This is a genomic window from Pseudomonas orientalis, assembly GCF_001439815.1.
Lineage (GTDB): Bacteria > Pseudomonadota > Gammaproteobacteria > Pseudomonadales > Pseudomonadaceae > Aquipseudomonas > Aquipseudomonas orientalis.
The window spans coordinates 225,960-283,330 of the sequence record NZ_JYLM01000003.1 but is presented as its reverse complement, the minus strand read 5'-3'; the positions used below and the strand labels follow the sequence as shown (position 1 = coordinate 283,330).

Annotated in this window: 53 protein-coding genes (2 of these 53 cut by a window edge); 38 read left to right on the top strand and 15 right to left on the bottom strand. The window is 57.3% G+C overall.

What is annotated here, in order from left to right; genetic code table 11:
- On the bottom strand, positions 1–804 hold the 5' portion of the coding sequence (locus TU82_RS09425) for an anthrax toxin-like adenylyl cyclase domain-containing protein (protein WP_082631995.1). It extends 390 nt beyond the left edge of the window; 804 of the gene's 1,194 nt are visible here — the first part of the coding sequence; its start codon is at positions 802–804; its stop codon lies beyond the left edge, outside the window.
- Positions 805–1,000: 196 nt separating this feature from the next.
- Here TU82_RS09425 and TU82_RS09420 point away from each other — a divergent pair, with 196 nt between their 5' ends.
- Positions 1,001–1,624, top strand: coding sequence for an HAD family hydrolase (locus TU82_RS09420; protein ID WP_057722938.1), 624 nt, complete (start codon positions 1,001–1,003; stop codon positions 1,622–1,624).
- Here the strand turns inward: TU82_RS09420 and TU82_RS09415 are convergent.
- A complete protein-coding gene (locus TU82_RS09415; RefSeq protein WP_057722937.1) occupies positions 1,621–2,526 on the bottom strand; it encodes a LysR family transcriptional regulator in 906 nt (301 codons plus the stop codon). The two genes, TU82_RS09420 and TU82_RS09415, sit on opposite strands and share 4 nt — an antisense overlap.
- Positions 2,527–2,628: 102 nt before the next feature.
- Here TU82_RS09415 and TU82_RS09410 point away from each other — a divergent pair, with 102 nt between their 5' ends.
- Positions 2,629–3,798, top strand: coding sequence for an aspartate aminotransferase family protein (locus TU82_RS09410; protein WP_057722936.1), 1,170 nt, complete (start codon positions 2,629–2,631; stop codon positions 3,796–3,798).
- Between the two features lie 117 nt (positions 3,799–3,915).
- Here the strand turns inward: TU82_RS09410 and punR are convergent, their stop codons facing one another.
- Complete coding sequence (punR, locus tag TU82_RS09405; RefSeq protein ID WP_057722935.1) at positions 3,916–4,824, bottom strand: DNA-binding transcriptional activator PunR; 909 nt, start codon at positions 4,822–4,824, stop codon at positions 3,916–3,918.
- A 122-nt stretch (positions 4,825–4,946) separates the two neighbouring features.
- Here punR and punC point away from each other — a divergent pair, with 122 nt between their 5' ends.
- On the top strand, positions 4,947–6,131 hold the full coding sequence (punC, locus tag TU82_RS09400; protein WP_057722934.1) for a purine nucleoside transporter PunC: 1,185 nt from the start codon (positions 4,947–4,949) through the stop codon (positions 6,129–6,131).
- A 123-nt stretch (positions 6,132–6,254) separates the two neighbouring features.
- Here punC and TU82_RS09395 read toward each other — a convergent pair whose 3' ends face one another.
- Positions 6,255–7,088 carry a hypothetical protein gene (locus TU82_RS09395; RefSeq protein ID WP_057722933.1) on the bottom strand — a complete coding sequence of 278 codons (834 nt, stop codon included), beginning with the start codon at positions 7,086–7,088 and terminating at the stop codon, positions 6,255–6,257.
- A gap of 158 nt (positions 7,089–7,246) precedes the next feature.
- Here TU82_RS09395 and TU82_RS09390 point away from each other — a divergent pair, with 158 nt between their 5' ends.
- The gene (locus TU82_RS09390; protein ID WP_057722932.1) at positions 7,247–8,749 is read left to right on the top strand and encodes a nucleobase:cation symporter-2 family protein; all 1,503 of its coding nucleotides are present in this window, start codon (positions 7,247–7,249) and stop codon (positions 8,747–8,749) included.
- A gap of 167 nt (positions 8,750–8,916) precedes the next feature.
- Here TU82_RS09390 and TU82_RS09385 read toward each other — a convergent pair whose 3' ends face one another.
- Both TU82_RS09385 and TU82_RS09380 read right to left on the bottom strand, forming a co-directional pair.
- The gene (locus TU82_RS09385) at positions 8,917–9,849 is read right to left on the bottom strand and encodes a proline iminopeptidase-family hydrolase (RefSeq protein WP_057722931.1); all 933 of its coding nucleotides are present in this window, start codon (positions 9,847–9,849) and stop codon (positions 8,917–8,919) included.
- 92 nt (positions 9,850–9,941) lie between these two features.
- Entirely contained in the window at positions 9,942–10,706 is a 765-nt protein-coding gene (locus TU82_RS09380) for a LuxR family transcriptional regulator (RefSeq protein WP_057722930.1), read from the bottom strand.
- A 183-nt stretch (positions 10,707–10,889) separates the two neighbouring features.
- Here TU82_RS09380 and TU82_RS09375 point away from each other — a divergent pair, with 183 nt between their 5' ends.
- Genes TU82_RS09375 through TU82_RS09350 form a run of 6 tightly spaced genes read left to right on the top strand, consistent with a single transcriptional unit; the run spans position 10,890 to position 17,047 of the window.
- Complete coding sequence (locus tag TU82_RS09375; protein WP_057722929.1) at positions 10,890–11,777, top strand: proline iminopeptidase-family hydrolase; 888 nt, start codon at positions 10,890–10,892, stop codon at positions 11,775–11,777.
- A gap of 3 nt (positions 11,778–11,780) precedes the next feature.
- Complete coding sequence (locus TU82_RS09370) at positions 11,781–12,728, top strand: ABC transporter permease (protein WP_057722928.1); 948 nt, start codon at positions 11,781–11,783, stop codon at positions 12,726–12,728.
- Positions 12,725–13,582: an ABC transporter permease gene (locus TU82_RS09365; protein ID WP_057722927.1), complete on the top strand. Its 858-nt coding sequence runs from the start codon at positions 12,725–12,727 to the stop codon at positions 13,580–13,582. Before TU82_RS09370 ends, TU82_RS09365 begins: the two co-directional genes overlap by 4 nt.
- On the top strand, positions 13,579–14,535 hold the full coding sequence (locus TU82_RS09360) for an ABC transporter ATP-binding protein (protein WP_057722926.1): 957 nt from the start codon (positions 13,579–13,581) through the stop codon (positions 14,533–14,535). Before TU82_RS09365 ends, TU82_RS09360 begins: the two co-directional genes overlap by 4 nt.
- The gene (locus tag TU82_RS09355) at positions 14,532–15,551 is read left to right on the top strand and encodes an ABC transporter ATP-binding protein (RefSeq protein WP_057722925.1); all 1,020 of its coding nucleotides are present in this window, start codon (positions 14,532–14,534) and stop codon (positions 15,549–15,551) included. Before TU82_RS09360 ends, TU82_RS09355 begins: the two co-directional genes overlap by 4 nt.
- Positions 15,533–17,047 carry an ABC transporter substrate-binding protein gene (locus TU82_RS09350; protein ID WP_057722924.1) on the top strand — a complete coding sequence of 505 codons (1,515 nt, stop codon included), beginning with the start codon at positions 15,533–15,535 and terminating at the stop codon, positions 17,045–17,047. The genes TU82_RS09355 and TU82_RS09350 overlap by 19 nt, the downstream gene beginning before the upstream one ends.
- 132 nt (positions 17,048–17,179) lie before the next feature.
- On the opposite strand, the gene TU82_RS09345 is transcribed toward TU82_RS09350, so the two are convergent.
- From TU82_RS09345 to TU82_RS09330, 4 genes are all read right to left on the bottom strand, one after another.
- Positions 17,180–17,920, bottom strand: a complete 741-nt coding sequence (locus TU82_RS09345; RefSeq protein ID WP_057722923.1) for a YciK family oxidoreductase — start codon at positions 17,918–17,920, stop codon at positions 17,180–17,182.
- A 156-nt stretch (positions 17,921–18,076) separates the two neighbouring features.
- Positions 18,077–18,748: an N-acetylmuramic acid 6-phosphate phosphatase MupP gene (mupP, locus tag TU82_RS09340; protein ID WP_057722922.1), complete on the bottom strand. Its 672-nt coding sequence runs from the start codon at positions 18,746–18,748 to the stop codon at positions 18,077–18,079.
- 4 nt (positions 18,749–18,752) lie between these two features.
- On the bottom strand, positions 18,753–19,451 hold the full coding sequence (gene ubiG, locus TU82_RS09335) for a bifunctional 2-polyprenyl-6-hydroxyphenol methylase/3-demethylubiquinol 3-O-methyltransferase UbiG (protein ID WP_057722921.1): 699 nt from the start codon (positions 19,449–19,451) through the stop codon (positions 18,753–18,755).
- A gap of 29 nt (positions 19,452–19,480) precedes the next feature.
- Positions 19,481–20,812, bottom strand: coding sequence for a TRZ/ATZ family hydrolase (locus tag TU82_RS09330; protein ID WP_057722920.1), 1,332 nt, complete (start codon positions 20,810–20,812; stop codon positions 19,481–19,483).
- A 109-nt stretch (positions 20,813–20,921) separates the two neighbouring features.
- Between TU82_RS09330 and mtnA the strand changes: the two genes are divergently transcribed.
- The 8 genes from mtnA (at position 20,922) to rpsA (ending at position 33,315) form a co-directional block, all read left to right on the top strand.
- Entirely contained in the window at positions 20,922–21,992 is a 1,071-nt protein-coding gene (gene mtnA, locus TU82_RS09325) for an S-methyl-5-thioribose-1-phosphate isomerase (RefSeq protein ID WP_057722919.1), read from the top strand.
- Between the two features lie 424 nt (positions 21,993–22,416).
- Positions 22,417–25,071: a DNA gyrase subunit A gene (gene gyrA / locus TU82_RS09320; protein ID WP_057722918.1), complete on the top strand. Its 2,655-nt coding sequence runs from the start codon at positions 22,417–22,419 to the stop codon at positions 25,069–25,071.
- Positions 25,072–25,283: 212 nt separating this feature from the next.
- Positions 25,284–26,369 carry a 3-phosphoserine/phosphohydroxythreonine transaminase gene (gene serC / locus TU82_RS09315; RefSeq protein ID WP_057722917.1) on the top strand — a complete coding sequence of 362 codons (1,086 nt, stop codon included), beginning with the start codon at positions 25,284–25,286 and terminating at the stop codon, positions 26,367–26,369.
- A complete protein-coding gene (gene pheA, locus TU82_RS09310) occupies positions 26,369–27,463 on the top strand; it encodes a prephenate dehydratase (RefSeq protein ID WP_003172650.1) in 1,095 nt (364 codons plus the stop codon). Before serC ends, pheA begins: the two co-directional genes overlap by 1 nt.
- Before the next feature lie 9 nt (positions 27,464–27,472).
- Positions 27,473–28,585, top strand: coding sequence for a histidinol-phosphate transaminase (hisC, locus tag TU82_RS09305; RefSeq protein ID WP_057722916.1), 1,113 nt, complete (start codon positions 27,473–27,475; stop codon positions 28,583–28,585).
- A gap of 28 nt (positions 28,586–28,613) precedes the next feature.
- Positions 28,614–30,824: a bifunctional prephenate dehydrogenase/3-phosphoshikimate 1-carboxyvinyltransferase gene (locus TU82_RS09300; RefSeq protein ID WP_057722915.1), complete on the top strand. Its 2,211-nt coding sequence runs from the start codon at positions 28,614–28,616 to the stop codon at positions 30,822–30,824.
- Positions 30,821–31,510 carry a (d)CMP kinase gene (gene cmk / locus TU82_RS09295; protein ID WP_012722932.1) on the top strand — a complete coding sequence of 230 codons (690 nt, stop codon included), beginning with the start codon at positions 30,821–30,823 and terminating at the stop codon, positions 31,508–31,510. The genes TU82_RS09300 and cmk overlap by 4 nt, the downstream gene beginning before the upstream one ends.
- Positions 31,511–31,629: 119 nt before the next feature.
- The gene (rpsA, locus tag TU82_RS09290; RefSeq protein WP_057722913.1) at positions 31,630–33,315 is read left to right on the top strand and encodes a 30S ribosomal protein S1; all 1,686 of its coding nucleotides are present in this window, start codon (positions 31,630–31,632) and stop codon (positions 33,313–33,315) included.
- A 177-nt stretch (positions 33,316–33,492) separates the two neighbouring features.
- Here the strand turns inward: rpsA and TU82_RS09285 are convergent, their stop codons facing one another.
- The 3 genes from TU82_RS09285 to TU82_RS09275 are packed head-to-tail and all read right to left on the bottom strand — an operon-like array spanning position 33,493 to position 36,200.
- Positions 33,493–33,891, bottom strand: coding sequence for a GtrA family protein (locus TU82_RS09285; protein WP_072024097.1), 399 nt, complete (start codon positions 33,889–33,891; stop codon positions 33,493–33,495).
- 8 nt (positions 33,892–33,899) lie between these two features.
- Positions 33,900–34,907, bottom strand: a complete 1,008-nt coding sequence (locus TU82_RS09280) for a glycosyltransferase family 2 protein (protein WP_082631993.1) — start codon at positions 34,905–34,907, stop codon at positions 33,900–33,902.
- A gap of 45 nt (positions 34,908–34,952) precedes the next feature.
- Positions 34,953–36,200 carry a hypothetical protein gene (locus TU82_RS09275; RefSeq protein WP_057722909.1) on the bottom strand — a complete coding sequence of 416 codons (1,248 nt, stop codon included), beginning with the start codon at positions 36,198–36,200 and terminating at the stop codon, positions 34,953–34,955.
- A gap of 492 nt (positions 36,201–36,692) precedes the next feature.
- Between TU82_RS09275 and TU82_RS09270 the strand changes: the two genes are divergently transcribed.
- The 18 genes from TU82_RS09270 to TU82_RS09185 all read left to right on the top strand — a co-directional run bounded on the left by TU82_RS09270 (position 36,693) and on the right by TU82_RS09185 (position 54,719).
- Complete coding sequence (locus TU82_RS09270) at positions 36,693–36,977, top strand: hypothetical protein (RefSeq protein WP_057722907.1); 285 nt, start codon at positions 36,693–36,695, stop codon at positions 36,975–36,977.
- Positions 36,978–37,108: 131 nt separating this feature from the next.
- Entirely contained in the window at positions 37,109–37,405 is a 297-nt protein-coding gene (gene ihfB, locus TU82_RS09265; protein ID WP_008437689.1) for an integration host factor subunit beta, read from the top strand.
- Between the two features lie 16 nt (positions 37,406–37,421).
- Positions 37,422–37,661, top strand: a complete 240-nt coding sequence (locus tag TU82_RS09260; protein ID WP_057722905.1) for a lipopolysaccharide assembly protein LapA domain-containing protein — start codon at positions 37,422–37,424, stop codon at positions 37,659–37,661.
- A 448-nt stretch (positions 37,662–38,109) separates the two neighbouring features.
- Positions 38,110–39,384, top strand: a complete 1,275-nt coding sequence (locus TU82_RS09255; protein ID WP_082631992.1) for a Wzz/FepE/Etk N-terminal domain-containing protein — start codon at positions 38,110–38,112, stop codon at positions 39,382–39,384.
- A gap of 262 nt (positions 39,385–39,646) precedes the next feature.
- Positions 39,647–40,219, top strand: coding sequence for an acyltransferase (locus tag TU82_RS09250; RefSeq protein ID WP_057722904.1), 573 nt, complete (start codon positions 39,647–39,649; stop codon positions 40,217–40,219).
- Complete coding sequence (gene rffA, locus TU82_RS09245) at positions 40,203–41,348, top strand: dTDP-4-amino-4,6-dideoxygalactose transaminase (RefSeq protein WP_057722902.1); 1,146 nt, start codon at positions 40,203–40,205, stop codon at positions 41,346–41,348. Before TU82_RS09250 ends, rffA begins: the two co-directional genes overlap by 17 nt.
- Positions 41,332–42,612, top strand: a complete 1,281-nt coding sequence (locus tag TU82_RS09240; RefSeq protein ID WP_057722900.1) for an O-antigen translocase — start codon at positions 41,332–41,334, stop codon at positions 42,610–42,612. Before rffA ends, TU82_RS09240 begins: the two co-directional genes overlap by 17 nt.
- The gene (locus tag TU82_RS09235; protein WP_057722899.1) at positions 42,612–43,727 is read left to right on the top strand and encodes an EpsG family protein; all 1,116 of its coding nucleotides are present in this window, start codon (positions 42,612–42,614) and stop codon (positions 43,725–43,727) included. Before TU82_RS09240 ends, TU82_RS09235 begins: the two co-directional genes overlap by 1 nt.
- A gap of 15 nt (positions 43,728–43,742) precedes the next feature.
- Entirely contained in the window at positions 43,743–44,954 is a 1,212-nt protein-coding gene (locus TU82_RS09230) for a glycosyltransferase family 4 protein (RefSeq protein WP_082631991.1), read from the top strand.
- Between the two features lies 1 nt (position 44,955).
- Entirely contained in the window at positions 44,956–46,194 is a 1,239-nt protein-coding gene (locus TU82_RS09225; RefSeq protein WP_173667489.1) for a glycosyltransferase family 4 protein, read from the top strand.
- Positions 46,195–46,203: 9 nt separating this feature from the next.
- On the top strand, positions 46,204–47,061 hold the full coding sequence (locus TU82_RS09220; protein ID WP_057722895.1) for a dTDP-4-dehydrorhamnose reductase family protein: 858 nt from the start codon (positions 46,204–46,206) through the stop codon (positions 47,059–47,061).
- A 16-nt stretch (positions 47,062–47,077) separates the two neighbouring features.
- Complete coding sequence (locus tag TU82_RS09215) at positions 47,078–48,088, top strand: nucleoside-diphosphate sugar epimerase/dehydratase (RefSeq protein ID WP_057722892.1); 1,011 nt, start codon at positions 47,078–47,080, stop codon at positions 48,086–48,088.
- Positions 48,081–49,208, top strand: a complete 1,128-nt coding sequence (wecB, locus tag TU82_RS09210; RefSeq protein ID WP_057722891.1) for a non-hydrolyzing UDP-N-acetylglucosamine 2-epimerase — start codon at positions 48,081–48,083, stop codon at positions 49,206–49,208. Before TU82_RS09215 ends, wecB begins: the two co-directional genes overlap by 8 nt.
- A 14-nt stretch (positions 49,209–49,222) precedes the next feature.
- Entirely contained in the window at positions 49,223–50,182 is a 960-nt protein-coding gene (locus TU82_RS09205; RefSeq protein ID WP_082631990.1) for a UDP-glucose 4-epimerase family protein, read from the top strand.
- Positions 50,179–51,207 carry an MraY family glycosyltransferase gene (locus TU82_RS09200; protein WP_057722887.1) on the top strand — a complete coding sequence of 343 codons (1,029 nt, stop codon included), beginning with the start codon at positions 50,179–50,181 and terminating at the stop codon, positions 51,205–51,207. The genes TU82_RS09205 and TU82_RS09200 overlap by 4 nt, the downstream gene beginning before the upstream one ends.
- A gap of 92 nt (positions 51,208–51,299) precedes the next feature.
- Complete coding sequence (locus TU82_RS09195; RefSeq protein WP_057722885.1) at positions 51,300–53,294, top strand: polysaccharide biosynthesis protein; 1,995 nt, start codon at positions 51,300–51,302, stop codon at positions 53,292–53,294.
- Positions 53,295–53,405: 111 nt separating this feature from the next.
- Complete coding sequence (locus TU82_RS09190; protein ID WP_057722884.1) at positions 53,406–53,738, top strand: ComEA family DNA-binding protein; 333 nt, start codon at positions 53,406–53,408, stop codon at positions 53,736–53,738.
- 132 nt (positions 53,739–53,870) lie between these two features.
- Positions 53,871–54,719, top strand: a complete 849-nt coding sequence (locus TU82_RS09185; protein WP_057722882.1) for an urea carboxylase-associated family protein — start codon at positions 53,871–53,873, stop codon at positions 54,717–54,719.
- Between the two features lie 8 nt (positions 54,720–54,727).
- On the opposite strand, the gene TU82_RS27775 is transcribed toward TU82_RS09185, so the two are convergent.
- On the bottom strand, positions 54,728–54,895 hold the full coding sequence (locus TU82_RS27775; RefSeq protein ID WP_003172675.1) for a DUF2897 family protein: 168 nt from the start codon (positions 54,893–54,895) through the stop codon (positions 54,728–54,730).
- Positions 54,896–55,006: 111 nt separating this feature from the next.
- A complete protein-coding gene (eat, locus tag TU82_RS09180) occupies positions 55,007–56,371 on the bottom strand; it encodes an ethanolamine permease (protein ID WP_057722880.1) in 1,365 nt (454 codons plus the stop codon).
- 393 nt (positions 56,372–56,764) lie between these two features.
- Here eat and kdpF point away from each other — a divergent pair, with 393 nt between their 5' ends.
- The gene (kdpF, locus tag TU82_RS09175) at positions 56,765–56,854 is read left to right on the top strand and encodes a K(+)-transporting ATPase subunit F (protein ID WP_003218754.1); all 90 of its coding nucleotides are present in this window, start codon (positions 56,765–56,767) and stop codon (positions 56,852–56,854) included.
- 9 nt (positions 56,855–56,863) lie between these two features.
- Positions 56,864–57,371: the beginning of a potassium-transporting ATPase subunit KdpA gene (gene kdpA, locus TU82_RS09170; protein WP_057722878.1), read on the top strand. The gene runs 1,187 nt beyond the window's last position; the window shows 508 of its 1,695 coding nt (coding positions 1–508); the start codon lies at positions 56,864–56,866; its stop codon lies beyond the right edge, outside the window.

The following is a 57,371-nucleotide window of genomic DNA, read 5'->3' as shown; positions in this document are numbered from 1 at the left end:
TGCGCGCAGCTCCTCCGGCACCCGTTTATAACCATTGATTCGTTCCTTGAATACGCTGTAAGCGACATCCGGTACGGGAAGCTTATCCTGGGGCCCGAAGTCACTCAGGTGCGGCGCGACCATATGCAGATCGTAATCGGCGGTCAAAGGCTTGCCATCTGCCTGCGTGGCCAACACTTCAAGCGGTTTGTCCTGATGGGTGATGAGATAGGCGTCGTCGGCAGGCGACCCTGGGCGGGCTTGAAATGTATAGCGTTGCCCACTCGGCCCTTGGGCGCTCAATTGCAGCGTGCCGTCCTCACTTTTAGCGGACAGCTCGGTGATATGACCGAGGTTCACCAGTTCATTAAGGCGATGACGGGAGAGTTTCAGCGGAATCGGGACCGCATGGCGTTGCTCGATGCAATCCAGGACCTGCGCATTGGCTTTGGCGACCTTTTCCGGCGCGCTCTCCAGCTTGCTGAAGGCCTGGTCGCTACAGATCAGACCGGCCTGCGGCCCCCAGTTGGCACTTTTGCCCTTGATGTGGAAGTTCTTGGTGGGGTGCCCGGCTTCTATCAGTCCGGTAGCCACGGATTCAACCGGGCGTATGCCGATGATGGAGTTGGTGGTCGCCGCGATCTGTTGCAAGGGCTCAAGGTGGCTCGAAACTATTCCTGTCTGCTGTTTTACCTGCTCAAGCAGATTGCTCGGTAGATTGCCGGCATCGCCGGCAACGTGGTTGTTGGAACGGGGCTGGTTGCGTTGCAAGGCGTGCAGGCTGAATGCGGAAGGTGAAGTAACGCTCAGAGTCATGTCATTCATTGAAGCACCTCTATGTCACGTCGTGCGGCCGTGTTGGGTGATTCCATTCAGTCCCAGTTGGCTGACATTAAGAGAGATTGGCCCTTGGCGGGGAGGCGTGGCGATTTTTCAGACCGATCCTACTCTTGCTTACCTTCTGCTGCGGTTCATGAACATGCCAGACTGCCTGACTCATCTTGCAAACGAGAGCAAACCCATGACGATCCGTGCGGTAGTGTTTGATTTCGGTGGCGTGTTATTTGACTGGAGCCCGCTGCATCTGTATCGCAAGCTCATTGCCGACGATAAGCAGCGGCAGTGGTTTCTGGAGAATATCTGCACCCAGGCCTGGAACACCGAGCAGGATGCAGGCCGAACGCTGGCTGAAGCTACCCGCAGCCTGATTGCCCAATACCCTGAACACCGGACCTTGATCGAGGCATATTACGCGCGTTGGCACGAGATGTTGCGTGGCCCTTTGCCGGAAGGGGTCGCGATTCTCACCGCCTTGCATCAAGCGAATATGCCGTTGTTCGGGCTGACCAACTGGTCGGCGGAAACCTTTCCCTACGCCCGCAAGCACTATCCGTTCCTGCAATTTTTCCGCGATATCGTCGTCTCGGGCCAATTGAAACTGATCAAGCCCAAACCGGCGATCTACCAGGCCAGCCTCGCTCAAATCCGTGCCCATTTACCGGATATCCAGGCGGGTGAAGTAGTGTTCATCGATGATGTCAAAGACAATGTCGACGCTGCCATCGCCCTTGGCTGGCAGGGCATTCACCATGTGTCGGCCAAGCGCACCGCCGCGCGTCTGCGCGAGTTGGGGGTGGCGTTCTAGCGCGCCCACTTTTCCATGACAAAGTCGACGAAGGCCCGCAGCTTGGGCAGGCGATAACGGTCCTGTCGATACAGCAGGTGCATGGGGCGGCTGGGAAGTTTATAGCCGGTCAGCAAGGCCACCAGCTTGCCGCTCTCCAGGTCCGGTTGCACCAGGGCATCGGCCAGCATGATGATGCCCATTCCGTTTATCGCCGCCTGGCGCAAGCCTTGGGAGCTGTTGATGGTCAATGAGCCGGCCACCGGAACCTCTACCTCGCCTGCGTCCCCGGTCATGCGCCACAGTTTGTCGGTGTCGCGCCAGTTGTCGGTCGCAGGGTAGGCGAAGGCCAGACAGTCGTGTTGCTGCAGATCAGCCGGAGTCTGCGGCGTGCCACGTCGCGCCAGGTACGCAGGCGACGCGCAGAGGGTGAGGGTGTAGGCCTGCAGGGGGCGGGCGATGACGCTGGAGGTTTCCAGTTCGCCGAGACGTATCGCCACGTCGAAGCCGCTGTCGACCAGGTCCATCCGCTCATTACTCAGTATCACGTACAGGTCGATCAGCGGGTAGCGCTGGGAAAATTCGCTCAGGGCCGGCACCAGGCGTTCGGTGCCGAACACCGGCGGCGCGGTGATACGCAGGCTGCCTTTGGGGGCTTCGCTGTGAATCTGCTCGGCCAGCAGCTCGGAGTCGGCCACCAGCCCCAGCACTTCCAGGCAGCGCTGATAATACTGCCCGCCAAATTCCGTAAGGTGCTGCTTGCGCGTGGTGCGTTTGAGCAGGCTGACGCCCAGTCGTTGTTCCAGCGCACGCAGATGGTTGCCGACCATGGTGGTCGACATTCCGCATTCCTGCGCAGCGGCGGTCATGCTGCCGGTCTCGACAACTTTCACGTACACCGACATGGCCTGGAACAGGTCCATTATAAATTCCTGGTTAAAAGTAATTGCAGTAATTCGCAGTTTATCCAGCTGTGGTGGTTAACGATACTTCACTACCACAACAATGCACTGGAGCCCGCCACTATGACCGCCGCCTGCCTGATGAGCACTTATCAACCCTTGGCCCTGAGCTTTACACACGGCCTGGGCACGCGCCTGTGGGACCAGCAGGGCCGCGAATACCTGGACGCGGTGGCCGGCGTGGCGGTGACCAATGTCGGCCATTCCCATCCGCGCCTGGTAACGGCCATCAGCGAGCAGGCCGGCCTGCTGTTGCATACCTCCAACCTCTACAGCATCGACTGGCAACAGCGTCTGGCCCGGCGCCTGGCCCAGCTGTCCGGGCTGGACCGCGCGTTCTTCAACAACTCCGGCGCTGAAGCCAATGAGACGGCGCTGAAACTGGCACGGCTGCATGGCTGGAAAAAAGGTATTGAGGAACCGTTGGTGGTGGTGATGGGGAACGCTTTCCACGGGCGCACGCTGGGCACCATGGCAGCCAGTGACGGGCCATCGGTGCGCCTTGGGTTTCAACGTCTGCCGGGGGATTTTCTGAAGGTGGGGTTTGGCGATCTGGACGCATTGGAGCATATCACCCAACAGTTTGGTACGCGCATCGCCGCCGTGTTGCTGGAGCCGATCCAGGGCGAAAGCGGTGTGTTACCGGCCCCGCCCGGCTATCTGAAAGCCCTGCGCGATCACTGCACGCGCCACGGCTGGCTGATGATGCTCGATGAAATACAGACCGGCATTGGCCGTACCGGTGCCTGGTTCGCCTTTCAGCACGAGGACATCGTCCCCGACGTAATGACCCTGGCCAAAGGGCTCGGCAACGGCATACCAATCGGCGCCTGCCTGGCCCGAGCCGGCGTCGCCGAACTGTTCACGCCAGGCAGCCATGGCAGCACGTTCGGCGGCAATCCGCTGGCGTGTCGTGTCGGCTGCACGGTGCTGGATATCATCGAAGAGCAGGGCCTGCTGCACAACGCAGCGCGGCAGGGCGAGCACATGCTGGCACGGCTGCGCATGGAGTTGGATGACCATCCGCAAGTACGGGCGATTCGCGGCAAGGGTCTGATGATCGGGATTGAACTGGCCAGCCCCTGTCGCGACCTTGCCCAACGTGCGGCGCAGGAGCACGGGCTGTTGATCAACGTCACGCGGGGCAAGATCATTCGCCTGTTGCCGCCGCTGACGCTGCACAGCAAGGAAGTGGAGATGATCGTACGAGCCATCACCCGACTGCTGACTTGAAATGCAATCAAATGTGGGAGGGGGCTTGCCCCCGATAGCAATGGTTCAGCCAGCACATCGGGTACTGAAAGACCGCTATCGGGAGCAAGCCCCCTTCCACACAGTTCTGTACTGCTTTCAGATGCCATTCAACCACTCCTGATTCAGGGTTTCGGTATCCCCCAGGTACTCCAGCAACCAGGCCATGGCCGGCGACAGTTTGTTCTGCGCCCAGGCCACGCAGGATGGGCTGGCCGGAAAGGGTCGGCTCAATTGCAGCGCCACCAGCTCGCCGCGCTCGATCCACGGCAGCACCTGATGCGCCGGGGCCATGCCGACGCACAAGCCATCGCGCAGGCAATCGAGCGCCGAGGACCAGTTGGGCACCACCAGGCGCCGCTGGTTATCCAGGGTCCAGGTGTCCCGCTTGGGCAGGTTGCGTGAGGTGTCGGTCATGCACAGGGAGGCGAAGGGCCGCAGTTGATCGTCACTGAGTAGCCCGCTCACGGTTGCCAGGGGATGGTTGGCGCTGACCACGCACAACCAGTTCAACAAGCCCATATCGCGAAAGCTGAAGTGGCTGGCCACCGGCACCGCGCTGGTGGCGCCGATCACAATGTCGGTGCGCTCGTCCGCCAGCGCATCCCACACGCCGTTGTACACCTCGTACTCCAGCAGCAATTCCACTTCGGGAAACTGCCGATAGAAATCCAGCACCAGCTGCCGACAGCGCTGCGGTTTGACGATGGAATCCACGGCCACCTTCAACTGACCGCTCCAGCCATTGGCCACCTGCTGGCACAAGCGCCGGGTGCCGAGCATTTTTTTCATCACACCGCGGGCTTCGTCGATAAACAGCCGACCAGCGGGCGTCAGCTCCACGTCACGGTGGCGCCGTATGAACAGCGGCACCGCCAGCCACTCTTCCAGCTGACGCACCGTATAGCTGATGGCCGACGGTACGCGATGCAGTTCCTGGGCGGCGGCGCTGAAACTGCCGTGGCGTGCGACGGCATCGACTACGTCCAGGGAGTATTCGGACCACATGTCGGTTGCCTTCAAAATTATTGATAAGACTGTCCAATTATTATCGCTTCACAGAAGAACTGCCAGCTTCATAATGGGCGCCAGTCAGCAAATAGTTTGATGGCAGGATCTACAAGGCTTCAATGAAAAATTCTTTTGGTTTCACTTGGTATCTGGCGGGGCTGAGCATGCTCGGTTATCTCGCCATGGACATGTACTTGCCGGCGTTTGGCGCCATGGGCGAGCAATTACAGATTGGCGCCGGGGCCGTGGGCGCCAGCTTGAGCATTTTCCTCGCCGGTTTTGCGCTAGGGCAGCTGCTGTGGGGGCCATTGTCCGACCGGCTCGGACGCAAGCCGGTCCTGCTCATGGGGTTGAGCCTGTTTGTACTGGGTTGCCTGGGCATGTTCTGGGTGCAGACTGCGCCGCAGCTCTGGGCATTGCGCTTTATGCAGGCGATCGGCGTGTGCTCTGCGGCCGTGAGTTGGCAGGCGCTGGTGATTGACCGCTATCCGGCGCACAAGGCTCATCGCGTCTTCGCCAGCATTATGCCGCTGATGTCGCTGTCGCCGGCGTTGGCACCCTTGTTGGGCGCGATGGTATTGAATCACTTTGGCTGGCAGGCGATTTTCGGTGTGTTGCTGGGGGTGTCGCTGCTCCTGCTGCTGCCGACGGTGTTCCTGCGCAGCCCGCCGAAGCGTCAGACGGAGCAACCCGTGCGCCTGGGCTATGCGCAGCTGCTCACGTCACGGGTATTTACCGGCAACGTCATGATATTTGCCGCCTGCTCCGCCAGCTTCTTTGCCTGGCTGACCGCTTCGCCATTCATCCTCGGCGGCATGGGCTACAGCCCGAGTGACATCGGCCTCAGCTACGTTGTGCCGACCCTGGCCTTTCTCGTCGGCGGCTACAGTTGCCGCAGCGCCTTGCAGCGCTTGCCGGGCAAAACCTTGCTGCCGTGGCTGCTCGCCTTCTATTGCCTGAGCATGGTGGCGTTGTACCTGGTTGCAACCCTGACAGTGCCGACCCTCACCACTTTGCTGATTCCGTTCTGCCTGATGGCGCTGTGCAACGGTGCCAGCTACCCGATCGTGGTGGCGAATGCACTGATGCCGTTTTCGGAAAATTCCGGCAAGGCGGCGGCGCTGCAAAATACCCTGCAGTTGGGCTTGTGCTTTCTCGCCAGCCTGCTGGTGTCGTCGATGATCGAGCGGCCGCTGTTGATCACAGTGATTGTGATGCTGGCGACCGCGCCGTTGGCGGTGTTGGGTTACTGGCTGGCGCGGCCGAAGGCGGAGTGCTCGGAGCTGGCAACTGATCTGAAGTGATAATGCGGTCAGAAATGTGGGAGGGGGCTCGCCCCCGATGGCGGTATGTCAGTGCCAAATATCCAGCTGACCCACCGCAATCGGGGGCAAGCCCCCTCCCACATTTGTATTGAGTTTCTTCAGTTAGAACGATACTTCCATGTTCAACGTCGGCGTCGACGTGCGGCTACCCCGGCCGCCGTCCACGCCAAACTTGTTATGCCAGTATTCATAGCCCACACCGAGGTACAGGTTCGGCTTGACGCTTTTGCCCGGCCGCACCGCCACCATCAACGCGGTACGCATCAGCGCTTCCGACGCGGTATCGCGGCCATGATAGTCCTCGCCTTTCTCTCCAACGTAATTGATAAAACCCTGGAATTTCGCCGCGTGGTTGGCGATCTCGAACGGGCGCATCCAGGTCAGGTTGAGCATGTAAGTGGCGTCGAAGGTGTGGTTCGATTCCTTCGCGCCCGGAATGCCGGTGTGGTTCTTTTCCTTGTAGTACATCAGGCTCAGGTCCAGCACACCGACGGTATTGAATTTCAAGGTCGGGCCGATCACCAATGCGCGCTTCTTGGCGGAAGCGAAGTTGTTATTGCGGTTGGCATCGAAGCCCAGCGTCAGCGCGTAATCCTTGATCAACCCGGAACCCTGCGGCACATCGAATACCCGTGAGACGTAGAGCTGATGACGGTAAACCGCGTACACCTCGCTGCCACCGTGGTCGGTGCCCTTGCGTGGGTCTTTGCTGTCGGACAGGAACACATCGAGATTCAGGAAATTGCTGCCGTACCCGTAGCCGCTGGCGTGGGTGAAGCTATAGATGCGCTTGCTGAAGTCGTCAGGGTTGTTCGGGTTGGTGAAGTGTTGGCCGTAGCGAAACCCCAGGCTGTTGTTCATCCATTCCACTGCGACAGCCTCCCCGCCGCCGAGGAGGGTCAATGCGACGGTTGCGCCCTGCAATGCCTTTTTCATTCTGGTGGGTCCTTTGGCGTTCTGGCTCATGACGGCCGGATTGTTTTTGTAACGCCGCGAAAGGGTATCTTGTCCGGATGATTGTATACAACTCTATGGACATACAGTCTCAACATTGCATACAGTGAGCGCACAACAAAAACAGAGATCCCCTCACCATGACTATCTCGAAGGCGTCACCGCCGCGGCCCGAAGATGAAAATCTGGGCGTCGCCGCCAACATGGCTTACGGCCTGCAGCATGTGCTCACCATGTATGGCGGCATCGTTGCGGTACCGTTGATCGTCGGCCAGGCGGCCGGGCTGTCGCCAGCGGATATCGGCCTGTTGATCGCCGCGTCGTTGTTTGCCGGCGGCCTGGCCACGTTGCTGCAAACCCTTGGCCTGCCGTTCTTCGGGTGCCAGTTGCCGCTGGTGCAAGGCGTGTCGTTCGCCGGCGTGGCGACCATGGTGGCGATCGTTGGCAGTGACGGGGCAGGGGGCGTGCCGGCGATTCTCGGCGCGGTGATGGCCGCGTCGTTCATTGGTTTGTTGATCACCCCGGTATTCTCGCGCATCACCCAGTTTTTCCCGCCGCTGGTGACCGGTATTGTGATTACCACCATCGGCCTGACCCTGATGCCCGTGGCGGCGCGCTGGGCCATGGGCGGCAACAGCCGCGCGGCGGATTTCGGCAGCATGTCGAATATCGGCCTGGCGGCACTGACGCTGGTGCTGGTGTTGCTGCTGAGCAAAATCGGCAGCGCCGCCATCTCGCGCCTGTCGATTCTGCTGGCGATGGTGATCGGCACGGTGATCGCGGTGTTCCTGGGCATGGCCGACTTCTCCGGCGTGACCCAGGGGCCCATGTTCGGCTTTCCCACGCCGTTCCATTTCGGCATGCCGACTTTTCATGTGGCGGCGATCATTTCCATGTGCATCGTGGTGATGGTGACGCTGGTGGAAACCTCGGCGGACATTCTGGCGGTGGGCGAGATCATCGACACCAAAGTCGACTCCAAACGCCTCGGCAACGGCCTGCGCGCCGATATGTTGTCGAGCCTGTTCGCGCCGATTTTCGGTTCATTCACGCAAAGCGCATTCGCCCAGAACGTCGGCCTGGTGGCGGTCACCGGGGTGAAGAGCCGGTTCGTGGTGGCAACCGGCGGGGTGTTCCTGGTGGTGCTTGGCCTGCTGCCATTCATGGGCCGGGTGATTGCCGCCGTGCCCACCTCGGTGCTTGGCGGTGCCGGCATTGTGCTGTTCGGCACAGTGGCCGCCAGCGGTATTCGCACCTTGTCCAAGGTGGATTACCGCAACAACATGAACCTGATCATCGTCGCCACGAGTATCGGTTTCGGCATGATTCCCATCGCCGCGCCCAGCTTCTACGATCAATTCCCCAGCTGGTTCGCGACCATTTTCCATTCGGGCATCAGCTCGTCGGCGATCATGGCGATCTTGCTCAACCTGACGTTCAACCACTTCACCGCCGGTAACTCGGACCAGCAATCGGTATTCGTGGCGGGGACTGAGCGCAGTTTGTGCTTTCGCGACGTGGCGGCGCTGCGCGATGGCGATTACTACCGGGGCGGGAAGCTGTTCGATGCCGAGGGCAAGGAAATTCCACTGGTGGCGGATACCTTGAAGAAAACCGCCAAACCTGAAACCACTGAGGTCTGAATGTGGGAGGGGGCAAGGCCTGATGCCAGTCTGTAGGAGCGAGCTTGCTCGCGAAAAACTCACAGGCACCGCGTTCATTCAGGAAGCACGCGTTATCGTTGCCGTTTTTCGCGAGCAAGCTCGCTCCTACAAAAAGCCTTAAGGCAAGCCCCCTCCCACATTGGAATTCAGCCGGCCTTGAGGGCTTTGTGCGGCATTGAGCACACCTCATCCAGAAACTTCACCACGGTGCCCATGCACGCCTGGCGTTCTTCCACGTGGGGCATGTGGCTGGAGTCTTCGAACAGCGCCCAGCGCACGTCCGGGATTTCGTCCAGGAACGGCTTGACCACCAGCGGCGTGGCCTCGTCGTGCCGACCGGAGATCACCAGGGTCGGCACGTTGATCGCAGGCAGGCGACCGATCACGTTCCAGTCCTTCAAGCTGCCGATCACATGAAATTCCGTCGGGCCGCTCATGGCGTGGTACACGGTCGGGTCGGCGTCGACCTGGGCGAAGGTGCGCGCGACTTCTTCCGGCCACGGGTTGACCCGGCACACGTGCTGGTCGTAGAAAACCCGCGAGGCGGCCTGGTATTCCGGGTCCTGGTAGGTACCGGCGGCTTCATGCCTGAGCAATGTTTCATGCACACCTTCGGGCAACAGCTTGCGCAGCCGATTGGCCTCGCTGACCCAAGTGCGCATGCACGTCGGTGAGTTGGCCGGGATAAAGGCGCGCAGGCCCTTGGGCTGCAAAATCGCATGTTCGCTGCCGAGCATGCCGCCCCAGGATTGGCCGAGGATCGCGTAGTTGTCGCTGATTTGCAGGTGGTCGAGCAGGTTGTTCAACTCATTGAGGAACAGCTCGACGGTCCAGAACGAAGCCGGTTTTTCCGGCAGGTGCGTTGAACGACCGTTGCCCAACTGGTCGTAGTGAATCACCGCGTGGCCGCTGGCGGCCACATCCTTGAATGCGTCGACGTAATCGTGAGTGCAGCCGGGGCCGCCATGGATGATCACCAGCGGTGTGCGGCCTGTGGCCAGCTCACCGGTGACGCGATACCACGTCTGATAGGTGCCGAAGGGGGCGTAGCCTTCGCGGACTTTATCGATGAATTCCATTTCGTACCCTGCTCTGAAAAAAGGATCAGGGCTACGATAGTCTGCACGCGACGTTTAGGTAACTAGCAAAACAGCTAGGTTTTGCGTAAGGATCAATCGTCCAGTAACCGGTAGTGCGTGGCGCGCACCACCGCCTGCACGCGATTCTTGGCGCCCAATTTGTGCATGGCCGACGCCAGGTGCAGGGTCACTACCGCCAATGAACGGGTCAATTGCGTGGCGATTTCGGCCGCAGTCAAGCCCTCGGCCGCCCATTTCAGGCACTCGCGCTCGCGTTTGGTCAGATGGATATGCGGATAGGTGCGCAACGCTTTGTTGAACAAGGGATAAGCCGCCTCCTGCAACGCGTGGCTGATCACGCTGAAGTCCGACAAGGTGTGCTGCGCCTCTTTCAATACCGTGCTCGCCTTACCGGTGCGCAGCCCGGTCAAAGAGGCGAAGCCGCCACGGGGCAGGTGGATCGGCACGCTGACGCCGCAGGTCAACTGTTGTTCATGCAGATAGGACGAAACGGGGGCATGGCAGGGGTCGATGATCGTTTGCAGTGCAGTCTCGGCCTTTGGCTCATACGACCAGACAAACGGCGACACGCTGCGCAAGGCCAAGTGCTGCACCGGGTCGATCTGGTAGAACCCTTCGCTGCACCACAAGGCGTGCCAGTCGGTCGGCGTGTTGCGCAGTTGCAGCACCGACGGCGTGATCAGCGCGCCATTGAGGTCGATGGGCACCGGCGTGTAGTCGTACACCAGCGCATCGAAGCCCAGTTGTTGGGCCAGCATGAACGTATTGTCCATCTGCTCGTCCAGGCTCCTGCCCGGCATCAGACGATTATTGAAGGCAGTTAGCTTGGCCAGCATCCGTTCTGCTCCCGAATTCATTTGAATCTCGACTTGCTGCAAGTAGAATGCCACGCCCCGGCGAAGGACTGCCAGGCCAAACCTATAAGAAACGCTAGGTTATGGACGCGCGGCATCCTCGGTAGTGTTGACGTGATAAACGGCCACTACCTGCCAGGCCGATACAACACAAGGAATGTATGCATGTGGCGTGAAATTGCCCCCGACCAGCGGTACAACGTGCAAGTCGACGGCCATAATCTCGTGGTCTACAGCTTTGGCGAAGGCGATGAGGTGCTGCTGTGCCTCAACGGCGGCCCGGGGCTGCCGTGTGACTATTTGCGCGACGCCCATGGCTGGCTCAAAGCGCATAACCTGCGAGTGGTTGCATTCGACCAGCTTGGCACGGGCGCATCAGCCAGACCGAACGACGTTTCCCTGTGGGAAATCCGCCGTTATGTCGAAGAAGTCGAGACCGTGCGCCAGGCACTGGGCCTGGGCCCTGTGCATCTGCTCGGGCATTCCTGGGGCGGTTGGCTGGGCATCGAGTACGCCATCCATTACCCCGATGCGCTGAAAAGCCTGATCCTGGAAAACACGGTGGGCGATATTCCCCACCTGTCCCAGGAGCTTGAGCGCTTGCGCGGCGCCCTGGGCAGTGAAACCGTGGCCATGATGCAGCGTCATGAAGCCATGGGTACCCTCGACCACCCGCAGTATCAAGCTGCCATTACCTTGCTCAACTATCGCCACGTCTGCCGGCTGGATGACTGGCCGGAGCCGGTCAAACGCTCCCTCGGCGATTGGAACATGGGGCCCTACGAAACCATGCAAGGCCCCAACGAATTCCTGTATATCGGCAATCTCAAGGACTGGAACCGCATTCCTGAAATGGCCACGTTCAAGATGCCGATCTTGATCACCACCGGCCAGCACGACGAACTCACCCCGGCCTGTGCCATGCGCATGAAAATGGCGGCCCCGCACGCCGAACTGCACGTATTTCCCAACAGCAGCCATATGCCGTTCTACGAAGAACCCCAGGCGTATTTCCCGGTGCTGCTGGACTTTCTCGCCCGCCACCGAGGCTGACGCATGAACCTGGCGCGTTACCGCTTCGTCCTGTCCCGGCCCCTGCAATTGTTGCCGGTGCTGCTGGGCATCAGCCTGATCACTTTCGTGCTGGTGCGCTCGATCCCGGGCGATCCGGCGCGTGCGCTGCTGGGTTCGCGCAGCACGCCGGACGCGCTGCTGAAAATCCGCGCCCAGTACGGCCTCGATGAGCCGTTGTGGCTGCAATATGTCTACTTCCTGAAGAACTTGCTCAAGGGCGACCTCGGCCAATCGCTGCTGTACAAGGTGGATGCGCTGAAGCTGATCGTCACGCGTATCGAACCGACCCTGGTGCTGGTGCTCGGCAGTGTGCTGCTGGCGCTGTTGATCGCGGTACCGCTGGCGACCCTGGCGGCGCGCAATAAAGGCGGCTGGCCGGACAACCTGATCCGCGTATTCACCACGGTCGGCCTGGGCATGCCGGCGTTCTGGCTGGGCCTGATGCTGATCCTGTTGCTGAGTGTGCGGTGGGGCCTGTTCCCGGTGTCCGGTTATGGTCGCACCTGGCTGGACAAGGCCCACCATATGGTGCTGCCGTGCCTGACCATTGCCCTGGCGCTGTCGGCGGTGCTGGTGCGCAATTTGCGCGCGAGCATGCTGGTGGAACTGCAGGCCGATCATGTCACCGCGGCACGGGCGCGCGGGCTGTCGGAAGCCGCCGTGTTCCGCCGTCACGTCGTGCCCAACTCCCTGGTGCCGGCGGTCAACCTGCTGGCCGTGAACATCGGCTGGTTGATCAGCGGCACAGTGGTCATCGAAAGCCTGTTCGCCATTCCCGGCATCGGCCAGTTGCTGGTGCGCGGTATTTTTACCCGCGACTACATGGTGGTACAGGGCGTGGCGATGGTGCTGGCCTGTGCGACGGTGGTGGTCAACTTCATCGCCGACGTGGTCACGGTGGCCCTCGACCCACGGGTGAAGATGCAATGAGCAGCCGCCCATTGATAGCGCCCTGGCGTCTGCGTCTGCGCCTGGGTTTTCGCAACGGTCGGCTGACCGCCGCGTGGGGCCTGTTGATACTGCTCACGTGGTTGATCCTGGCGCTGTTCGCGCCGTGGATCGCGCCCTATGACCCGATTGCGCAGAATACCGATATGAGTCTGCTGGCGCCCGGTTCTGCGCACCTGTTCGGCACCGATAACTACGGCCGCGACGTGCTTTCGCGGGTGATCTGGGGCGCGCGCATCGACCTGCAGCTGGCGATTGTCGGGGTGATCTTCCCCTTCTTGATCGGCACCTTCATCGGCGCGGTTTCCGGTTATATCGGCGGGCGCCTGGACAGTGTGTGCATGCGCGTGATCGATGTGGTCCTGGCGTTCCCGTTCCTGGTATTGATGCTGGCGATCATGGCCATTCTCGGGCCTGGGCTGCAGAGCTTTTACATTGCGATGGCGCTGGTGGGCTGGGTCTCGTATGCGCGGTTGATCCGCTCGCAGATCCTGGTACTCAAGGAGAGCGACTTTGCCCTGGCCGCCAGGAGCCTGGGTTTTGGCCATGGGCGCATTCTGTTCCGGCATTTGCTGCCCAATGCGCTGTTTGGCTCGATTGTGTTTTCCATGTCCGACGCGGTGCTGGTGCTGCTCAACGGTGCTGCGGTGAGCTACCTGGGCCTGGGCGTGCAACCACCGACCGCCGAATGGGGCACGATGGTCGCCGAGGGCCAGGCGTTTATCACCACCGCCTGGTGGATTTGCACCTTTCCAGGGCTGGCCATCGTGACCCTGGCCATGGGTTTCAGTCTACTGGCCGATGGTGTGGCGCACGTTCTGGGGGATCGTTCATGAGCCTGTTGCAAGTGCGCGACCTCAGCGTGATCGCCAATAATGCCGGGCGCGAGTTGACCCTGGTCGACCGCGTGTCCTTCGACCTGGCCGAAGGCGAGATCCTGGGGTTGGTCGGTGAAAGCGGTTCGGGCAAGACCCTGGCGTGTCGCGGCCTGATGCGCCTGTTGCCGTCGCCCAACCTGCGGGTGCACGGCGGCACGGTACATCTGGCGGGCCAGGATCTGTTGCGCCTGGATGACGCCGGCATGCGCGCCGTCCGTGGCGGGCAGTTGGGCATGATCTTCCAGAACCCCAGCAGTCACCTGGATCCGTTGATGCGCATTGGCGAGCAGATCGCCGAGGGCATCCGCCTGCATCAGGGCGTCTCGAAAAAAGATGCGCGCCTGCAGGCCATCGATGTGCTGCGCCAAGTGGGGATTCCCGACCCGCAAGCCCGTGTCGACAACTATCCCCATGAATTTTCCGGCGGCATGCGCCAGCGCGCGATGATTGCGGTGGCCCTGGGCTGCAACCCGAAGGTGCTGATCGCCGACGAACCCACCACCGCCCTGGATGTGACGGTGCAGGCGCAAATCCTGCGGCTGTTGCTCGAGCTTCGCGACAAGCGCGGCCTGTCGATCATCATGATCACCCATGACCTGGGCGTGGTGGCGCAAAGCTGCGACTCCATCGCGGTGATGTACGCCGGGCGCCTGTGCGAGCACGGCAGCAAATACGAACTGCTGGCCCAGCCACGGCATCCGTACACCGCCGGCCTGATCGATTGCCAGCCGGCCCACAGCAGCGGCCATGCGTTGCTGCGCACCATCCCTGGCCAGCCGCCGCTGCTCGACGCATTGCCTGACGGGTGCCGCTTCAACCCCCGCTGCCCGCAGGTCGGTGCCCTGTGTACCGAGCTGTTGCCGCAAGGCGCACGGGTTGCCTGTCACTATCCCTTGGGAGGACGCCCATGAGCCTGTTGCAGATCAAGGACCTGGAGGTGCGCTTTGCCGCGTCCGGCAGTGGCCTGTTCGGGTTGAACAAGCAGTCGGTGAGGGCGGTGAACGGGGTGTCGCTGAATCTGGCCGCCGGTGCAACCCTCGGGCTGGTGGGCGAGTCCGGCAGCGGTAAAAGCACGCTGGGCCGGGCTATCTTGCATCTGAATCCGATCAGCGCCGGGCAAGTGCTGTTCGACGGCGTCGACATGGCCCAGGGCAGCGCTATCGATATTGCGCGGTTGCGCCAGGAAACCGCGATGATCTTTCAGGACCCCTACGCCGCCCTGAATCCGCGTCACACCGTCGGCGAGACCCTGGCCGAAGTGTTGCGGGTGCAGCGCAAGGTGGCGCCGGAAACTGTCCGCGCCCGTGTCGATGAACTGCTCGAACTGGTTGGCCTGCGCCCTGAACTGGCCTCGCGCAAACCCGGCTCCCTCAGTGGCGGCCAATGCCAGCGCGTGGGGATCGCCCGGGCGCTGGCGGTGGAGCCGCGCCTGATCATCGCCGACGAATGCGTGGCGGCGCTGGATGTGTCGATCCAGGGCCAGATCATCAATCTGCTGCTGGAACTGCAACAGCGCATGAACCTGGCGATCCTGTTTATCGCTCATGACCTGGCCATCGTGCGGCGCCTGTGCGACCGCGTGGCGGTGATGTACCTGGGCAGGATCGTCGAGGAGGGGCCGGTGGAAGCGGTGTTCACTGCGCCGCGCCATCCCTATACGGCGGCGTTGATCGAGGCGATTCCGCAGATTGATCCCCATTCTCCGTTACCCGCGCAGCCGCTGCCCGGCGAGCCACCAAGCCCGTTGAATTTGCCCGCAGGTTGCGCGTTTCACCCGCGTTGCCGCTACGCCCAGGCCATGTGTTCCGTGGTGTTGCCGCCCACCCATTCACTGCACGAGCACCGGTACAGTTGCGTGCTTGAACACCCTTTGCCCCTTCCTGCCCATCATGAACAAGGAGTTATGACATGCAATCGCGCCACCTGAAATTGCTCGCCGCCGCCACGCTGACCGCCTGGTCCCTCACTGCCGGCCTGGCCCAGGCTGCCGGCGTGCTGACCATCGGTTGCCGTGAAGACAGCACCACCTTTGACCCGATCAAAAGCGCGCAGAACCGCGATACCTGGGTATTTGCCAACGTCTACGACACCCTGGTGCGGGTGGATAATCTGGGCACCAAAATGGAACCGGGCCTGGCGCAAAGCTGGGAGATTTCCAAGGACGGCCTGACCTACACCTTCACGTTGCGCGACGCGAAGTTCTCCGACGGCTCGCCGATCACCGCCAGCGACGCGGCGTTCAGCCTGTTGCGCATCCGCGATAACAAGGCCTCGCTGTGGAGTGACCCGTTCAGCCTGATCGATACCGCCAAGGCCAGCGATGGGAAAACGCTGGTGGTCACCCTGAAAACCCCGGCGGTGGCGTTTCTCTCGCAATTGGCGTCGCCAACGGTGTCGATCCTGTCGGAAAAAGCCATGACGACAATGGGCGAAGACGCCTACTCGGAAAACCCGGTGACCTCCGGCGCCTTCACCGTGGACGAATGGCGCAAGGGCGACCGCGTGATCCTGAAGAAGAACCCGAACTTCTGGCAGGCCGGCAACGTCAGCCTGGACGGTGTGGAGTGGGTGTCGGTCACAGACGACAACACACGCATGCGCATGGTGCAGAACAACGAACTGGACACGGCGATCTTCGTACCTTTCTCCCGCGTTGAAGAGCTGAAGAAAGACCCGAACGTGGTGATCCATGCCGACCCGTCCACCCGCGAAGACCACCTGCTGATCAACCACGCGCACGGCCTGCTGGCCAAGCCAGAGGTGCGTGAAGCGCTGGACATGGCCATCGACAAACAATCGCTGGTGAAGACCGCCACTTACGGTCAAGGCACCGTGGCTTATTCCTACATCCCGAAAGGCTCGCTTTACCACTACGCCAATAACCTGCAACGCCCGTATGACCCGACTGCGGCGAAAAAGCTGCTGGCCGATGCAGGCGCCAAGGACCTCAAGCTCAATTACGTGGTCAACGCCGGCAACGAGGCCGACGAGCAGATTGCGGTGATCATCAAGGACCAACTGGCCAAAGTCGGCGTCACCGCCAACCTGCAAAAGGTCGACCCGACCCAGAGCTGGCAGATGCTGGTGGACGGTGAGTACGATATTTCGGTGATGTACTGGACCAACGACATCCTCGACCCGGACCAGAAGACCACCTTCGTGCTGGGCCACGACACCAACCAGAACTACATGACCCGTTACAAGAATGACAAGGTCAAGGCCCTGGTGGCGCAGGCGCGCATCGAGGCCGACCCGGCCAAGCGTGAGCAGATGTATGTGGAGTTGCAGAAACTGGCGAAACAGGACGTGAACTGGATTGACCTGTACTACAGCCCGTACATCAACATCTCACGCAAGAATGTGAGCAACTTCCTGCAGAACCCGTTGGGCCGCTTCACGCTCGAGGAAGTGGTAAAAAACTGACAAGCGCTGCAATACCAATGTGGGAGGGGGCTTGCCCCCGATAGCGGAGTGTCAGCCAACAGATTCATGGGCTGATCCACCGCAATCGGGGGCAAGCCTCCTCCCACATTTTGATTTAGGTTGTGTCAGGGGTTATTGCGCATCAAATGCCTGCCCATTGATGCCCGCACTGTCCGGCCCCATCAGGTACAGGTACACCGGCATGATGTCTTCCGGCGCCGGCCGTTCCATCGGGTTTTCACCCGGGTACGCCTGGGCCCGCATGCTGGTGCGCGTACCGCCCGGGTTGATGCTGTTGGCGCGCACGGCGGCGACGTCTTCGAGCTCGTCGGCCAGGGTTTGCATCAAGCCTTCAGTGGCAAACTTCGACACACCGTAAGCGCCCCAATACGCTCGACCCTTGCGCCCGACGCTGCTGGAGGTGAACACCACCGACGCATCCTGGGACAGCTTGAGCAGCGGCAGCAGGGTGCTGGTCAGCATGAACATCGCGTTGACGTTGACGTGCATCACTCGCATGAAGTTCTCGCCGGACAATTGTTCGATGGGCGTGCGCGGGCCGATGATCGAGGCGTTGTGCAGCAGGCCGTCGAGGTGGCCGAACGCCTTTTCGATCATCGCCGCCAGCTCATCGTATTGATGGGGCAGGGCGGTCTCCAGGTTGAACGGGATCACCACGGGCTGCGGCTGGCCGGCGGCTTCGATTTCATCATACACCTGTGCCAGGTTGGCTTCGGTCTTGCCCAGCAGCAGCACGGTGGCACCGTGGGCGGCGTAGGTTTTCGCCGCCGCCGCGCCGATTCCACGACCGGCGCCGGTGACCAGGATGACCCGGCCTTTGAGCAGTTCTGGAGGGGCAGAGTAATCAAACATAAATAACCTCAAATTCGAAAACGCCGAAGATCAACTGTGGGAGGGGGCTTGCTCCCGATAGCGGTGGATCAGTCACAAAATGCAGTGACTGACACACTGCGGGAGCAAGCCCCCTCCCACATTGGATTTTCATCGGTCAGTAAGATCGGCAAGCCATCAGCAACTGCACAGCGCGTTATCCAGCACCTTGCGCAGTTCCAGCGGGTGATCCACCACCACGTCCGCACCCCAGTGACGCGGGTTGTCGTCCGGATGGATATAGCCGTAGGTGACCGCCGCCGTGCGCGTACCGGCATCGCGACCGGATTCGATATCACGCAGATCATCACCGACGAACAACACGCTGGCCGGGTCCAGGTCGAGCATCTTGCACGCCAGGATCATCGGTTCCGGGTCCGGCTTGCTGTTCTTCACGTGGTCCGGGCAGATCAGCACGGCCGAGCGTTCGGCCAGGCCCAGTCGCTGCATGATCGGCTCGGCAAAGCGCAGCGGCTTGTTGGTGACCACGCCCCAGATCAACCTGGCTTTCTCGATGTCTTCCAGCAGCTCGGCCATGCCGTCGAACAGTTTGCTGTGCACCGCGCAATCCTTGAGATAACGCTCGAGGAATTCCTGGCGCAGCGCTTCGAAACCTGGCGACTCCGGGTCCATCGAGAAGGTCACGGCGACCATCGCCTTCGCGCCGCCGGAGATTTCATCGCGGATATGCTGGTCGTTGATCGGCGGCAGGCCACGGTCGGCGCGCATGGCCTGGCAGATGGCGATAAAGTCCGGCGCGGTATCCAGCAGGGTACCGTCCATGTCGAAGAGAACCGCTCGCAACTTCACAGGCTTACTCCTCGCGCAGGGTCTGGATCATGTAGTTGACGTCGACGTCGTTGACCAGCTTGTAGTGCTTGGTCAGCGGGTTGTAGGTCAGGCCGATGATGTCCTTGACGGTCAGCCCGGCCTGGCGGCTCCACGCGCCCAGTTCGGACGGGCGGATGAACTTCTTGAAGTCATGGGTGCCGCGCGGCAGCAGCTTCATGATGTATTCGGCGCCGATGATCGCGAACAGATAAGCCTTGGGGTTGCGGTTGATGGTGGAGAAAAACACCTGGCCGCCTGGCTTGACCATGCGGAAGCAGGCGCGGATCACCGAAGACGGGTCCGGCACGTGTTCAAGCATTTCAAGGCACGTGACCACGTCGAACTGCTCGGGCATTTCCTCGGCCAGGGCTTCGGCGGTGATCTGGCGGTACTCCACGCTCACCCCGGACTCCAGCTGATGCAACTGGGCCACGGCCAGCGGTGCCTCGCCCATGTCGATGCCCATCACGGTAGCACCGCGCAGGGCCATGGCTTCACTGAGGATGCCACCGCCGCAACCCACGTCCAGCACCTTTTTGCCGGCCAGGTTGACGCGTTCGTCAATCCAGTTGACGCGCAGCGGGTTGATGTCGTGCAGCGGCTTGAACTCGCTCTCACGGTCCCACCAGCGGTGGGCCAGGGCTTCGAATTTGGCGATTTCGGCGTGGTCGACGTTGCTCATGGTGAATCCTCTGAATCTGATAAATCGGTTTATTCGCTGTGCCCGCTGATGCGTTGGCCCCAGGCAATGGCCGTGGTGGTCAACTGTGCTTCATCCATGCGGGTCAATCGTCGGTCGTCGAGCAACTGCTTGCCGGCGACCCAAAGGTGTTTCACGCAATCGCGACCGGTGGCATAGATAAGCTGCGAGACCGGATCGTAGATCGGTTGCTGCGCCAGCCCCGACAGATCGAAGGCGACGATATCCGCAGCCTTGCCGACTTCCAGCGAGCCGATCTGGCTGTCCAGACCCATGGCCCGCGCGCCATTGAGGGTTGCCATGCGCAACGCGCGATGGGCGTCCAGCGCGGTGGCCGACCCGGCGACGGCCTTGGCCAGCATGGCGGCGGTGCGGGTTTCGCCCAACAGGTCGAGGTCGTTGTTGCTGGCGGCGCCGTCAGTGCCTATAGCCACATTGACGCCAGCCTGCCACAGGCGTTCAACCGGGCAGAAGCCGCTGGCCAGTTTCAGGTTCGATTCCGGGCAATGGATCACGCTGGTGTTGCTTTCTACCAGCAAAGCCAGGTCCTCCTCGCTGATTTGGGTCATATGAACGGCCTGGAAGCGCGGGCCCAGCAGGCCAAGGCGAGCCAGGCGGGCCAGTGGCCGCTCGCCGGTCTGTTCCACGGCCTGCTGCACTTCGAAGGCGGTTTCGTGCACGTGCATATGGATCGCGGCGTCCAGCTCTTCGGCGATGATCCGGATCTTTTCCAGGTTGCCATCGTTGACGGTATAGGGCGCATGGGGGCCGAACGTGATCTTGATGCGTGGATGATGCTTGAGGTCGCCGAACAGCTCGATGCCCTGGCGAATCGCCTCGTCGGCGTTGCTGGCGCCCGGGATCGGGAAGTCGAGGATCGGAATGGCGATCTGCGCGCGCATGCCGCTGTTGTGCACGCAATCGCTGGCGACCTTGGGGTAGAAATACATATCGGAGAAGCAGGTGATGCCGCCCTTGAGCTGCTCGGCGATGGCCAGTTGAGTGCCGTCGCGCACGAAGGCTTCATCGACCCACTTGGCCTCGGCGGGCCAGATGTGTTTTTCCAGCCAGGTCATCAACGGCAGGTCATCGGCCAGGCCGCGAAACAGGCTCATCGCCGCATGCCCGTGGGCGTTGATCAGGCCCGGGCTGAGCAGCATGCCCGGCAGTTCGCGCACTTCGCTCGCCTCAAGCTTCAATGCCGCCGCCCGCGGCCCGATAAATACGATGCAGCCGTCGCGGATACCCAGGCCATGCTCCTTGAGCACGACGCCAGCGGGTTCGACGGGTACCAGCCAGGTCGGCAGCAGTAATAAGTCGAGCGGAGCGGCAGTGGGCGTCATCGCAGGCTTCTTCCTGGGCAGCTATAAAAGAAGGGCGAAGTATACCCGAGCGCCCCGGCTGGCGGATCGCTATAATCGGCGGCTTTTGTTCATGAGTACGGGGTAAGGGATGCGCGACCGACTGTTGGCGGCGGAGAAGGTGAAGGCCATCGAATGGCGTGATGGCGTGCTGCACCTGCTCGATCAGCGCGCGCTGCCGGCCCGGGAAAGCTGGCTGGCATGCTCGACCGTCGTCGAGGTGGCCGCCGCCATTCGCGCGAGGGTGGTGCGCGGCGCGTCGGCCATCGGGATCAGTGCGGCCTACGGCCTGGTGCTGGCTGCGCGCGAGCGCCTTGCTGAGGGCGGCGACTGGCAGGCGGCATGGGAAGAAGACTACGCATTGCTGGCCGATACCCGTCCCACCGCATCCAACCTGTTCTGGGCGTTGAAGTGCATGCGCGACCGCCTCGACCGTCTCAAGCAACACGCCGACCCGTTGGCGGTGCTGGAAGCCGAAGCCATCGCGATTCATGAGAGCGATCGCGAAGCCAATGTGGTCATGGCCCAATTGGGCCTTGAGCGCATTCGCAAGCATCAGGGCAATGCCCAGGCGATCCTGACCCATGGCAACGCTGGCGCGTTGGCCACCGGCGGTGTCGGCACGGCTCTTGGGGTGATCCGCGCGGCGTTCCTGGAAGGCCTGGTCGAGCAGGTCTATGCCAATGAAACCCGTCCGTGGCTGCAAGGCTCGCGACTGACCGCCTGGGAGCTGGCCGGCGCCGGTATTCCGGTCACGGTAAATGCCGACTCCGCCGGGGCGCATATCCTCAAGACCAAAGGCGTCACCTGGGTGGTGGTCGGTGCGGACTGCATCGCGGCCAATGGCGATGTGATCAGCACGATCGGTACCTATCAGCTGGCCGTTTGCGCGATGCATCACGGCGTACGCTTCATGGTGGTGGCGCCGAGCTCGACCCTGGATCTGATGATGGCTACCGGCGATGATGTAAGCCTGGAAGAGCGTGATGCCGGTGAGTTGCTGGAGGTGAACGGCCAGCGGTTGGAGGTGCAGGCCTTCAACCCGGCATTCGACGTCACGCCGGCCGATCTGATTGATGTGATCGTGACGGAAAAAGGCGTGGTGGAGCGGCCGGATACCGCCAAGCTGGCGAGGTTGATGTGCCGTAAGCGGCTGCATTGAGGGTAGTTGTGTCTGTGCAATGGCTATCAGGGGCAAGCCCCCTCCCACACTTGAATTGTGAACACCGTCAAAATGTGGGAGGGGGCTTGCCCCCGATTGGCCCTCAAAGTCAATAAAAGGCCCGGATCCACCCTCAAAAAACAGCACCACCCCACCTCAGAGCCCCTCTCGTCCCCCTCAAGCCTGTCATTCATCAAATTACTAGCCTCCATGCGCATCAGGGGGATAGGTGCGTGGCGGCGATTGTGATAACATCCGGCGGTTTCTAGGGCCGCCCCGAGGGGTGGCCGATAACGTGCAGATCCGTGTCATAACTCGTTGATTTGTCGTAAGTCGTTGTCAGGCACTCTGCCGGCAACGGCGAGCTTCGTTCGTCCCGAATGGATGTGACGAGGTTTCACCCGAAAAAGGAATCAGGCTTCTCATGGGCGAACTGGCCAAAGAAATCCTCCCGGTCAATATCGAAGACGAGCTGAAACAGTCCTACCTCGACTACGCGATGAGCGTCATTGTCGGTCGGGCACTGCCTGATGCGCGCGACGGCTTGAAGCCCGTGCACCGGCGTGTGCTGTTCGCGATGAGCGAGCTGGGTAATGACTGGAACAAGCCGTACAAGAAATCTGCCCGTGTTGTCGGTGACGTGATCGGTAAGTATCACCCTCACGGCGACACTGCGGTGTACGACACCATCGTTCGGATGGCCCAGCCGTTTTCCCTGCGTTACCTGCTGGTAGACGGCCAGGGCAACTTCGGTTCGGTCGACGGCGACAACGCCGCGGCCATGCGATACACCGAAGTGCGCATGACCAAGCTGGCGCACGAGTTGCTGGCCGACCTGCACAAAGAAACCGTGGACTGGGTGCCGAACTACGACGGCACCGAAATGATCCCGGCCGTCATGCCCACCCGTATTCCCAACCTGCTGGTCAACGGTTCCAGCGGTATCGCCGTGGGCATGGCGACCAACATCCCGCCGCACAACCTCGGTGAAGTCATCGACGGTTGCCTGGCCCTCATCGACAACCCAGAGCTGACCGTCGACGAGCTGATGCAATACATTCCCGGCCCGGACTTTCCGACCGCCGCGATCATCAACGGCCGTGCCGGCATCATCGAAGCCTACCGCACCGGTCGCGGCCGCATCTACATGCGCGCCCGCTCGATCATCGAAGACATCGACAAGGTCGGTGGCCGCCAGCAGATCGTCATCACCGAGCTTCCGTACCAGCTGAACAAGGCGCGTCTGATCGAGAAGATCGCCGAGCTGGTTAAAGAGAAGAAACTCGAAGGCATCACCGAACTGCGCGACGAGTCCGACAAAGACGGTATGCGCGTGGTGATCGAGCTGCGTCGTGGCGAAGTGCCCGAGGTGATCCTCAACAACCTCTACGCCCAGACCCAGCTGCAAAGCGTGTTTGGTATCAACGTGGTTGCCCTGATCGACGGCCGCCCACGCATCCTGAACCTCAAGGATCTGCTCGAAGCCTTCGTGCGTCACCGCCGCGAAGTGGTCACCCGCCGTACCGTGTTCGAACTGCGCAAGGCCCGCGAGCGCGGCCACATCTTGGAAGGCCAGGCGGTTGCGCTGTCGAACATCGACCCGGTGATCGCCCTGATCAAGGCTTCGCCGACGCCGTCGGAAGCTAAAGAAGCCCTGATCAAGATGCCGTGGGAATCCAGCGCCGTCGTGGCGATGGTTGAACGCGCCGGCGCCGACTCCTGCCGCCCCGAGACCCTGGACCCGCAATACGGCCTGCGTGACGGCAAGTATTTCCTGTCGCCGGAACAGGCTCAGGCCATCCTGGAACTGCGCCTGCACCGCCTCACCGGCCTGGAGCACGAGAAGCTGCTGGCCGAGTACCAGGAGATCCTCAACCAGATCGGCGAGCTGATCCGCATCCTCAACAGCGCCGTGCGCCTGATGGAAGTGATCCGCGAAGAACTGGAAGTGATCCGCGCCGAATACGGCGACGTGCGCCGCACCGAAATCCTTGATGCGCGCCTCGACCTGACCCTGGGTGACATGATCCCGGAAGAAGAGCGCGTGGTGACCATTTCCCACGGTGGCTATGCCAAGACCCAGCCGCTGGCGGCGTACCAGGCCCAGCGCCGTGGTGGTAAAGGTAAATCGGCTACAGGCGTGAAGGACGAGGACTACATCGCTCACCTGCTGGTCGCCAACAGCCACACCACGTTGCTGCTGTTCTCCAGCAAGGGCAAGGTGTACTGGCTCAAAACCTACGAAATTCCGGAAGCGTCCCGCGCCGCCCGTGGTCGCCCACTGGTCAACCTGCTGCCGCTGGACAGTGATGAATACATCACCACCATGTTGCCGGTCGAGGAATACACCGAAGGTCACTTCATCTTCATGGCCACCGCCAAGGGCACCGTGAAGAAGACCCCGCTGGAATCCTTCAGCCGTCAACGCAGCGTGGGCCTGATCGCCCTGGAGCTGGATGAAGGCGACGTGCTGATCTCCGCCGCGATCACCGATGGCGAGCGTGAAGTCATGCTGTTCTCCGACGGCGGCAAGGTCACGCGCTTCAAGGAATCCGACGTTCGCGCCATGGGCCGTACCGCCCGCGGTGTGCGCGGCATGCGCCTGCCGGAAGGGCAGAAGCTGATTTCGATGCTGATCCCGGAAGAAGGCAGCCAGATCCTTACCGCTTCCGAGCGTGGCTACGGCAAGCGCACCGCCATCAGCGAGTTCCCGGAGTACAAGCGTGGCGGCCAGGGCGTGATCGCCATGGTCAGCAACGACCGCAACGGCCGTCTGGTCGGCGCGGTCCAGGTGCTCGACGGCGAGGAAATCATGCTGATTTCCGACCAGGGCACCCTGGTACGTACCCGTGTCGCCGAAGTATCGAGCCTGGGCCGTAATACCCAGGGCGTGACCCTGATCAAACTGGCCAAGGACGAGAAGTTGGTTGGTCTGGAGCGTGTGCAGGAGCCATCGGAAGTCGAAGGCGAAGAGCTCGAAGGTGAGGAGTTCGACGGCGAGGTGATCGCAACCGGCGATGACAACGTCGACGAGCCAACCCTCGATGCAGCCGCAGACGAAGAAGAACCGCAGGAATAAGCGGACACACAGGGGGCGGATGAAGATTCGCCCCCTTGTTGTTTGTCCCTTTGAAAAAAACAACGCCGCCCCCTGTAGGAGCGAGCTTGCTCGCGAAAATCGCCAACGATAACGCTGGCAGCCTGACAAGCCCTTGCGCTCTTGAGTTTTTCGCGAGCAAGCTCGCCCCTGCAGTGTTTGATTTCAGTCCCACCAGATCAGAGAGATTGGATGTGAGCAAGAGAGCCTATAACTTCTGTGCCGGTCCCGCGGCGCTTCCTGAAGCAGTCCTGCAGCGCGCGCAGGCTGAACTCCTCGACTGGCATGGAAAAGGCCTCTCCGTGATGGAAATGAGCCATCGCAGCGATGAGTTCGTGTCCATTGCCACCAAGGCCGAGCAGGACCTGCGCGACTTGCTGGACATCCCCTCCCACTACAAAGTGCTGTTCCTGCAGGGCGGCGCGAGCCAGCAGTTCGCCCAGATCCCGCTGAACCTGCTGCCCGAAGGCGGCACGGCTGACTATATCGACACCGGTATCTGGGGTCAGAAGGCCATTGAAGAAGCCTCCCGCTACGGTCATGTCAATGTGGCAGGCACCGCCAAGCCTTATGACTACTTCGCCATTCCTGGTCAGAACGAATGGAAACTGTCCAAGGATGCGGCCTACGTGCACTACGTCGCCAATGAAACCATCGGCGGCCTGCAATTCGACTGGGTGCCGCAAGTGGGCGACGTCCCGCTGGTGTGCGACATGTCCTCGGACATCCTCTCGCGCCCGATCGATGTGTCCCGGTACGGCATGATCTACGCCGGCGCGCAGAAAAACATCGGCCCGAGCGGCATCCTGGTCAACATCATCCGCGAAGACCTGCTCGGCCGTGCGCGCTCGCTGTGCCCGACCATGCTCAACTACAAGGTCGCGGCCGATAACGGCTCGATGTACAACACCCCGCCGGCGTTCGCCTGGTACCTGTCCGGCCTGGTGTTCGAATGGCTCAAGGAGCAGGGCGGCGTGGCGGCCATGGGCGAGCTCAACGAAGTGAAAAAGCGCACCCTGTACGACTTCATCGACGCCAGCGGCCTGTACAGCAACCCGATCAACCTCGCCAACCGCTCATGGATGAACGTGCCATTCCGCCTGGCTGACGACCGCCTGGACAAGCCGTTCCTGGCCGGTGCCGACGAGCGTGGCCTGTTGAACCTCAAGGGTCACCGTTCGGTCGGTGGCATGCGCGCCTCCATCTATAACGCTGTCGACATCCACGCGATCAACGCGCTGGTTGCCTACATGGCGGAGTTCGAAAAGGAACACGGCTAATGTCTGAGCAAGAACTCAAGGCCCTGCGGGTACGCATCGACAGTCTGGATGAGAAGGTCCTCGAGCTGATCAGCGAGCGCGCACGCTGTGCCCAGGAAGTGGCACGGGTAAAGATGGCGTCCCTGGCTGAAGGCGAAGTGCCGGTGTTCTACCGGCCCGAGCGCGAAGCCCAGGTGCTCAAACGCGTGATGGAGCGCAACAAGGGCCCGCTGGGCAACGAAGAGATGGCGCGGTTGTTCCGCGAAATCATGTCCTCGTGCCTGGCCCTGGAGCAGCCGCTGAAAGTGGCGTACCTCGGCCCTGAAGGCACCTTCACCCAGGCGGCGGCCATGAAGCACTTCGGCCATGCGGTGATCAGCAAGCCGATGGCGGCGATCGACGAAGTCTTCCGTGAAGTGGCGGCCGGCGCGGTGAATTTTGGCGTGGTGCCGGTGGAAAACTCCACCGAAGGCGCGGTCAACCACACGCTGGACAGCTTCCTGGAACACGACATGGTGATCTGCGGCGAAGTCGAGCTGCGTATCCACCACCACCTGCTGGTGGGCGAGAACACCAAGACCGACAGCATCAGCCGCATCTACTCCCACGCGCAATCACTGGCCCAGTGCCGTAAGTGGCTGGACGCGCATTACCCGAATGTCGAGCGCGTGGCGGTGTCCAGCAACGCCGAGGCGGCCAAGCGGGTCAAGGGTGAGTGGAACTCGGCGGCGATCGCCGGTGACATGGCGGCGGGCCTGTATGGCCTGACGCGCCTGGCCGAGAAAATCGAGGACCGCCCGGACAACTCCACGCGCTTTTTGATGATCGGCAGCCAGGAAGTGCCGCCGACCGGCGACGACAAAACCTCGATCATCGTCTCCATGAGCAACAAGCCCGGCGCGCTGCATGAGCTGCTGGTGCCGTTCCACGACAACGGGATTGACCTGACGCGCATCGAGACCCGTCCTTCGCGCAGCGGTAAATGGACCTACGTGTTCTTTATCGACTTCATCGGCCATCACCGCGACCCGCTGGTCAAGGGCGTGCTCGAGAAAATCAGTCAGGAAGCCGTGGCACTCAAGGTGCTGGGCTCTTACCCGAAAGCGGTTTTGTGAGGCTTTAACATGAGTGGCAACTTTCTCGCCCTGGCGCAGCCGGGCGTGCAACAACTGTCGCCTTACGTTCCGGGCAAGCCCGTGGACGAGCTGGCGCGTGAGCTGAATCTGGACCCGACGAAGATCATCAAGCTGGCGAGTAACGAGAACCCGCTGGGCCCGAGCCCTAAAGTATTGGCGGCGATTCATGCAGAGCTGGCCGAGCTGACGCGCTACCCCGATGGCAACGGTTTTGCCCTCAAGTCGCTGTTGGCGCAAAAGTGCCGGGTCGAGCTGAACCAGGTGACCCTGGGCAACGGTTCCAACGACATCCTTGAGCTGGTCGGCCGTGCCTACCTGGCGCCGGGCTTGAACGCGGTGTTCAGCGAGCACGCGTTTGCGGTCTATCCGATCGTGACCCAGGCCGTCGGTGCCGATGCACGGGTCATTCCCGCGAAGGAATGGGGCCACGACCTGCCGGCGATGCTGGCGGCCATCGACGCACAGACCCGCGTAGTGTTCATCGCCAACCCGAACAACCCGACCGGTACCTGGTTCGACGCGCAGGCGCTGGACGACTTCCTGCAGGACGTGCCGGAGCACGTGCTGGTGGTGCTGGACGAAGCCTACATCGAGTACGCCGAAGGCAGCGACCTGCCGGACGGCCTGGATTTCCTGGCGGCTTACCCGAACCTGCTGGTCTCGCGCACCTTTTCCAAGGCTTACGGCCTGGCGTCGCTGCGGGTCGGCTACGGCCTGTCTACCGCCATCGTCGCCGATGTGCTGAACCGCGTACGCCAACCCTTCAACGTCAACAGCCTCGCCCTCGTGGCGGCCTGTGCGGCGGTGAAGGATGCCGAGTACCTGGAAGAAGGCCGCCGCATCAACGAAAGCGGCATGCTGCAGTTGCAGGAAGGCTTCCGTGAGTTGGGCCTGGGCTGGATTCCGTCCAAGGGCAACTTCATTTGCGTCGACCTGGGCCAGGTGGCCGCCCCGGTATTCCAAGGGCTGCTGCGCGAAGGCGTGATCGTGCGCCCTGTGGCCAACTACGGCATGCCGAATCACCTGCGCATCACCATCGGCCTGCCGGGTGAAAACAGCCGCTTCCTGGAGGCGCTGGCCAAGGTTCTGGCTCGTGGTTGATGTCACTGCATTGCAACCTGCTGTGCCTATGATCGGTCGCCTGGTGGTGGTCGGCCTGGGGTTGATCGGCGGCTCCTTCGCCAAAGGCCTGCGCGAAAGCGGGCTGTGCGGCGAAGTGGTCGGCGTGGACCTGGACCCGCGCTCGCGCGCGCTGGCGGTTGAGCTGGGCGTGGTGGACCGCTGTGAAGCGGACCTGGCGCTCGCGTGCCAGGGCGCCGACGTGATCCAGCTTGCCGTGCCGATCCTGGCCATGGAGAAATTGCTCGCCGTACTGGCCGGCATGGATCTGGGCCAGGCGATCCTCACGGACGTCGGCAGCGCCAAGGGCAATGTGGTGCGTGCGGCGCAACAGGCCTTTGGCGGCATGCCGGCGCGTTTCGTGCCGGGCCATCCGATTGCCGGTTCCGAGCAGAGCGGGGTGGAGGCGTCCAATGCGCAGCTGTTCCGTCGGCACAAGGTCATCCTCACGCCGCTGGCGCAAACCGACCCGGCTGCGCTGGCGGTGGTGGATCGCCTGTGGCGTGAACTGGGCGCGGATGTCGAGCACATGCAGGTCGAGCGCCACGACGAAGTGCTGGCAGCGACCAGCCACCTGCCGCATTTGCTGGCGTTTGGCCTGGTGGATTCGTTGGCCAAGCGCAACGAGAACCTTGAGATTTTCCGTTATGCCGCCGGTGGCTTCCGCGATTTCACGCGGATCGCCGGCAGCGACCCGGTGATGTGGCACGACATCTTCCTCGCCAATCGCGAAGCGGTGTTGCGCACCCTGGACACCTTTCGCAGCGACCTCGACGCCTTGCGCGACGCGGTCGATGCCGGAGATGGCCATCAATTATTGGGCGTGTTCACCCGAGCGCGGGTGGCGCGTGAACATTTCAGCAAGATCCTGGCACGCCGGGCCTATATGGAAACCGCTGTGAACGCCGATGACCTGACCTTCCTCGCCAACCCGGGCGGCCGCTTGAGCGGGCGCATCCGGGTGCCGGGCGACAAGTCGATCTCCCATCGGTCGATCATGCTCGGTTCGTTGGCCGACGGCGTGACCGAAGTCGAAGGTTTCCTTGAAGGCGAAGACGCCTTGGCGACCTTGCAGGCGTTCCGCGACATGGGCGTGGTGATCGAAGGCCCGCACCATGGGCGCGTGACCATCCATGGCGTGGGTTTGCATGGCTTGAAGGCGGCGCCGGGGCCGATTTACCTGGGTAACTCCGGCACCTCCATGCGCCTGCTGTCCGGCCTGCTGGCGGCGCAGCGTTTCGACAGCGTCTTGACCGGCGATGCCTCCTTGTCCAAGCGCCCGATGAATCGCGTGGCCAAGCCGCTGCGGGACATGGGCGCGGTGATCGAGACCGGGCCGGACGGGCGCCCGCCGCTGACCATTCGCGGTGGCCAGTCGCTGAAAGGCCTGGCTTACGCGATGCCGATGGCCAGCGCCCAGGTCAAATCCAGCCTGTTGCTGGCAGGGCTCTACGCCGAAGGCAAGACATCGGTGACCGAGCCTGCTCCAACCCGCGACCATACCGAGCGCATGTTGCGCGGCTTCGGCTACCCGGTGGCGGTGGAGGGCGCGACAGCTTCCCTGGCGTCGGGCCACGCTTTGACGGCTACCCATATAGAAGTGCCGGGGGATATTTCCTCGGCGGCGTTCTTCCTGGTGGCGGCTTCGATTGCCGAGGGTTCCGAGCTGTTGCTCGAGCACGTTGGCGTCAACCCGACACGAACCGGGGTGATCGACATCCTGCGGCTGATGGGCGCGGATATCACTCTGCAAAACCCACGCGAAGTCGGCGGCGAGCCCGTGGCAGACCTGCGCGTGCGGGCGGCGGCGTTGAAGGGCATCGAGATTCCCGAGGCCCTGGTGCCGCTGGCCATCGATGAATTCCCGGTGCTGTTCGTCGCGGCGGCCTGTGCCGAAGGCCGCACCGTATTGCGCGGGGCTCAAGAGCTGCGCGTGAAGGAATCCGACCGTATCCAGGTGATGGCCGATGGTCTGCTGACATTGGGGGTCAAGTGTGAACCGACGCCCGATGGGATTATCATTGACGGTGGCCGGATGGGCGGGGGTGATGTGCATGCCCAGGGTGATCACCGGATCGCCATGGCCTTCAGCGTGGCTTCCCTGCGGGCTGCGGCGCCGATTCGTATCCATGACTGTGCCAATGTTGCTACGTCTTTTCCGAACTTTCTTACACTGTGTGCCCAAGTCGGCATCCGTGTTGCCCAAGAGGCTCAATTGTGAATATCAAAGCACCGGTGATTACCATCGACGGGCCAAGCGGCTCGGGCAAAGGCACGATTGCCGGCATCCTGGCCAAGCGCCTGGGCTGGTGCCTGCTGGATTCCGGCGCGCTGTACCGTTTGCTGGCGTTTGCGGCGCGTAACCATGGCGTCGACCTGACCAACGAAGAATCCCTGAAGCTGCTGGCGGCGCACCTTGACGTCCAGTTCGTCGGCGCGACGGAAGGTCATCCCCAGCGCATCATCCTCGAAGGCGACGATGTGACCGATGACCTGCGTAACGAGCAGGTCGGCTCCTGGGCCTCCCAGGTCGCCGCGCTGCCGGCGGTGCGCGATGCTTTGCTGCAACGCCAGCGCGCATTTCAGGAGCCGCCGGGCCTGGTGGCCGACGGCCGGGACATGGGCACGGTAGTGTTTCCAGAGGCGCCGCTGAAGATTTTCCTGACCGCCAGCGCCGAGGAGCGGGCGCGCCGCCGTTACTTGCAGTTGAAGGGCAAAGTCGATGGTGTTAGTCTGTCGAGTCTGCTAGATGAGATCCGTGCACGCGATGAGCGTGATACCCAGCGTGCGGTAGCCCCGCTCAAGCCGGCGGCTGACGCCATACAGCTGGATTCCACGGAGTTGTCCATCGAGCAGGTGCTGGAACGCATCATGAGCGAGATCGCCATTCGCGATATCGCCGGGTGACCAAGAAGGCCGCAGGGGACCAGTCATAGTCCTGTGGTGCTTCTTCTAATTGAAACTGACCCATACCGTCTGGGGTGTGGAGATGGGCGTATTCTTCGCCCTTATCAACAGGAATTAAAATGAGCGAAAGCTTTGCGGAACTCTTTGAAGAAAGCCTAAAAACCCTGAACCTTCAGGCAGGCTCCATCATCACCGGTGTTATCGTTGATATCGATTACCAGGCTCGCTGGGTAACCGTTCACGCTGGTCTGAAGTCTGAAGCTCTGATCCCGCTGGAACAGTTCTACAACGATGCTGGTGATCTGACAATCAATGTCGGTGACGAAGTTCACGTTGCTCTGGACTCGGTTGAAGACGGTTTCGGTGAAACCAAGCTGTCCCGTGAAAAAGCCAAGCGCGCTGAATGCTGGATTGTTCTCGAAGCAGCCTTCGCAGCTGAAGAAGTGGTCAAGGGCGTTATCAACGGTAAGGTTAAAGGCGGCTTCACTGTCGACGTTAACGGCATCCGTGCGTTCCTGCCAGGTTCTTTGGTCGACGTTCGTCCTGTGCGCGACACCACGCACCTGGAAGGCAAGGAACTCGAATTCAAGGTCATCAAGCTCGACCAGAAGCGCAACAACGTTGTCGTTTCCCGTCGCAGCGTCCTGGAAGCAGAGAACTCCGCCGAGCGTGAAGCTCTGCTGGAATCCCTGCAGGAAGGCCAACAAGTCAAAGGTATCGTCAAGAACCTCACCGATTACGGCGCATTCGTCGATCTGGGTGGCGTCGATGGCCTGCTGCACATTACCGACATGGCTTGGAAGCGTATCAAGCATCCTTCCGAAATCGTCAACGTTGGCGACGAGATCGATGTCAAGGTTCTGAAATACGATCGCGAACGCAACCGTGTTTCCCTGGGCCTGAAGCAACTGGGTGAAGATCCATGGGTCGCTATCAAAGCCCGTTACCCAGAAGGCACTCGCGTGACCGCGCGTGTTACCAACCTGACCGATTACGGCTGCTTCGCTGAGCTGGAAGAGGGCGTTGAAGGCCTGGTACACGTTTCCGAAATGGACTGGACCAACAAGAACATCCACCCTTCGAAAGTCGTACAAGTCGGCGACGAAGTGGAAGTTATGGTTCTGGACATCGACGAAGAGCGTCGTCGTATCTCCCTGGGCATCAAGCAGTGCAAATCTAACCCATGGGAAGATTTCTCTGGCCAGTTCAACAAGGGCGATAAAATCTCCGGCACCATCAAGTCGATCACCGATTTCGGTATCTTCATTGGTCTGGACGGCGGCATCGACGGCCTGGTTCACCTGTCCGACATCTCCTGGAACGAAGTTGGCGAAGAAGCTGTTCGTCGTTTCAAGAAGGGCGACGAGCTGGACACCGTTATCCTGTCGGTTGACCCAGAGCGCGAGCGCATCTCCCTGGGCATCAAGCAACTGGAAAGCGATCCGTTCTCCGAGTACGTACAAGAGAACGACAAAGGCGCCATCGTTAAAGGTACAGTGAAAGAAGTTGACGCCAAAGGCGCCATCATCACTCTGGCCGACGATATCGAAGCGACTCTGAAAGCCTCCGAAATCAGCCGTGACCGCGTTGAAGACGCGCGCAACGTTCTGAAAGAAGGCCAGGAAGTAGAAGCTAAGATCATCAGCGTTGACCGCAAGAGCCGCGTAATCCAACTCTCCATCAAGTCGAAAGATGAAGTGGAAGAGAAAGAAGCTATCCAGAGCCTGAAAGAAACTCCGGCTGCTGCAACTGGCGAGACCACCATGGCCTCCCTGCTGCGCGAAGCAATGGCTAAGCAGAACTAAGTTCTGTAAAGCTGTAAAAAGGGCGACTTCGGTCGCCCTTTTTTATGCCTGTTGTTCGGCCTGATGAGTCTTGCAGATTTTAACCTTGTAGCCCAAGCCATGGTCGGAATAACGCTTGACTCATATGGGCTGTGATTCAGTAAGTAGTGCTACTGCTTTTGTTTGAAGGTAGATTTATTAGTGAGCTGATCTGTCGCGAAAGACAAAATACTTGCATGTGAAAAATCCAAAAAACGCGACAACTATGATTGCGAAAATTTGAACAATTTGATGAGGGTAAAGTAACCTGTCGACGAATATATATAGAAGTATAAGGTTTATGAAGTATCCGGTTAAATGCATCTGTATGTATCGAATTAAGGCGGCTCGATTCTTTCTTTGAGAGAATGTCCATTTATAATTGAACGTATAACTAGTGAGGACGCCGATCATATAAATTAACGTCATCGCTAGCTTTTCGCCACTCCCGCAATACACGAGTAATAAATAGCCCAAGTAAAGCAGGGCATTATTAGTCAGGCCAACAATCCCATAACGTACCAGTTGTAAAAAAGCGGGTGAGGCAAAAAAACTCATTTTGGTCTTCATTCTTCTTCGATGCTTAAGGTAGATCGAGATTTTTGTGTAGGTGTACCAAATGCGCCTTCAGGTAAATCGTATGTTTTTCGCCCTATGATATATAGCGGGCGGTTTTTGGTCTGGTCAAATGTTTTACCGACATATATGCCAACAATGCCCTGGATTGAAATGACAATGCCGCCAATAAAGAAAGTCGAAACCATGAGGCTTGTCCAGCCTTGTACAACAGCTCCGTGTAGCATAGTGGTGAAAATGAGGTAGGCCCCGTAGATAAATGCCAATGCCGCCATGGTGAAGCCTAGCTTTACCGCAAGTCGAAGTGGTTTATCTGAATACGCAATTATTGTTTCCATCGCTAGGTTCCAGAGCTTTGAAAACGTATAGGTGCTTTTTCCGTCCAAGCGTTCCGCATGCGAGATTTCAATTCCTGTGCTGGAGAAGCCTGTCCAATGAACCAGTGCACCAAAAAAGCGAAGTTGCTCACGCATTTGGCAGACGTTATCTACTACTTTTCGCGAAATGATACGAAAGTTTCCACTGTCGCCATTATATTCAAAGTCAGCCAGATAGCTGAACGTCTTATAGAACAGCCAAGAGGTCGCCCTCTTAAGTAGCGGATCACTTCGTTTGCCTCTCAAGGCTAGAACGATATCGTAACCTTCCTGAGCCTTGGCATAGAGGCGAGGGATCTCTTCAGGGCGATCCTGGAGATCGCAATCCATCACAACGACCCACTGACCACGGCAAGCATCCAGGCCTGCCGTGATTCCATAGTGCTGGCCAAAGTTCCGGCTCAGCTGAACGCCACGCACTCTAGGATCCGCGTCGGCGAGGCGTTCTATAATTTGCCATGAGCGATCACCCCCGCAGTCTTCAATCAACACGATTTCGAAATCGTACGAGATTTCCTCGAGAGAGGACCTTAGGCGTAAGTAAAGCTCCTCAAGTGAGTTTTCCGCTTTGTAAACCGGAACGACTACCGAGATATGAGGTGATGTCAATTTTGCTGGCATAATATTTGGTCTTGTTGGTTTAAAGGGGGGGGGCAGGCAAATTTTTTACCAAAATTTCGCGTTGAAAAAAAGCTCTTGTTTATAAAAGAATATTCCAAAAAAGACATGCAAGAGAAACATCATCAGGCAGAGGGAGTACTTTATTTTGTCTGTTTTACGAACCGTCAGATGTTGTCTGTTTTTAAATAAAAAAGCGACGGAGAACAGGAATACCAGATAGAGCCCCATCTGTCCGCTCCACCAGAAGTTTCCATCGTACATTCTCGATCCGCTTTCTGCGAAAAAGTAGGTCAGCACCAACCCCATCAGAAGGCAGCAGCAGGAAAAAACGACAGCTTTATCTTGTATGAAATCTCTTGGGTAGAGGAAAAAGGTCAGCAGCGGGAACGCGATCGATAAAATGAGCTTGGGAAGTAAGAAGCTCGAATAATGAGCCATGGTCTCGAACGGTAGAACAACAATATGGCTTTCAGCAGCGCCGGTGGCTTGTGAAAGGTCCTGAAAGAAAAACGTTTGAAAAAACTGCAGGCTTAGTAAAGTGATGATAGGGAGAAAAAACGCGAGATAGACATACTTGTTCGTAAGTGTTGCCTTGAGCCGGTGGGTGATCAGCAGGAAAAGTACAAAGGCAGGGAGTACGATCATCAAGAAATTAGGCTTTGAAATTCCGCTGAGGAATAAAGCAAGCGCGAGGGCGAAGCCGTTGGACAGTGTGTTGTGCTGTGGATCGTCTACTGACTTGAGTGCATAGCAGAACGCCAGGACAGACAAAGGCTTGAGCAGCAGCATGGTAGGGCTGTGATAAATGCTTATTCCTATGTAACCGAAGTAAAGGTGCTGATCAATAGCGAAGAATAGTTGTAAGGGCGTTATGACGAGCAAACACACTGAGAAAACTACGGCGACCAGCGCGGACGTATTAGTTTTCAGGATGTTGTAATTTAAAATCGCGAGGAAAAATATTGAAAGCACTATGACCACTGTTGAGGATTGGGGATAGCTGATGCCAAGTGCTTTTTTAGTGAATATAGTGAGCAGGTGATACAGCGGGTGAGGCAGTATCAATTTTTGACCGTTCTCCATATCGCTTGCCCACTTCAAATGAGCAACATAATCGAATGCGTTCGTCGACAGAGTGCTGATAAGAGGCTCAAATAGAATAACGCAAATTCCCAGGAGTATTCCATAGGCCACTAAGTTTGCGAGGCGCTTTGAATGCGGCGTATCGAAAATCCATCTATCGTGCACCCTGCTATTTTTTTTGATTGGTTTAGCAGGTTTAAATAACGTCATTGCTGCTGCATCCCTTTGGCTTTCGTTGTAAAAAAATGCGGATCGGATCAACTTAACGTAATTATACCTGTTGGGCGATGGTGATGCGCTTTTTGCTGGCTTCATCTTATGCGCTAGCGACGCGATAGCATCAGCCTCGTCGCTGAGCTGTGATCTTTCCAAGGTTACGTGGTGCCTGGGCATCCATGGTCAATGCCATTTGCAAGTAGCGCGGCTTGCGACTGTCTATAGTCAACCGTAGGTGCGTTGGGTTTAGCCGCTGAGTGGGCGAATCGCAGGGCATCGGAGCATGTAGCCGGGGGGAGGCCCCTCGAACAGGGCATTTCGCGAAGCGTTGTGTGAATGATGTAGAGCGACGACAGCGGCTGATGGCTGCTTTACCGGTCACTGAAATCAAGTGAATCAAATACTAAGAACTAACGCGCTCGTCCCAGAGTCACAATTGGCTATAGTCTTTAACTGCTCGACATTGCTGATTCAATAAGGGGTTGAATGAACAGGTTTATTGTAATGCTGACAGTGCTGACGCTTGCAGGCTGTTCAGCTACCAGCGCCAAGACTCATGCGACGCGGGGCGGCAGCGGCACCGAGATCGACTGCTCGGGCTTGGGAAACAAATGGGAAAAGTGCGAAGCGCGTGCGATGCGTGAATGCAAGTCGCGGGGTTACAAGGTCATCGCCCGGTCCAGTGAAGCAAAGGATGACGTCGAAGACTATCCGTTCGGCTGGAACCCGGCTGGCGCGCTTACGCGCACGATGTTGGTTATCTGTAATTGATGACTTGGACGTTTCTGGCTGTCTTGGAGTAGACAGGCAGATAAGTTGGTACATGGGCTGTTCAAAATCCTCAGGTCATGCTAAAACCTTCGAAGCGATTTTCCTAGCTGCTTGAAAAAGAAGGGAAAAATATGACGAAGTCGGAGTTGATCGAACGAATTGTCACCCATCAAGGGCTGCTCTCATCCAAGGATGTCGAGCTGGCTATCAAGACTATGCTTGAGCAAATGTCTCAGTGCCTGGCCACTGGCGATCGTATAGAAATTCGCGGCTTCGGCAGCTTTTCGCTGCATTACCGCGCACCGCGGGTAGGGCGTAACCCCAAGACTGGCCAGTCTGTCAGTCTCGACGGTAAGTTCGTACCTCACTTCAAGCCTGGTAAGGAGTTACGCGACCGGGTGAATGAAGATGAGGAAGAGAGCGTCTGATTGCCAGGAGTCTGTTATGCGTCAGTTCAAGCGTATTTTTACTGTCATCATTGCTTCTATCGTTGCTCTTGGAATTGTAGGCTTTGTGCTTGAAAACCAACAGCCAGCCTCGCTTTCCTTCTTGGGGTGGTCTTTCGGCACTCTGCCGGTTTCAGTATTCGTTACGTTGGCATTGATACTCGGAATGTTACTCGGCCCGTTACTGTTTCTCCTTTTCAAGCCTGGCCAGGGCCGAAAGAAGATACCGGCAACGTGATCTGGAGCCGGGCCGTGCAAATGGGCGAGATTGTCCGGGCGGCGTGGTGCGCCGTTTGTCGGATCAGTCTGAGCACTTTTTTACGTAGCAACCGCTGATGTACACCGATAAATGAATATCAGAATTTAGAAGCCCAGCTTTTTCCGGCAGCAGCTCAGGGTCGAATCTATTTTTTATTATTGATAATGACAGTGTTTAAGGGGTAAGGGCTGCGCGGTGCCAGCTCGACGGAAGTATCCTACGCGTAGACGGGAAGCGTCTCATTGACTTGTCAAGTCTTGCAATGTAGCGAAGAGATGGCAAAATGCAACGTATTCTCGAGAACAGTCATTTTGTGCGCTCAAGGCCAGGCAGCGAAGCTGGGCTTTGTTGGGCGGTTGATGGAAAAATCACGCAAGATAGTCTGCATAACGAGCCCGCAGTTTCTCATTGAAGGCAGGTTTTTGTTGTGAGTAGTAGCTTCCGCGCCCCTCCTGTGCCCTCGACTGGTGAAGTCGATCTCTTTGCGCTATTTCAAGTCGTCTGGCGACAGAAAAAAATAGTCTTGATAACCACCTCCGGCGTTGCGCTGCTCGCAGCGGCGTATGCATTCCTGGCGACTCCTGAATATCAAGTGAGCAGTGTGCTACGGCCCGCCGCAATCAATGAATTGGATGCCTTGAATCGTTCGGAAGTTTACAAGTTGCCACCCAGTGAGGCGCTTCTGAAAGTTGGAGCTTCCCTTGAATCCTATGAAACTCGCTTGAATTTTTTCAGGGCTAATCAGCAACTGTTTAGCGAGTTTGAGCGTCCAGGACGTACGCTTGAGCAGAGTTTTGAGGAGTTCAATCGTAATTCGATCAGTTTGATAGTGCCTGATTTGAAGAAAGCTGAGTCACTCAGCGCATACATTAAACTCGAGATGAATTATCCACGAGGCGTTGATGGCGTAAAAATTCTCAATGACTTTGTTCAGTATGCTATTGCGAGCGAGCGTAAGCAAATAGCTGCCGATATGGATGTTATTGTCAAAAACAGAATTAACGAAATCACCGGTAAGTTTAATGCTGCGCGCGCAAGTTATGAAACCGACAAGGAAGCGAAAATAGCTTCATTGCTTGAAGCCGACAATCTGAAGCGTGCGCAATTGTTGGATGAATTGAAGGCACTAAGAGCCCAGCTGAAAACGTTGCGCACCGATCGCATGGCGCAATTGGCTGAGGCTATCGGTATCGCTAAATCTCTGGGAATTAACAAGCCGACGACACCTTCTTCGTTGGGAGACGCTGAACGCGTGAGCTCGAACAGCGTAATGCGTACTGAAGTGAACAACCAGCAGATACCTCTTTATTTCATGGGGGTAGAGGCGCTTGAAGCCGAAAAGCGAGCGCTCAATCAACGAAACTCAGATGACTTCGCTGAGGCGCGTATCGCCCAAATTGCCAAAGAGCTGCAGCTGCTTCAATCCAATCGTCAAGTTGAAGTACTCAATCGCCGAGAAAACGAAGATATCTTTTTGGCCGGTGTTGAGCCGCTAAGGGCAGAAATGGCTCGTTTGCGTAATCTGAATATCGATATGAGTCGCATAAAGTTAGTTGCCATCGATCGCGCCGCTATGGAACCGCTGAGTGCCATAAAACCCAAGAAGACGCTAATCATCATCGCCGGTATTGTTGCGGGTTTGGTTCTCGGCATTGCCTTCGCGCTCTTCTCCAGTTTTTTTCGCTCCAAGAAGCTTGCGTAGAGGTGGCTGCTGGAGCGCACCTTGCTAGCTGGTGCCTGCAAAAATGCTCTCCACCGTTGTGTTAAGTGATGGCCAGTGGCCCTCTGTCTGTACTGGGACTGGGGTTTGCCCGATTTGTTGGGTAGCTGCAGGCAATTATGCTATTGCGCCAGGAAAAACAAGTTTAAAATTGCTTATACATTTTGATGCATCTGTCAGCAGCGTCCAGCTGCAGATCCGCGAGTAAGGTTGCTGACAGTATCGGCTAGGTGTGGAGAGAATTATGGCGTATTTATCAACCGAGCAACTGGCTCAGGCCGGTTTTAAGAAGCTCGGCAAAGATGTGAAAATCAGTGATCGAGCGAGCATTTATAATGCTGATCAAATCGAGATAGGCGATTATTCGCGAATTGACGATTTTTGTGTCATTTCAGGCAAGATTAAATTCGGCCGCTTCAATCATATAACACCTATGTGCCTTATCGCGGGTGGAACGCCGGGTATCGTATTTGAGGATTTTTGTACGTTGGCGTACGGCGTCAAGATATTTTCCCAATCGGATGATTACAGCGGCGAAACGTTAACAAACTCTTTAATTCCAAAAAAATTCAAGAACGAGTTGTTTTCTGCGGTGCACGTGCATAGGCACGTAATTGTAGGCGCTGGCGCTGTCATTTTTCCAGGTGTGACACTGGCTGAAGGGTGCGCCGTAGGCGCGATGGCGCTTGTTACTAAACCTACTGACGCCTGGGGTGTCTATGCAGGCATACCCGCAAAGCGTGTCAAAGAACGTAAGAAAGATTTACTTAAACTAGAAAAAGAATTTTATGGTGAGTTCGATGAAAGTTCCCTTTAATAAGCCGCCTTATACCGGTAATGAGGATCAATATGTCACCCGTGCCATGCGCAGCGCGAAAATGTCAGGTGATGGGGACTTTACTATAAGTTGCCAGCGCTGGTTCGAAGAAACGTTTTCGTGCCAAAAGGCATTATTGACCCCGTCTTGCACCCAAGCGCTTGAAATGGCGGCAATATTGGTTGATATACAGCCGGGCGATGAAGTGATCATGCCCAGCTATACATTCGTAAGTACAGCCAATGCCTTTGTACTTCGCGGTGCAAAAATTGTATTTGTTGATATTCGTCCGGACACGATGAATATTGATGAAACCCTGATCGAAGCGGCCATTACTGCAAAAACCAAGGTCATAGTGCCGGTTCATTACGCAGGCGTAGCATGTGAAATGGACACCATCATGGACATCGCGCAGCGACACAAGTTGTTTGTTGTCGAGGACGCGGCACAGGGCATGATGTCCACCTATAAAGGACGTAAGTTAGGCACTATCGGTCATTTAGCTGCCTACAGTTTTCATGAAACAAAAAACTATACCAGTGGCGGCGAAGGTGGCTTGCTGCTCATTAATGATGAGCGTTTTATTGGGCGCGCTGAAATTATCCGTGAAAAAGGCACTAACCGTAGCCAGTTTTTCAGAGGGATGATTGATAAATACACCTGGGTGGATATCGGCAGCAGCTACCTGCCTGGTGAACTTCAGGCGGCCTACCTGTTCGGGCAATTGGAACGGGCGGACGCGATCAACGAATTCCGATGCAAAATCTGGAATCGCTACAATGCCGCTTTTAAAGACCTGGTCGATGCCGGGCTGATCGAAACGCCGTCAGTTCCCGAAGACTGTGTAGCCAATGCACACATGTTTTATATTAAGGTTAAAGACATTGTAGCCCGTACAGCAGTGCTGAAGCATCTGAACGCATCAGGCGTGGGTGGGGTTTTTCATTATGTGCCCCTGCACAGCGCTCCGGCGGGTATTCTGCTGGGACGTTTTAATGGCGAAGATCGCTTTACCACCAGGGAAAGTGAGCGTCTTCTCCGTCTGCCGATCTGGTACGGGATGTCAGACGTTGAAATTCAGCACGTCATTGATTCTGTTATAGGTGCAGTTAATGCCGCCGGTCGGTAAATTAAAAGAAAAAGGGGCGGGACTGCTGGCGGGCGCTTTTTTTACGAGCGCCGCCCAAGCATCAAAAATCCTGGTAGGTTTCTGCATTCTTAAGCTGATTGCTTTGTATTTGGGTGCAGATGGCCTCGGGAAATTGGGGCACTTTATGAGCTTGGTCTCCATTGCGGTTTTGTTGGCAGGGGGAGGATTAGGCCATGGTGTCATCAAATATGTAGCCGAGTTCAAGGACAGTAAGTTCAAACTATATAGGCTATTTTCCACCTCGGTATTCTATGCCTCAGGGGCCTCCTTACTTGTCTTGGTGGCCTTGTTTTCATTTGCTGAGAAGATATCGATTTTGGTATTTGGAGAACCTCGTTTTTACTGGGTGATCCTGTGCCTTGCAATCGCGCAGGTAGCGTTCGCGTTCAATATTCTATTTTCCGGTTTCTTTAACGGGCTCGGTAAACTGAATGTCAATGCGGTGGTGCAGGTTGTTTCAAATATCCTCGCGCTCCCCTTGATATGGTTTTTGATTTCAAGCTATCAAATGCCAGGTGCGGCGATTGCAATGCTTGCGATCTTTGTCATGCCGCTCATTGTTTCTCTGTTTTTTGTTAAAAGCATGCCTCTGTTCAGGATGATCAAGTGGCGAAAGTTTGATGTCGGCATAGGAAAAGGTTTTGCCAGATTCGGGTTGATGTTACTGGTCAGTGCGGTCATGTTTCCTGTTGTAGAGATAGTCATCAGGGAATCGCTGATTACCCAGGTGGGGTACAGTGAGGCAGGTATATGGCAGGGGAGCATAAAGCTCTCCAGCGCTTATATTGGTTTTTTTAGTGTGTTCCTGGCTTCCTACTATATGCCGCTCATTTCGGCAACACGAGAGAAGAAAGCGATAACACTTCAGGTCGTCAAATTCATGCTGCTGGTAATGGGCGGCTTTATTATCGGCGGAAGCGTGCTTTATTTTGGTCGGCACTTCTTTATCCCACTGCTGCTATCTTCCGAATTTAATGAGCTTGAAAATTACATAATTTTTCAACTGGTAGGTGATTTTTTCAAGGTTTCAGCTTACGTGATCGGATTCGTGGCAGTGGCCAAGGCGGCGACCAAGTTATATATATTGTCTGAAATTGTTCAAGCGCTACTTTTTGTTGGGCTCACTTTTTCGCTTGGAAAAAGTATCGGTGGTATCTACGGCGTGATGTACTCTTATATGGTGGCGTACATCATATTTTTTGTCATGTGTGTCATCGGCTTTGTCTGCTGGGCGCGAAGATAATGGAACTGGAATTCACTCTCCCGCTGTATCTGGCATATGGGTTTTTAGTGCTGGTTGCGGCATTCGATACCTTAAGTGATAGAAAATTACCAGCGGTAGTTGTTTCTGTGCTGATGGCTATTCCGCTTATTTTTCTGGCCACGTTCAGGGCGGTGGGAGTTGGCAGCGATGATGCCGCGTACCTCGAGATGCTGTATCAGATACCGTCGGTGTTGGACTGCCAGAATGTATATTGCGATTATAGCTACGCTACTTTCAATGTCGAGTTTGGTTTTTTCATGTTCCTGTCTGTATTGGCGGCACTCGGAAAAAACTCGGCAGTGCTATTCGGCTTTAGCTCTTTAGTTGCGGTTACATTGAATGTGCGCAGCATAAGATATTTTTCTCCTTACTTTGCACTGGCGGTTCTGGTTTACTTTACACATTTTTACTTGGCCAAAGAACTCAATGCGATACGTTTGGGCCTCGCCTCTGGATTGCTATTCGTTGCAGCAACCTACTTAGATCAGAAGAAGTATAAGATGATGGCGGCGCTGATCGTAGCAGCGACGTTAGTTCATGTGTCTTCGGTGTTTTTTATTGTGCCAGTGGGTTTGTTCATTTTTCGGCCGAAACGCAGCTTATATCTTTTTGTCAGCGCCGTTCTGATACTGATCTCTGCAACTATCGACTTTAAGTCCGTGCTGCGTCAGATGGCAATTTTCGGTTTTGTGGGTGATAAAATCGAACTCTACCTCAATGCGGATATGTACAGCTATGCCCTGCCGCTTTTTGATATGGTGAATATCAAGAATTTGCTGGTGATCATCGCCGGTCTTGTATGCTGGAAGAAGCTGGAAAGTCGATATCAAAGTTTCAATCTGATTTTCTGTGTTTTTTATTGTGCAGCCTTTTTGCGCATTGTGCTGGGCGACTTCGCTATCCTGGCGGGTCGGGGCTACGCAAGTATTTCGATGTTTGAATACGTGCTGATCCCCATGATCGCTGTGCAGGTGTGTGGCAAAAAACTAGGTTTCTTGTTAGTAGCTGCTTATACCTTTGCGACCTTGTACCTGAACCTCAATAGCAACTCTGGGTGGTCAGGTGGTTCTGAAGTGTTCTTCGATTTCTTATAGGTTGTGGGTGGGTATATGAAAAGCATATTATTTGTAATGGGAGGGCTCGCTATTGGCGGGGTCGAGACATACGTGGTCAGGCTGGCCAAATATCTCAAGCTGTCCGGGCACTCCATTACGGTGACTTTACTGTCCGATAAGTATGATCAGGGGCTGTTTACCGAGCTTTCCCAGCACGCGACAATCAATATTGTCGAGCATGTTCCATTCCTGTCTGCGTCCAGTTGGATCAATGCACTGCTGCCGGCAAAAACAGATGCAACATGTTACGACATTGTTCATGTCGTGGATGTGCTGACGTTGGCCTATGTTTATTTAAATAGAAAGCAGTTGAATTTCAAATCGGTCAGTGTAGGTATTTATCATTCCAAGGAAATAGGTTGGTGGCGCGGCCGCGATATCTATTTCAGAAAAAAAATGTTGGAGCTGTATGATCGCAACGTTCAGCTCACGTTGTTTCCTAACGAAAGAACGGCTGAAATGGCAGCGGAATTTAGCGATTCCGATGTGTCGAGCCTTGATATTTTACCTCTGGGCATTTCTTTTGAAAGCTACAGTGCTCGCCGGCCGCTCCAATCGTCCCTGCGTATAGTGTCCGTCGGTCGTCTGGTTGACTTCAAGATCTATAATCGGCATGTCATTTCGCAACTGGCTGAGCTTCGAAAGTTTGCCGATTTTGAATACTTCATCTATGGGGATGGGCCTGAGCGCAACGCGCTGATGGCCTTGGCCGAGTCGCACGGCGTTGAAGCTCATGTGCATTTTTGTGGTGAGGTAGATTACGCCGAACTGCCTTCTATCCTGGATGGAGCGTTTTGCTTTGTAGGGTCAGGGACGACGATTATCGAGGCCTCGGCAGCTGGCATTCCCTCTGTCGTTGGCATCGAATCGATAGAGAAACCCCTCACGTGTGGGCTGTTTTCGGACGTTGCAGGCTATTCCTATAACGAAGAGTCCGCCACCACCAACCGGGTGGGGATTTTTGATACCATTGCGATGCTGCACGCGATGAGCGCTTCCGAGTACATGCAGGTTTCCGAGCGTCACAGAAAGAAGGCCAAGCTTTTTGACATACTGGAAACCTCTGCTCAGTTTGTAGAGAAATCAAATCGCACCCCCCGTTTCAATATTAAAATTAATCGGTGGATCGCGATATTGTCATTCATTAAGTCTGTGATTTTTTTGGGGCCTAAAGCGCTCAAGTCCAGATTCGATAGTGTGAGCTGACATGCCTCTGAATATTGCAATAGTTACTCAGTATTTTCACCCTGAGAGCTTTATCATTAATGATATCGTCGAAGAGTTGGCGTCGCTTGGCCATGCAGTCGAAGTATTCACGGGGCAACCTAATTACCCGGACGGCGATACCTATGAAGGGTATCAGGCAGGGTCCTGCAGCGAGCACATTTACAAGGATTCGATCAAGGTTCACCGTGCACCTTTGAGGCCACGTCATGCAGGGGGTGCAAAGAACCTGGTTCTTAACTACCTGTCATTTGTAGTTAATGGCATCAAGCATTTTCCAAAGCAAAATGCTGGAAAAAAATTCGACGCTATCATTGTGTTCGCGGTGTCTCCCATTACGGCTGCGATCCCCGCAATCGTATTGAAACGCTCCACCAATGCGCACCTGATGGTCTGGGTGCAGGATTTGTGGCCTGAAACGCTGAAAGCAACCGGGTTTATAAAGAATCACTGGGCGCTGAAAGCGGTGGGTTGGCTGGTTCGGTTTATATATGCCAAGGCCGATACCGTATTGGTACAGTCTGAAGCATTTATATCGTCCGCTGAAAAGTACGTGGACAGAAGCAAGCTTGTTTACTATCCCAATTCCTATCGGCTGTCACCCGCGCCGCCAACAGACGCCGTCAGTGTTTTACCTGATGAAATCAATCAGCTGTTGGCTTCCAATTTTTGCATCGTATTTGCCGGCAATCTTGGATTTGCGCAATCCTTGGAAACTATCGTCGATGCGGCGAAGGCCCTGACTCACCTCAGTTGCAAGATCGTGGTGGTCGGCAGTGGTAGCCGTCTTGAATGGATGCATGAGCAAAAGCGTCTGCATGCGCTGCACAACCTGGAATTGGTGGGGCGTTTGCCATCTGAATCGATGCCGGAATTGTTCGCCAAGAGTGAAGCCTTGCTCGTGACGCTCAAAAAAGACGAAATATTCACCCTGACCATTCCCAGCAAAGTCCAAGCCTATATGGCAGCAGGGAAGCCCATCCTGGCCGCCCTTGATGGCGAGGGTGCGAGAGTCGTGCAGTTGGCGGGCGCCGGCCTTTGCTCTCCCGCGGGTGACGCTGCTGCGCTCGCCGATAATATCGAAGAAATTTATCGCACTGAGCCCGAAAAAAGAAGCGCCTACGGGGCCGCAGGGTATCGGTTTTTCTGTGATAATTACGAAATGAAAAGCCAATGCCACCGCTTGGTCGAAATTATTAAAGATCGAATTAAAAATACATAGAGATCCAATATGAAGATTTTAGTGCTGGGTGTGACAGGGATGCTCGGAAGTGCTGTTTTCAAGTACATCGCCAGCCATACCTCACACAGTGTGTTTGGCACCATGCGGGGTAGAGGGGGGCGCAAGTACTTCGATGAAAAGTACGCGGAAAATTTCTATTCGGACGTGGACGTTTTGGACTATGAGGCATTGGTCGGTGTCTTCGAGCAGGCACGTCCGGACGTCGTTATCAACTGCGTGGGCTTGATCAAACAGCTAGCGCAGGCCAAGGATCCGCTGTCGACGTTGCCCCTCAACTCGATGTTGCCGCATCGCCTCTCGAAGTTGTGCGCGCTTGTCGGCGCCCGGCTTGTCCACATCAGTACCGACTGCGTCTTTACTGGTGAGAAGGGCATGTATTTGGAATCTGATCTTTCCGACGCGGTCGACTTGTATGGCAAGTCGAAGTTCATTGGTGAAGTTCAAGACCAACCTCACGCCATTACCTTACGTACCTCAATCATCGGCCATGAGCTGGCCAGCAATGCCTCTCTGGTAGACTGGTTTCTTTCTCAGGAAGGTGCCGTGAAAGGTTTTACGAAGGCGATATTTTCGGGGGTGCCGACGTCGGAACTCGCTCGCATCATCACCGACTTCGTGATACCCAATCCGGAGCTGTTCGGTCTCTATCATGTTTCCGCTGAGCCTATTGATAAATTCACGCTGCTGAATGAAATCGCGAAGATTTATGAAAAGAAAATCGAAATTGTGCCAGATGATCAACTAGCTATTGACCGGTCTCTGGACTCTACGCGATTCCGCCAAGCGGTAGGCTACGTCCCGCCTGCCTGGCCAGACCTTATTCAATTTATGCGCGCTCAGCGATAATCAGGAGATTTTACAGATGTTCGATAACAAAGTTTTGATGATTACCGGTGGTACCGGTTCTTTTGGCAATACCGTGCTCAAGCGATTTCTCGATACCGATGTCAAAGAAATTCGCGTGTTCAGTCGTGACGAAAAGAAACAGGAAGACATGCGCATTGCGCTGGGTAACGACAAGGTAAAGTTTTACATCGGCGATGTGCGTGACTATGCCAGCATTTCCCAAGCGATGGTCGGCGTCAATTACATCTTCCATGCCGCTGCGCTCAAGCAGGTTCCGTCTTGCGAGTTCTATCCGATGGAGGCTGTCAAAACCAACGTAATGGGCACCGAAAACGTGCTGAACGCGGCGATTGCCAACAATGTCGAACGCGTCGTGGTGCTAAGCACTGATAAAGCGGTCTATCCCATCAACGCGATGGGCATCTCCAAAGCGATGGCGGAAAAACTGGTCGTTGCCAAGTCCCGCATGATCCCGCAGAACGGTCCTGTGATCTGCTCTACGCGTTACGGCAACGTCATGGCTTCCCGGGGTTCGGTGATCCCCCTGTTCATCAATCAGTTGAAGCAGGGCGGTGAGCTGACCGTAACTGATCCCAATATGACACGTTTCCTCATGTCACTGGAAGATTCGGTTGATCTGGTTCTGCATGCATTTGAATATGCCCAGCAAGGCGATATTTTCGTACAAAAGGCGCCGGCATCGACTGTCGAGGATCTGGCTCAAGCGCTCAAAGAACTGTTCAAATGCATGAATTCGATCAAGGTGATCGGCACGCGTCACGGCGAGAAGCTTTACGAGTCGTTGATTTCTCGTGAGGAAATGGCCAAGGCAGAAGACATGGGCCGTTACTACCGGATCCCTGCGGATAATCGCGACCTGAACTATGAGAAATATTTCGTAGAGGGTGAAACGCATATTTCCGAGTTGGACGACTATACGTCACATAACACTGAACGCCTGGATGTCGAGGGTGTTAAAGCGCTGCTGATGAAGTTGGAGTTTGTTCGGGAGCAACTCAATGCTTAAAGTCATGACGCTGGTGGGCACTCGGCCGGAACTCATCAAAATGAGCCGCGTGATCGCAGAACTGGATAAACAGACCCACCATATTCTGGTGCATTCCGGTCAGAACTATGACTATGAGCTTAACCAGGTCTTTTTTGATGACCTGGATATTCGCAAGCCCGACCATTTCCTGGGCGCCGTAGGCGATACCGCAGCCCAGACGATTGCTCAGGTTATCGCTAAATCGGATGAGCTGTTCGAGTCGGAAAAGCCCGATGCACTTCTGCTCTACGGGGATACCAATACCTGCCTGGCTGTCATTTCTGCCAAGCGCAGAAAAATCCCGGTTTTTCATATGGAAGCGGGTAACCGTTGCTTCGACCAGCGCGTGCCCGAGGAGTTGAATCGCAAGGTTCTCGACCACCTCAGCGATATAAACATGGTGCTGACCGAGCACGCCCGTCGCTATCTGCTCGATGAGGGCGTGCGCCCTGAAACGATCATCAAGACCGGTTCGCACATGGCAGAAGTCCTGGACTTCTACATGCCCAAGATCCAGGCGTCCGATGTACTGGCTCGCGAAGGGCTGACCTCCGGTGGCTTCTTTATTGTCAGCACGCATCGTGAAGAGAACGTAGATACCCCGGATAATCTTCGGGATCTGATTGGCTCGCTGAAGGCACTGGCTGACGAGTACAAGCTGCCCATCATCGTCTCCACACACCCAAGAACGCGCAAGCGCCTTGAGGCATTGGGTGAGTCGCTTGACCACCCACTGATTCGTTTTGTCAAACCGTTCGGTTTGCTCGACTACATCAAGTTGCAGATGGAAGCGTTTTGCATTCTGTCCGACAGCGGAACGATCACTGAAGAAGCATCTTTGTTGAACCTGCCGGCGGTGACGATTCGCAACGCTCACGAGCGGCCTGAAGGCATGGATGAAGGCACGCTTATCATGTGTGGCCTGACGACTGATCGTGTGCTGAACGCTGTCAGGGTCGTGACCAGCCAGCATGTACGTGGCGAACGAGTGATGTCGGTAGTAGGTGATTATTTGGGGGGCGCGGTCTCCAAAAAAGTCGTGCGCATTGTGCACAGCTATACCGATTATATTAATCGCACCGTTTGGTCTAAATCCTAAACAAGGAGTTTGGTGTGCGCATATTTGTGACTGGGGCATCTGGATTTGTTGGTAGCCGGTTGGTCCAAGTGTTATCCGCTCGTACAGATGTTCAGGTCACGGTTGCCGTCAGAGCCCCTGGTTTTTCCTGTGCTGGCGCCGATCAAGTGGTTCAATTCGATGACTTGTCGACCGCTGATTTTTCAGCCGTTCTAACGGGGGTTGACGCGGTTGTACATTGTGCGGCCCGTGTGCATGTGATGAACGATTCCGAGGCCGATCCGCTTGAAGCGTTTCGCCGGGTCAATGTACAAGGCACCCTGGCCTTGGCGCGTCAAGCGGCGCAGGCTGGCGTGCGACGTTTTGTGTTCCTGAGTTCAATCAAGGTCAACGGTGAAGGCACTGTCTTGGGCGCGCCTTATACCGCCGATCAGCCGCCGGCGCCGTCGGACCCTTACGGCATATCAAAAATGGAGGCCGAACAGGCTCTCCTGGAATTGGCTGCAACAACGGGAATGGAAGTGGTGATCATCCGTCCGGTGCTGGTTTACGGCCCGGGTGTGAAGGCTAACTTCCTGAGCATGATGCGTTGGCTGCACAAAGGTGTGCCGTTGCCTTTTGGCGCCATACATAACGCGCGCAGTCTGGTTGCGCTGGATAACCTGGTTGATCTTTCGATTACCTGTATCAGTCATCCGGCCGCCGCCAACCAGATTTTCATGGTCAGCGATGGCGAGGATCTTTCCACCACTATCTTGTTACGCAAAATGGCGTCTGCGCTGGGCAAACCTGCGCGTCTTCTTCCCGTTCCAGCCTCGTTGCTGAGTACGGCCGCAATCATGCTGGGCAAGCGCAGCCTGTCCCAACGCTTGTGCGGTTCCTTGCAGGTCGATATTGGGAAGACACGTGCCCTTCTGGGGTGGACGCCTCCGCTGTCGGTTGATGACGCACTCAAGGTTACTGCGTCCGCTTATATGGAAAGTCAAAACACATGAGTTATTGGTGGATCGTTCCGGTTGTTGCGTTTGTCTCGTTTGTCATGACTGCTGTGCTCAGGCGATATGCGTTGTCTCGAAGCATCATTGATATACCGAACGCACGGAGTTCACATTCTGTTCCTACCCCAAGGGGCGGAGGAGTAGCCATTGTATTGGCCTTTCTTGCGGTACTTCCGCTGGTCGGGTGGCTGGACCTGGTCTCGTGGCCTTCGCTCGTTGCCGCGGGAGGCGCCGGCGTGGTGATCGCCGTCCTGGGCTTTATGGATGACCATGGACACATCGCCGCTCGCTGGCGCCTGGCAGGTCATTTTGCAGCAGCGGCATGGGCGTTGTTCTGGATCAACGGACTTGCCCCGCTGAACATGTTTGGATGGACCCTGGATCTGGGGCTCGTCGGTAATGTGTTGGCGGCTGTCTATATCGTCTGGATGCTCAATCTCTATAATTTCATGGATGGCATCGACGGTATCGCAAGCGTAGAAGCTATTTGCGCCTGCCTGGGCGCATGCCTGCTGTATGTATTGAGCGGCTATCCGCAGATGATCTGGCTACCTCTATTGCTGGCAGCGGCAGTGGGCGCGTTTCTGGTTTGGAATTTTCCACCCGCCAAGATTTTCATGGGCGATGCCGGTAGCGGTTTCCTGGGTATTACCTTGGCGTTCTTCTCGCTACAGGCAGCCTGGGTCAAATCGGATTTTTTCTGGGCGTGGTTGATTTTGCTTGGCGTATTCGTCGTTGACGCGACTTGCACGCTTGTTCGTCGGTTGGTGCGGGGTGACAAGGTCTACGAAGCGCATCGCAGTCACGCTTACCAATTTGCTTCCCGCAAGTATGGCAAGCACTTGCCAGTGACCATGGCAGTTGCGGCCATCAACGTTTTTTGGCTTTTACCTATTGCGGCAGGTGTAGTCTTGAGCGGATGGGATGGTACGTGGGCTTTGGTTGTCGCCTACCTGCCGTTGATCGCGCTGGCGATAAAGTTTCATGCCGGCGAGCTCGAGATCATGGTGGCGCAGAAGTAAAGTTTATCGCAGGTGATTGGCAGGTCCTGAAAAGCCCGTGGATGGCTTTGCAGCATTAGGCATTGGAATGTACAGAGGTGTTCAAAGGGGTTATGGATAAGTTACGGGCGTTCTTAGTCGGTTTGCCTCGACGCAAAAAGCGGCTGATTCAGGTCAGTACCGACGTGTTGGTGGTCTGGGCTGCTCTGTGGCTTGCTTTCGTCGTACGTCTGGGCGTCGATGAAATGGCTAATCCAATCATCGCTCACCTTTGGCTATTTATTGCTGCGCCTATTGTGGCGATACCCCTGTTCATTCGTTTTGGTATGTACCGAGCGGTGATGCGGTATTTCGGTAACGATGCGCTGATTGCGATTATCAAGGCGGTCAGTCTTTCATCGCTGATTCTCGGTGTCGTCGTATATTGGTACAGCAATCACCAGAATGTGGTCCCACGCTCGATTATTTTCAACTATTGGTGGCTCAGTCTGATCATGGTGGGCGGCCTGCGTCTGGCGATGCGCCAATACTTCCTGGGGGACTGGTTTACTGCGGCTCAGCACGTTCCGTTCACCAGCCGGGAAGATGGTCTGCCGCGTGTTGCCATTTATGGCGCGGGCGCAGCGGGCAATCAATTGGTCGCGGCGTTGAGGATGGGCAGGGTGATGCGCCCTGTTGCGTTCATCGATGATGATGAAAGCATTACTGACCGAGTCATTTCAGGTCTGCAGGTGTACAAGGCCAAACATATCCAGCGCATGATCGATACCACCGGCGCCCAGGAAATCCTGTTGGCCATCCCATCCTCCAACCGCGGGCGTCGCCGGGAAATCCTCGGCTTCCTCGAAGGCTTCCCGCTCCACGTGCGAAGCGTTCCGGGGTTCATGGACCTGGCCAGTGGTCGCGTCAAGGTAGATGACATCCAGGAGGTCGACATCGCCGACTTGCTGGGTCGCGACACTGTGCCTGCTCAAGACGAGCTCCTGGAACACTGCATCAAGGGCCAGACTGTCCTGGTCACTGGCGCGGGTGGTTCGATCGGTTCCGAGCTGTGCCGACAGATCCTGGCGTTGCGTCCGACGACGTTGCTGTTGTTCGAACACAGTGAGTTCAATCTCTACAGCATCCTTTCGGAACTTGAGCAACGCGTTGTTCGTGAGTCGCTGCCCGTCAAGTTGTTGCCCATCCTGGGTTCCGTGCGTAATCAGTCCAAACTGCTGGATGTGATGAAAACCTGGCGCGTGGATACGGTTTATCACGCCGCAGCGTATAAGCATGTACCGATGGTTGAGCACAACATCGCCGAAGGTGTGCTGAATAACGTAATCGGAACGTTGAACACTGCCCAGGCCGCGCTTCAGGTCGGGGTTTCCAACTTTGTTCTGATCTCCACGGACAAGGCCGTACGCCCGACCAATGTCATGGGCAGTACCAAGCGTCTGGCCGAACTGACCCTGCAGGCGCTCAGTCATGAACTGGCTCCCGTACTGTTCGGTGATAAGTCGAACATCTCACGCGTCAACAAGACCCGTTTCACGATGGTTCGTTTTGGCAATGTACTGGGCTCCTCCGGCTCGGTGATTCCGCTCTTTCACAAACAGATCAAGTCTGGCGGCCCGCTGACGGTTACCCACCCCAAGATCACCCGCTATTTCATGACGATCCCTGAAGCTGCGCAGCTTGTGATCCAGGCAGGTTCCATGGGGCTGGGCGGTGATGTGTTTGTGCTGGACATGGGCGAGCCGGTGAAGATTGTCGAGCTGGCGGAAAAAATGATTCATCTTTCCGGCTTGAGCGTGCGTTCCGAAAAGAATCCCCATGGTGACATCGCCATCGAATTCTCCGGCCTGCGTCCCGGCGAAAAGCTTTACGAAGAGTTGCTGATTGGTGACAACGTCGTCGCTACCCGGCACCCGATGATCATGAGTGCCAACGAAGATCATCTGTCATGGGAAGTACTCAAGGGCAAGCTCTCTGAGTTGCTTGCGGCGGTTGATGACGATGACTACACCCGCGTCCGTCAGCTCCTGCGCGACACGGTCAGTGGCTATGCGCCCGACGGCGAAATCGTCGATTGGATCTATCAGCAACGTCGCCTGGAACCGTGAGTTAACACCCTGTTACTCAACCGCTTTTGACACCCTCCAACCATCGCCTAAGTTAGAAAAGCAGCTTCGGAAAAGCTGCTTTTCTCTTACCGATGTCATGGAGCGTCACCAATGCAAAACACCTACGTTTCCTCGCTTATCTTCGCCTTCCTCGCCAGCCTCTCCGTCGCCACCACTGCAGCCCCGTCCGCCAGACCTGAAGCTCCAACCCCCATCTCCGCGCAAATCACCAAAACCGAGCAATCCGCCAAGGTCAACCTCAACGCGGCCGATGCAGAAACCCTGCGACGCGATTTATTCGGTATCGGCGCGGCCAAGGCAAAAGCGATCGTTGCTTTTCGCGAAAGCAATGGCCCCTTCACAGCGGTGGATGAGTTGCTGGAAGTAAAGGGTATTGGCAAGGCCTTGCTGGAAAAGAATCGCGACAGGCTGGTTATCAACTGAAGGACGTAGCCCGGAAGGCCGATCATTGATCGGCCTTTTATCATGTGCGTTTTTAGCCACGCCCTGGCATGAAATGTGGTTACCTCAAGATGATCGATTGTTCAACCGTCACCCTTGATGGAGGATTGCCCCATGTACAAAGATTATCCCGCCGCTTACCAGGTCAGCAAAGGCTCGGCGCTGCAGGTGGATACGGCGTTCTACGAACGTATCCGGGATCGCCAGGACCAGCGCACCCTGATCGAACAGTTCGAGGTACCGATCCGCACGGGCAGGGCATGGAAGGTGCCGGCGGGGCATGTCTTCCGTGTGACTACGCCGGTGGGGCCGCAGGTCGGCGACTTCAACGTGTGGAACGCCAATGATCCGCGCGAGCGTTTATGGGCAGCCCGCACCCGGCAACTTCAAGGTGCCCATGTCAGCACCCACGACCGCTTGTGGTCCAACCTTCCATTCCTGAGGCCGTTGGTCACCATTACCGATGACAGCCTGGCAGGCTACGGCATCGATGAGCATGGCGGGCGTCTGCACGATTTGCTTGGCACGCGCTGCGATCCGTATGTGAACCGCATGCTTACCGGTGAGGACTTTCATCATCACTGCCATTCGAACCTGACCCGTGCGGTATTGCCCCACGGTCTGACGGAATTCGATGTGCACGACGTGCTGAATATTTTCCAGTGCACCGGGCTCAATCACGATGACATGTACTTTATGAAAGCCTGTCCGGCGCAGAAGGGCGATTACCTGGAGTTTTTCGCCGAGATTGATTTGCTGTGTGCGCTGTCGACGTGCCCGGGTGGGGATTTGTCGCTGCCGATGTGGGGGCCGGATGCGCAGGATCCGTTGACGGTGTGTCGTCCGTTGGGCGTCGAAATCTACCAGTTGGAGGAGGGGTTGCTTACAGGCTGGAGCCAGCCCGAGCGTGCTGCCTACAAAGGGCAGCACGGGTTGCAGATTGCCAAGGCGGCTTGGGAGTAGCCCAAGGTTCAGCGATCCTGCGCATCCTTGGCATCCGCCTGGGCGTTGCGTTCGGCCACGCGTTTGCGCTGTTCGTCGGTGAGCTCAACTTTATTGGCGCTGTCGCGCAGCATCATCAACCCACCGACGATCGACCCGATCGCAACTACCATAATCAACCACGCATACCACGGCATAAGGCTCTCCTTGAGACAGATTGCCGGGGGAGAATTTTCCCACGGTAATACCTGCTTTGAGTTACGGGCGTTCTGAGTAGTTCAGTGTAGGCCCGTTCTGCCTCGCAAACCCTATAGCCCGGTCAACATCGCGTCGGCCGGGGCATCGGCGCGATCCTGGGCGGTCAGTTGGAAATAGATGAAGCCCACGGCCATGAAGCCAAGGAAGATCAGCCCGATCAGCGTATTGAACCAGGCCATCGCCACCAGGCACACCACGGCCAGTACCAGCGCGATGCCCGGCACGACGGGGTAGCCCGGTGCGCGAAAGGTGCGTTCCAGCAGAGGTTCGGTTTTACGCAGTTTGAACAGGCTGAGCATGCTCATGATGTACATGACGATGGCGCCGAACACGGCCATGGTGATCATCGCCGCGGTCAGGGTCATACCGCCCAGGTTGATCAGGCCGTCGCTGTAGATGGCCGCGATACCGACCACGCCGCCGGCGATGATGGCGCGGTGGGGTGTCTGGAACCGCGACAGCTTGGCCAGGAAGGACGGCAGGTAACCGGCCCGGGCCAGGGCGAAGAACTGGCGCGAGTAGCCGAGGATGATGCCGTGAAAGCTCGCCACCAGGCCGAACAGGCCGATCCATACCAGCATGTGCAACCAGCCGGAGCTTTCGCCTACCACGGTTTTCATCGCCTGGGGCAGCGGGTCGTTGATGTTTGACAGGGTGCGCCAGTCGCCCACACCGCCCGCGAAGAACATCACGCCCATGGCCAGGATTACCAGGGTGAGGATGCCGCTGATGTAGGCTTTTGGAATAGTGCGCTTGGGATCTTTCGCTTCTTCGGCAGCCATGGCCGCGCCTTCGATGGCGAGGAAGAACCAGATGGCGAAGGGGATCGCGGCGAACATCCCCGCAATCGCCGGGGCACCGAAGGTGTCGGAGCCGGCCCAGCCGTTCAGGGCGAAGTTGCTGAAGCTGAACGCTGGGGCGACGACGCCCATGAACACCAGCAGTTCGGCGACGGCGAGTACACAGACCACCAGTTCGAAGGTGGCGGCGAGTTTCACGCCGAGGATGTTCAGGCCCATGAACACGATGTAGGCGCCGACGGCGGCGTGTTTCGGGTCCAGCGCCGGAAACTGCACATTGAGGTAGGCGCCGATGGCCAAGGCGATGGCGGGCGGTGCGAAGACAAATTCGATCAGGGTTGCCAGGCCGGCAATCAAGCCGCCTTTTTCACCGAAGGCGCGGCGGCTGTAGGCGAAGGGTCCGCCAGCGTGGGGAATCGCGGTGGTCAGTTCGGTGAAGCTGAAGATGAAGCAGGTGTACATCGCGGCGACCATCAATGAGGTCACCAGAAAGCCCAGTGTCCCGGCCACGCCCCAGCCATAGCTCCAGCCGAAGTACTCGCCGGAAATCACCAGCCCGACGGCGATGCCCCATAGATGGAGGGTGCCCAAGGTGGGTTTGAGTTGTGTGTTCATTGTGAGGAGTTCCCTGAACGGTTGGAATGATTCAGGGTGTTGCAGCGGGCATGCCAGCCCGAGAATCATTGTCGTAAAGCGCTGCAACTGTCGTGTGGGGGATGGTTTGGCGTTTGAAAATTCTCATCATTGCACCAGGCAGGTGCAGCCGTGTCCGAACCGCCGCTATCGCGGGCAAGCCCGACTCCCACAGTTGACCGCATTCCAATGTAGGAGTGGGCTTGCCCGCGATGAGGCCCGGCCAGCCACCGCTAATTCCCCTGTAAACCCCGCATAAAGCCACTCTTTACGCCATCTTTACGCCCCGTGCCCCGCCTCGCTCTCGCTCCTTTACACCCCTCCTGCGGACAATTGCCCCACACGCGGCACTCGCCGTTAAACGGAGAAACTTCCATGAGCGTTCTGGACGGGGTGTCACTGCTATTGGCCGTGGCGCTGTTCATTTATCTGCTGGTTGCGCTGTTACGCGCGGATCGGAACTAGGAGCGGGCTATGCACAGTTATGACTATTGGCTGATCATCGCCTTCTTCGCCGTGGTACTGGTGCCGGCACCGTTTCTGGGGCGGTTCTATTACAAGGTGATGGAAGGCCAGCGCACGTGGCTGACGCCGGTGCTGGGGCCTGTGGAGAAAGCCTGTTACCGCCTTTCGGGTGTGGACGATCAACAGGAGCAAAGCTGGCAGAAGTACATGCTGGCCTTGCTTGCGTTCAACCTCGCGGGCTTCTTGCTGCTGTTCGCCATCCTGTTGTTTCAGGACTATCTCCCACTCAATCCGCAGAAATTGCCGGGCCAGGAATGGACGCTGGCGTTCAATACAGCGGTCAGTTTCATGACCAATACCAACTGGCAGAACTACAGCGGCGAAGCCTCCCTGAGCTACCTCAGCCAGATGGTCGGCCTCACCGTGCAGAACTTCGTCAGTGCCGCCACCGGGCTGGCAGTCCTGGTCGCGCTTTGCCGTGGGATCGGTCGCAAATCCACCACGACTTTGGGTAATT

Bases quoted from the DNA above. Each gene is read 5' to 3' on its own strand.
- TU82_RS09420 (WP_057722938.1), top strand. From the start codon at position 1,001: ATGACGATCCGTGCGGTAGTGTTTGATTTCGGTGGCGTGTTATTTGAC.
- TU82_RS09415 (WP_057722937.1), bottom strand. From the start codon at position 2,526: ATGGACCTGTTCCAGGCCATGTCGGTGTACGTGAAAGTTGTCGAGACC.
- TU82_RS09410 (WP_057722936.1), top strand. From the start codon at position 2,629: ATGACCGCCGCCTGCCTGATGAGCACTTATCAACCCTTGGCCCTGAGC.
- punR (WP_057722935.1), bottom strand. From the start codon at position 4,824: ATGTGGTCCGAATACTCCCTGGACGTAGTCGATGCCGTCGCACGCCAC.
- punC (WP_057722934.1), top strand. From the start codon at position 4,947: ATGAAAAATTCTTTTGGTTTCACTTGGTATCTGGCGGGGCTGAGCATG.
- TU82_RS09395 (WP_057722933.1), bottom strand. From the start codon at position 7,088: ATGAAAAAGGCATTGCAGGGCGCAACCGTCGCATTGACCCTCCTCGGC.
- TU82_RS09390 (WP_057722932.1), top strand. From the start codon at position 7,247: ATGACTATCTCGAAGGCGTCACCGCCGCGGCCCGAAGATGAAAATCTG.
- TU82_RS09385 (WP_057722931.1), bottom strand. From the start codon at position 9,849: ATGGAATTCATCGATAAAGTCCGCGAAGGCTACGCCCCCTTCGGCACC.
- TU82_RS09380 (WP_057722930.1), bottom strand. From the start codon at position 10,706: ATGCTGGCCAAGCTAACTGCCTTCAATAATCGTCTGATGCCGGGCAGG.
- TU82_RS09375 (WP_057722929.1), top strand. From the start codon at position 10,890: ATGTGGCGTGAAATTGCCCCCGACCAGCGGTACAACGTGCAAGTCGAC.
- TU82_RS09370 (WP_057722928.1), top strand. From the start codon at position 11,781: ATGAACCTGGCGCGTTACCGCTTCGTCCTGTCCCGGCCCCTGCAATTG.
- TU82_RS09365 (WP_057722927.1), top strand. From the start codon at position 12,725: ATGAGCAGCCGCCCATTGATAGCGCCCTGGCGTCTGCGTCTGCGCCTG.
- TU82_RS09360 (WP_057722926.1), top strand. From the start codon at position 13,579: ATGAGCCTGTTGCAAGTGCGCGACCTCAGCGTGATCGCCAATAATGCC.
- TU82_RS09355 (WP_057722925.1), top strand. From the start codon at position 14,532: ATGAGCCTGTTGCAGATCAAGGACCTGGAGGTGCGCTTTGCCGCGTCC.
- TU82_RS09350 (WP_057722924.1), top strand. From the start codon at position 15,533: ATGCAATCGCGCCACCTGAAATTGCTCGCCGCCGCCACGCTGACCGCC.
- TU82_RS09345 (WP_057722923.1), bottom strand. From the start codon at position 17,920: ATGTTTGATTACTCTGCCCCTCCAGAACTGCTCAAAGGCCGGGTCATC.
- ubiG (WP_057722921.1), bottom strand. From the start codon at position 19,451: ATGAGCAACGTCGACCACGCCGAAATCGCCAAATTCGAAGCCCTGGCC.
- TU82_RS09330 (WP_057722920.1), bottom strand. From the start codon at position 20,812: ATGACGCCCACTGCCGCTCCGCTCGACTTATTACTGCTGCCGACCTGG.
- mtnA (WP_057722919.1), top strand. From the start codon at position 20,922: ATGCGCGACCGACTGTTGGCGGCGGAGAAGGTGAAGGCCATCGAATGG.
- gyrA (WP_057722918.1), top strand. From the start codon at position 22,417: ATGGGCGAACTGGCCAAAGAAATCCTCCCGGTCAATATCGAAGACGAG.
- pheA (WP_003172650.1), top strand. From the start codon at position 26,369: ATGTCTGAGCAAGAACTCAAGGCCCTGCGGGTACGCATCGACAGTCTG.
- hisC (WP_057722916.1), top strand. From the start codon at position 27,473: ATGAGTGGCAACTTTCTCGCCCTGGCGCAGCCGGGCGTGCAACAACTG.
- TU82_RS09300 (WP_057722915.1), top strand. From the start codon at position 28,614: ATGATCGGTCGCCTGGTGGTGGTCGGCCTGGGGTTGATCGGCGGCTCC.
- rpsA (WP_057722913.1), top strand. From the start codon at position 31,630: ATGAGCGAAAGCTTTGCGGAACTCTTTGAAGAAAGCCTAAAAACCCTG.
- TU82_RS09285 (WP_072024097.1), bottom strand. From the start codon at position 33,891: ATGAGTTTTTTTGCCTCACCCGCTTTTTTACAACTGGTACGTTATGGG.
- TU82_RS09280 (WP_082631993.1), bottom strand. From the start codon at position 34,907: ATGCCAGCAAAATTGACATCACCTCATATCTCGGTAGTCGTTCCGGTT.
- TU82_RS09275 (WP_057722909.1), bottom strand. From the start codon at position 36,200: ATGACGTTATTTAAACCTGCTAAACCAATCAAAAAAAATAGCAGGGTG.
- TU82_RS09270 (WP_057722907.1), top strand. From the start codon at position 36,693: ATGAACAGGTTTATTGTAATGCTGACAGTGCTGACGCTTGCAGGCTGT.
- ihfB (WP_008437689.1), top strand. From the start codon at position 37,109: ATGACGAAGTCGGAGTTGATCGAACGAATTGTCACCCATCAAGGGCTG.
- TU82_RS09260 (WP_057722905.1), top strand. From the start codon at position 37,422: ATGCGTCAGTTCAAGCGTATTTTTACTGTCATCATTGCTTCTATCGTT.
- TU82_RS09250 (WP_057722904.1), top strand. From the start codon at position 39,647: ATGGCGTATTTATCAACCGAGCAACTGGCTCAGGCCGGTTTTAAGAAG.
- rffA (WP_057722902.1), top strand. From the start codon at position 40,203: ATGAAAGTTCCCTTTAATAAGCCGCCTTATACCGGTAATGAGGATCAA.
- TU82_RS09240 (WP_057722900.1), top strand. From the start codon at position 41,332: ATGCCGCCGGTCGGTAAATTAAAAGAAAAAGGGGCGGGACTGCTGGCG.
- TU82_RS09235 (WP_057722899.1), top strand. From the start codon at position 42,612: ATGGAACTGGAATTCACTCTCCCGCTGTATCTGGCATATGGGTTTTTA.
- TU82_RS09230 (WP_082631991.1), top strand. From the start codon at position 43,743: ATGAAAAGCATATTATTTGTAATGGGAGGGCTCGCTATTGGCGGGGTC.
- TU82_RS09225 (WP_173667489.1), top strand. From the start codon at position 44,956: ATGCCTCTGAATATTGCAATAGTTACTCAGTATTTTCACCCTGAGAGC.
- TU82_RS09220 (WP_057722895.1), top strand. From the start codon at position 46,204: ATGAAGATTTTAGTGCTGGGTGTGACAGGGATGCTCGGAAGTGCTGTT.
- TU82_RS09215 (WP_057722892.1), top strand. From the start codon at position 47,078: ATGTTCGATAACAAAGTTTTGATGATTACCGGTGGTACCGGTTCTTTT.
- wecB (WP_057722891.1), top strand. From the start codon at position 48,081: ATGCTTAAAGTCATGACGCTGGTGGGCACTCGGCCGGAACTCATCAAA.
- TU82_RS09200 (WP_057722887.1), top strand. From the start codon at position 50,179: ATGAGTTATTGGTGGATCGTTCCGGTTGTTGCGTTTGTCTCGTTTGTC.
- TU82_RS09195 (WP_057722885.1), top strand. From the start codon at position 51,300: ATGGATAAGTTACGGGCGTTCTTAGTCGGTTTGCCTCGACGCAAAAAG.
- TU82_RS09190 (WP_057722884.1), top strand. From the start codon at position 53,406: ATGCAAAACACCTACGTTTCCTCGCTTATCTTCGCCTTCCTCGCCAGC.
- TU82_RS09185 (WP_057722882.1), top strand. From the start codon at position 53,871: ATGTACAAAGATTATCCCGCCGCTTACCAGGTCAGCAAAGGCTCGGCG.
- TU82_RS27775 (WP_003172675.1), bottom strand. From the start codon at position 54,895: ATGCCGTGGTATGCGTGGTTGATTATGGTAGTTGCGATCGGGTCGATC.
- eat (WP_057722880.1), bottom strand. From the start codon at position 56,371: ATGAACACACAACTCAAACCCACCTTGGGCACCCTCCATCTATGGGGC.
- kdpF (WP_003218754.1), top strand. From the start codon at position 56,765: ATGAGCGTTCTGGACGGGGTGTCACTGCTATTGGCCGTGGCGCTGTTC.